Source organism: Proteus vulgaris (assembly GCF_033708015.1).
In the GTDB taxonomy this organism is placed as follows: Bacteria; Pseudomonadota; Gammaproteobacteria; order Enterobacterales; family Enterobacteriaceae; genus Proteus.
On sequence record NZ_CP137921.1, the window covers coordinates 113736 to 169402 of the forward strand.

Annotated in this window: 62 protein-coding genes and 8 pseudogenes (2 of these 70 cut by a window edge); 48 read left to right on the plus strand and 22 right to left on the minus strand. The window is 53.6% G+C overall.

Features of this window, described 5'->3' with window-relative positions; translation table 11 throughout:
* The 15 genes from SB028_RS20235 to SB028_RS20305 all read left to right on the plus strand — a co-directional run.
* Positions 1-369: the 3' portion of a hypothetical protein gene (locus SB028_RS20235; RefSeq protein WP_000687894.1), read on the plus strand. The gene continues 63 nt to the left of window position 1, outside the view; the window shows 369 of its 432 coding nt (coding positions 64-432); its start codon lies off the left edge, out of view; the stop codon is at positions 367-369.
* 73 nt (positions 370-442) lie between these two features.
* Positions 443-997 carry a hypothetical protein gene (locus SB028_RS20240; protein WP_001093867.1) on the plus strand — a complete coding sequence of 185 codons (555 nt, stop codon included), beginning with the start codon at positions 443-445 and terminating at the stop codon, positions 995-997.
* Positions 998-1229: 232 nt separating this feature from the next.
* Positions 1230-1616, plus strand: a complete 387-nt coding sequence (locus SB028_RS20245) for a hypothetical protein (RefSeq protein WP_000042274.1) — start codon at positions 1230-1232, stop codon at positions 1614-1616.
* A gap of 87 nt (positions 1617-1703) precedes the next feature.
* Positions 1704-4157 carry a phosphoadenosine phosphosulfate reductase gene (locus tag SB028_RS20250; RefSeq protein ID WP_001187969.1) on the plus strand — a complete coding sequence of 818 codons (2454 nt, stop codon included), beginning with the start codon at positions 1704-1706 and terminating at the stop codon, positions 4155-4157.
* A 201-nt stretch (positions 4158-4358) separates the two neighbouring features.
* Positions 4359-4562, plus strand: a complete 204-nt coding sequence (locus tag SB028_RS20255; RefSeq protein ID WP_000050847.1) for a hypothetical protein — start codon at positions 4359-4361, stop codon at positions 4560-4562.
* Positions 4563-4633: 71 nt separating this feature from the next.
* On the plus strand, positions 4634-5239 hold the full coding sequence (yfbR, locus tag SB028_RS20260) for a 5'-deoxynucleotidase (protein ID WP_000071870.1): 606 nt from the start codon (positions 4634-4636) through the stop codon (positions 5237-5239).
* Positions 5232-5501 (plus strand): hypothetical protein, encoded by a 270-nt coding sequence (locus SB028_RS20265; RefSeq protein WP_000184110.1) that lies wholly within the window; start codon positions 5232-5234, stop codon positions 5499-5501. Before yfbR ends, SB028_RS20265 begins: the two co-directional genes overlap by 8 nt.
* Positions 5502-5514: 13 nt before the next feature.
* On the plus strand, positions 5515-5733 hold the full coding sequence (locus SB028_RS20270) for a hypothetical protein (protein WP_000260293.1): 219 nt from the start codon (positions 5515-5517) through the stop codon (positions 5731-5733).
* Between the two features lie 73 nt (positions 5734-5806).
* The gene (locus SB028_RS20275; protein WP_000064432.1) at positions 5807-6364 is read left to right on the plus strand and encodes a hypothetical protein; all 558 of its coding nucleotides are present in this window, start codon (positions 5807-5809) and stop codon (positions 6362-6364) included.
* A gap of 74 nt (positions 6365-6438) precedes the next feature.
* On the plus strand, positions 6439-7290 hold the full coding sequence (locus SB028_RS20280; protein WP_000595210.1) for a hypothetical protein: 852 nt from the start codon (positions 6439-6441) through the stop codon (positions 7288-7290).
* A gap of 205 nt (positions 7291-7495) precedes the next feature.
* On the plus strand, positions 7496-7642 hold the full coding sequence (locus SB028_RS20285; RefSeq protein ID WP_001032043.1) for a hypothetical protein: 147 nt from the start codon (positions 7496-7498) through the stop codon (positions 7640-7642).
* Between the two features lie 106 nt (positions 7643-7748).
* On the plus strand, positions 7749-8135 hold the full coding sequence (locus tag SB028_RS20290) for a hypothetical protein (protein WP_001077336.1): 387 nt from the start codon (positions 7749-7751) through the stop codon (positions 8133-8135).
* Between the two features lie 177 nt (positions 8136-8312).
* Positions 8313-10040 (plus strand): toprim domain-containing protein, encoded by a 1728-nt coding sequence (locus SB028_RS20295; protein ID WP_000122922.1) that lies wholly within the window; start codon positions 8313-8315, stop codon positions 10038-10040.
* Complete coding sequence (locus SB028_RS20300; protein ID WP_000268337.1) at positions 10027-10305, plus strand: hypothetical protein; 279 nt, start codon at positions 10027-10029, stop codon at positions 10303-10305. The genes SB028_RS20295 and SB028_RS20300 overlap by 14 nt, the downstream gene beginning before the upstream one ends.
* A gap of 72 nt (positions 10306-10377) precedes the next feature.
* Positions 10378-10599 (plus strand): hypothetical protein, encoded by a 222-nt coding sequence (locus SB028_RS20305; protein WP_000714163.1) that lies wholly within the window; start codon positions 10378-10380, stop codon positions 10597-10599.
* 181 nt (positions 10600-10780) lie between these two features.
* Here the strand turns inward: SB028_RS20305 and SB028_RS20310 are convergent, their stop codons facing one another.
* Entirely contained in the window at positions 10781-11785 is a 1005-nt protein-coding gene (locus SB028_RS20310) for an IS110-like element IS4321 family transposase (protein WP_000427623.1), read from the minus strand.
* Positions 11786-11863: 78 nt separating this feature from the next.
* Positions 11864-12298: an Hg(II)-responsive transcriptional regulator gene (gene merR, locus SB028_RS20315; RefSeq protein ID WP_000429836.1), complete on the minus strand. Its 435-nt coding sequence runs from the start codon at positions 12296-12298 to the stop codon at positions 11864-11866.
* Positions 12299-12369: 71 nt separating this feature from the next.
* Between merR and SB028_RS20320 the strand changes: the two genes are divergently transcribed.
* From SB028_RS20320 to SB028_RS20360, 9 genes are all read left to right on the plus strand, one after another.
* Positions 12370-12720, plus strand: a complete 351-nt coding sequence (locus SB028_RS20320) for a mercuric transport protein MerT (protein ID WP_001294663.1) — start codon at positions 12370-12372, stop codon at positions 12718-12720.
* 13 nt (positions 12721-12733) lie between these two features.
* Entirely contained in the window at positions 12734-13009 is a 276-nt protein-coding gene (gene merP / locus SB028_RS20325) for a mercury resistance system periplasmic binding protein MerP (RefSeq protein WP_000732292.1), read from the plus strand.
* A 35-nt stretch (positions 13010-13044) separates the two neighbouring features.
* Positions 13045-13467 (plus strand): organomercurial transporter MerC, encoded by a 423-nt coding sequence (merC, locus tag SB028_RS20330; protein WP_001340589.1) that lies wholly within the window; start codon positions 13045-13047, stop codon positions 13465-13467.
* Positions 13468-13518: 51 nt separating this feature from the next.
* Positions 13519-15213, plus strand: coding sequence for a mercury(II) reductase (merA, locus tag SB028_RS20335; RefSeq protein WP_000105636.1), 1695 nt, complete (start codon positions 13519-13521; stop codon positions 15211-15213).
* A 17-nt stretch (positions 15214-15230) separates the two neighbouring features.
* Positions 15231-15593, plus strand: coding sequence for a mercury resistance co-regulator MerD (gene merD, locus SB028_RS20340; RefSeq protein ID WP_001277456.1), 363 nt, complete (start codon positions 15231-15233; stop codon positions 15591-15593).
* The gene (gene merE / locus SB028_RS20345; protein ID WP_000993386.1) at positions 15590-15826 is read left to right on the plus strand and encodes a broad-spectrum mercury transporter MerE; all 237 of its coding nucleotides are present in this window, start codon (positions 15590-15592) and stop codon (positions 15824-15826) included. Before merD ends, merE begins: the two co-directional genes overlap by 4 nt.
* 35 nt (positions 15827-15861) lie before the next feature.
* Positions 15862-16530, plus strand: a complete 669-nt coding sequence (locus SB028_RS20350) for an EAL domain-containing protein (protein ID WP_001300294.1) — start codon at positions 15862-15864, stop codon at positions 16528-16530.
* Between the two features lie 74 nt (positions 16531-16604).
* On the plus strand, positions 16605-18284 hold the full coding sequence (locus SB028_RS20355; RefSeq protein WP_000179844.1) for a Mu transposase C-terminal domain-containing protein: 1680 nt from the start codon (positions 16605-16607) through the stop codon (positions 18282-18284).
* A 2-nt stretch (positions 18285-18286) separates the two neighbouring features.
* Complete coding sequence (locus tag SB028_RS20360) at positions 18287-19279, plus strand: TniB family NTP-binding protein (RefSeq protein ID WP_001381192.1); 993 nt, start codon at positions 18287-18289, stop codon at positions 19277-19279.
* On the opposite strand, the gene SB028_RS20365 is transcribed toward SB028_RS20360, so the two are convergent.
* The 8 genes and pseudogenes from SB028_RS20365 to dfrA14 all read right to left on the minus strand — a co-directional run bounded on the left by SB028_RS20365 (position 19248) and on the right by dfrA14 (position 25709).
* Complete coding sequence (locus SB028_RS20365; RefSeq protein ID WP_000376623.1) at positions 19248-19748, minus strand: GNAT family N-acetyltransferase; 501 nt, start codon at positions 19746-19748, stop codon at positions 19248-19250. The two genes, SB028_RS20360 and SB028_RS20365, sit on opposite strands and share 32 nt — an antisense overlap.
* 127 nt (positions 19749-19875) lie before the next feature.
* Positions 19876-20715 (minus strand): sulfonamide-resistant dihydropteroate synthase Sul1, encoded by an 840-nt coding sequence (sul1, locus tag SB028_RS20370; protein ID WP_000259031.1) that lies wholly within the window; start codon positions 20713-20715, stop codon positions 19876-19878.
* Positions 20709-21056: a quaternary ammonium compound efflux SMR transporter QacE delta 1 gene (locus SB028_RS20375; RefSeq protein WP_000679427.1), complete on the minus strand. Its 348-nt coding sequence runs from the start codon at positions 21054-21056 to the stop codon at positions 20709-20711. The genes sul1 and SB028_RS20375 overlap by 7 nt, the downstream gene beginning before the upstream one ends.
* Positions 21057-21172: 116 nt before the next feature.
* Positions 21173-22011, minus strand: a pseudogene (aadA1, locus tag SB028_RS20380) (ANT(3'')-Ia family aminoglycoside nucleotidyltransferase AadA1).
* 16 nt (positions 22012-22027) lie between these two features.
* The gene (locus SB028_RS20385) at positions 22028-22828 is read right to left on the minus strand and encodes an oxacillin-hydrolyzing class D beta-lactamase OXA-10 (protein WP_000846390.1); all 801 of its coding nucleotides are present in this window, start codon (positions 22826-22828) and stop codon (positions 22028-22030) included.
* A 264-nt stretch (positions 22829-23092) separates the two neighbouring features.
* The gene (locus tag SB028_RS20390; RefSeq protein ID WP_012300772.1) at positions 23093-24352 is read right to left on the minus strand and encodes a chloramphenicol efflux MFS transporter CmlA5; all 1260 of its coding nucleotides are present in this window, start codon (positions 24350-24352) and stop codon (positions 23093-23095) included.
* Between the two features lie 320 nt (positions 24353-24672).
* The gene (locus SB028_RS20395; protein ID WP_000237816.1) at positions 24673-25125 is read right to left on the minus strand and encodes an NAD(+)--rifampin ADP-ribosyltransferase Arr-2; all 453 of its coding nucleotides are present in this window, start codon (positions 25123-25125) and stop codon (positions 24673-24675) included.
* Between the two features lie 110 nt (positions 25126-25235).
* Positions 25236-25709 (minus strand): trimethoprim-resistant dihydrofolate reductase DfrA14, encoded by a 474-nt coding sequence (gene dfrA14 / locus SB028_RS20400; protein WP_004201280.1) that lies wholly within the window; start codon positions 25707-25709, stop codon positions 25236-25238.
* A 155-nt stretch (positions 25710-25864) separates the two neighbouring features.
* Here dfrA14 and intI1 point away from each other — a divergent pair, with 155 nt between their 5' ends.
* Both intI1 and SB028_RS20410 read left to right on the plus strand, forming a co-directional pair.
* Positions 25865-26878 carry a class 1 integron integrase IntI1 gene (intI1, locus tag SB028_RS20405; protein ID WP_000845048.1) on the plus strand — a complete coding sequence of 338 codons (1014 nt, stop codon included), beginning with the start codon at positions 25865-25867 and terminating at the stop codon, positions 26876-26878.
* Between the two features lie 202 nt (positions 26879-27080).
* Positions 27081-27389 (plus strand): annotated as a pseudogene (locus tag SB028_RS20410) (EAL domain-containing protein); the annotation flags it as partial.
* Here SB028_RS20410 and SB028_RS20415 read toward each other — a convergent pair.
* The 4 genes and pseudogenes from SB028_RS20415 to SB028_RS20430 all read right to left on the minus strand — a co-directional run bounded on the left by SB028_RS20415 (position 27280) and on the right by SB028_RS20430 (position 30171).
* Complete coding sequence (locus tag SB028_RS20415; RefSeq protein ID WP_001067855.1) at positions 27280-27984, minus strand: IS6-like element IS26 family transposase; 705 nt, start codon at positions 27982-27984, stop codon at positions 27280-27282. The pseudogene SB028_RS20410 and the gene SB028_RS20415 overlap by 110 nt on opposite strands.
* A 158-nt stretch (positions 27985-28142) precedes the next feature.
* Positions 28143-28424 (minus strand): annotated as a pseudogene (locus tag SB028_RS20420) (transposase zinc-binding domain-containing protein); the annotation flags it as partial.
* A gap of 146 nt (positions 28425-28570) precedes the next feature.
* The gene (locus tag SB028_RS20425) at positions 28571-29431 is read right to left on the minus strand and encodes a broad-spectrum class A beta-lactamase TEM-1 (protein WP_000027057.1); all 861 of its coding nucleotides are present in this window, start codon (positions 29429-29431) and stop codon (positions 28571-28573) included.
* 182 nt (positions 29432-29613) lie between these two features.
* A complete protein-coding gene (locus SB028_RS20430) occupies positions 29614-30171 on the minus strand; it encodes a recombinase family protein (protein ID WP_001235713.1) in 558 nt (185 codons plus the stop codon).
* A gap of 163 nt (positions 30172-30334) precedes the next feature.
* Here SB028_RS20430 and SB028_RS20435 point away from each other — a divergent pair.
* The 3 genes and pseudogenes from SB028_RS20435 to SB028_RS20445 all read left to right on the plus strand — a co-directional run.
* Positions 30335-30541 (plus strand): annotated as a pseudogene (locus SB028_RS20435) (DUF4158 domain-containing protein); the annotation flags it as partial.
* A 193-nt stretch (positions 30542-30734) separates the two neighbouring features.
* The gene (locus SB028_RS20440) at positions 30735-31997 is read left to right on the plus strand and encodes an IS1380-like element ISEcp1 family transposase (RefSeq protein WP_000608644.1); all 1263 of its coding nucleotides are present in this window, start codon (positions 30735-30737) and stop codon (positions 31995-31997) included.
* A 255-nt stretch (positions 31998-32252) separates the two neighbouring features.
* Positions 32253-33128 (plus strand): extended-spectrum class A beta-lactamase CTX-M-15, encoded by an 876-nt coding sequence (locus SB028_RS20445; RefSeq protein WP_000239590.1) that lies wholly within the window; start codon positions 32253-32255, stop codon positions 33126-33128.
* Positions 33129-33174: 46 nt separating this feature from the next.
* Here SB028_RS20445 and SB028_RS20450 read toward each other — a convergent pair.
* Positions 33175-33519 (minus strand): annotated as a pseudogene (locus SB028_RS20450) (WbuC family cupin fold metalloprotein); the annotation flags it as partial.
* Between the two features lie 13 nt (positions 33520-33532).
* On the opposite strand from SB028_RS20450, the pseudogene SB028_RS20455 reads away from it, so the two are divergent.
* The 5 genes and pseudogenes from SB028_RS20455 to mphR(A) form a co-directional block, all read left to right on the plus strand.
* Positions 33533-35761: pseudogene (locus tag SB028_RS20455) on the plus strand (Tn3-like element Tn3 family transposase); the annotation flags it as partial.
* Positions 35762-35828: 67 nt separating this feature from the next.
* Entirely contained in the window at positions 35829-36533 is a 705-nt protein-coding gene (locus SB028_RS20460; protein WP_001067855.1) for an IS6-like element IS26 family transposase, read from the plus strand.
* A 121-nt stretch (positions 36534-36654) separates the two neighbouring features.
* A complete protein-coding gene (locus tag SB028_RS20465; RefSeq protein WP_001404365.1) occupies positions 36655-37560 on the plus strand; it encodes an Mph(A) family macrolide 2'-phosphotransferase in 906 nt (301 codons plus the stop codon).
* Complete coding sequence (mrx(A), locus tag SB028_RS20470; RefSeq protein ID WP_000004159.1) at positions 37557-38795, plus strand: macrolide resistance MFS transporter Mrx(A); 1239 nt, start codon at positions 37557-37559, stop codon at positions 38793-38795. Before SB028_RS20465 ends, mrx(A) begins: the two co-directional genes overlap by 4 nt.
* Positions 38795-39379, plus strand: coding sequence for a macrolide-binding transcriptional repressor MphR(A) (mphR(A), locus tag SB028_RS20475; protein WP_001137892.1), 585 nt, complete (start codon positions 38795-38797; stop codon positions 39377-39379). The genes mrx(A) and mphR(A) overlap by 1 nt, the downstream gene beginning before the upstream one ends.
* 87 nt (positions 39380-39466) lie before the next feature.
* Here the strand turns inward: mphR(A) and SB028_RS20480 are convergent, their stop codons facing one another.
* The 5 genes and pseudogenes from SB028_RS20480 to chrA all read right to left on the minus strand — a co-directional run bounded on the left by SB028_RS20480 (position 39467) and on the right by chrA (position 42384).
* Positions 39467-39706, minus strand: coding sequence for a hypothetical protein (locus tag SB028_RS20480; RefSeq protein ID WP_031942717.1), 240 nt, complete (start codon positions 39704-39706; stop codon positions 39467-39469).
* 165 nt (positions 39707-39871) lie between these two features.
* Positions 39872-40636, minus strand: coding sequence for an IS6-like element IS6100 family transposase (locus SB028_RS20485; RefSeq protein ID WP_001389365.1), 765 nt, complete (start codon positions 40634-40636; stop codon positions 39872-39874).
* 117 nt (positions 40637-40753) lie between these two features.
* Positions 40754-40819: pseudogene (locus SB028_RS20785) on the minus strand (EAL domain-containing protein); the annotation flags it as partial.
* A 43-nt stretch (positions 40820-40862) separates the two neighbouring features.
* Positions 40863-41168 (minus strand): PadR family transcriptional regulator, encoded by a 306-nt coding sequence (locus tag SB028_RS20495; RefSeq protein ID WP_000130000.1) that lies wholly within the window; start codon positions 41166-41168, stop codon positions 40863-40865.
* A gap of 10 nt (positions 41169-41178) precedes the next feature.
* Positions 41179-42384 (minus strand): chromate efflux transporter, encoded by a 1206-nt coding sequence (chrA, locus tag SB028_RS20500; RefSeq protein ID WP_000184001.1) that lies wholly within the window; start codon positions 42382-42384, stop codon positions 41179-41181.
* 227 nt (positions 42385-42611) lie between these two features.
* Here chrA and SB028_RS20505 point away from each other — a divergent pair, with 227 nt between their 5' ends.
* The 5 genes and pseudogenes from SB028_RS20505 (at position 42612) to SB028_RS20525 (ending at position 45472) form a co-directional block, all read left to right on the plus strand.
* The gene (locus SB028_RS20505; RefSeq protein WP_000427623.1) at positions 42612-43616 is read left to right on the plus strand and encodes an IS110-like element IS4321 family transposase; all 1005 of its coding nucleotides are present in this window, start codon (positions 42612-42614) and stop codon (positions 43614-43616) included.
* Between the two features lie 276 nt (positions 43617-43892).
* Positions 43893-44012 (plus strand): annotated as a pseudogene (locus SB028_RS20510) (permease); the annotation flags it as partial.
* A 9-nt stretch (positions 44013-44021) separates the two neighbouring features.
* Complete coding sequence (locus SB028_RS20515) at positions 44022-44138, plus strand: hypothetical protein (RefSeq protein ID WP_000338626.1); 117 nt, start codon at positions 44022-44024, stop codon at positions 44136-44138.
* Between the two features lie 120 nt (positions 44139-44258).
* A complete protein-coding gene (locus SB028_RS20520; RefSeq protein ID WP_000868820.1) occupies positions 44259-44633 on the plus strand; it encodes a hypothetical protein in 375 nt (124 codons plus the stop codon).
* 113 nt (positions 44634-44746) lie between these two features.
* On the plus strand, positions 44747-45472 hold the full coding sequence (locus tag SB028_RS20525; RefSeq protein WP_000988731.1) for a hypothetical protein: 726 nt from the start codon (positions 44747-44749) through the stop codon (positions 45470-45472).
* On the opposite strand, the gene SB028_RS20530 is transcribed toward SB028_RS20525, so the two are convergent.
* Positions 45447-45680 (minus strand): hypothetical protein, encoded by a 234-nt coding sequence (locus SB028_RS20530; protein ID WP_176489330.1) that lies wholly within the window; start codon positions 45678-45680, stop codon positions 45447-45449. The genes SB028_RS20525 and SB028_RS20530 overlap by 26 nt on opposite strands.
* Positions 45681-45712: 32 nt before the next feature.
* Here SB028_RS20530 and SB028_RS20535 point away from each other — a divergent pair, with 32 nt between their 5' ends.
* The 3 genes from SB028_RS20535 (at position 45713) to SB028_RS20545 (ending at position 50893) form a co-directional block, all read left to right on the plus strand.
* The gene (locus tag SB028_RS20535) at positions 45713-49858 is read left to right on the plus strand and encodes an RHS repeat-associated core domain-containing protein (protein WP_317751710.1); all 4146 of its coding nucleotides are present in this window, start codon (positions 45713-45715) and stop codon (positions 49856-49858) included.
* Complete coding sequence (locus tag SB028_RS20540; protein ID WP_001165345.1) at positions 49848-50270, plus strand: hypothetical protein; 423 nt, start codon at positions 49848-49850, stop codon at positions 50268-50270. The genes SB028_RS20535 and SB028_RS20540 overlap by 11 nt, the downstream gene beginning before the upstream one ends.
* A gap of 170 nt (positions 50271-50440) precedes the next feature.
* Positions 50441-50893, plus strand: a complete 453-nt coding sequence (locus SB028_RS20545) for a hypothetical protein (protein ID WP_000791469.1) — start codon at positions 50441-50443, stop codon at positions 50891-50893.
* A 15-nt stretch (positions 50894-50908) separates the two neighbouring features.
* Here the strand turns inward: SB028_RS20545 and SB028_RS20550 are convergent, their stop codons facing one another.
* Positions 50909-51511, minus strand: coding sequence for a hypothetical protein (locus tag SB028_RS20550; RefSeq protein ID WP_000278322.1), 603 nt, complete (start codon positions 51509-51511; stop codon positions 50909-50911).
* Between the two features lie 261 nt (positions 51512-51772).
* On the opposite strand from SB028_RS20550, the gene SB028_RS20555 reads away from it, so the two are divergent.
* From SB028_RS20555 to SB028_RS20580, 6 genes are all read left to right on the plus strand, one after another.
* A complete protein-coding gene (locus SB028_RS20555) occupies positions 51773-52054 on the plus strand; it encodes a hypothetical protein (protein ID WP_000575657.1) in 282 nt (93 codons plus the stop codon).
* A 298-nt stretch (positions 52055-52352) separates the two neighbouring features.
* Positions 52353-52889 (plus strand): hypothetical protein, encoded by a 537-nt coding sequence (locus SB028_RS20560; protein ID WP_000949433.1) that lies wholly within the window; start codon positions 52353-52355, stop codon positions 52887-52889.
* 2 nt (positions 52890-52891) lie between these two features.
* The gene (locus SB028_RS20565) at positions 52892-53902 is read left to right on the plus strand and encodes a tyrosine-type recombinase/integrase (RefSeq protein ID WP_000543934.1); all 1011 of its coding nucleotides are present in this window, start codon (positions 52892-52894) and stop codon (positions 53900-53902) included.
* A gap of 4 nt (positions 53903-53906) precedes the next feature.
* On the plus strand, positions 53907-54776 hold the full coding sequence (locus tag SB028_RS20570; protein ID WP_000997323.1) for a 3'-5' exonuclease: 870 nt from the start codon (positions 53907-53909) through the stop codon (positions 54774-54776).
* Positions 54773-55264 carry a hypothetical protein gene (locus SB028_RS20575; RefSeq protein WP_000139717.1) on the plus strand — a complete coding sequence of 164 codons (492 nt, stop codon included), beginning with the start codon at positions 54773-54775 and terminating at the stop codon, positions 55262-55264. Before SB028_RS20570 ends, SB028_RS20575 begins: the two co-directional genes overlap by 4 nt.
* A 336-nt stretch (positions 55265-55600) precedes the next feature.
* A protein-coding gene (locus SB028_RS20580; protein WP_001097010.1) for a DNA replication terminus site-binding protein crosses the window boundary here: on the plus strand, positions 55601-55667 show its start. The gene runs 809 nt beyond the window's last position; the window shows 67 of its 876 coding nt (coding positions 1-67); its start codon is at positions 55601-55603; its stop codon lies off the right edge, out of view.

Consider the following 55667-nt stretch of genomic DNA (forward strand, 5'->3'; position numbering starts at 1 on the left):
AGGTTCCATAACCGCAACATGGATTCCAAGCGAAAAGACAAGACCCGTTTTTTCAGGAGGGAGCCGGTTATGATCGTAAACCCAGAGACCAAAGCAAAGGTTCTCCGGTATGCGATGGGCAACCCTGGGAATTTATCCATCACAAAGCTGGCGGTCGCGCTGGATTACGATGCGGTAGATGCTCTGGGTGTTCGTTTTAAAGACACTGTAAATCTTGAGGTTCGCAGAGCCAGGCGCTGGGAAGTCTGGCAGTGGTTCTGGAACCATCCGGATCAAAGTGTCCAACTGTCAATCAAATTGGGCGTGGTTGGCGCTGTGTTGGGAGTCATGGGCTTCCTGACTGGCGTAGCTCCGTACCTCTTGGGATAAACCAATAAAGCCGTTAACGGGCAATGTAAGTCCGGAGACGGCTTGCATTGCTCTCTCGAAAGTGGAGAGTCAAATGAACACATTAGAACAACTTGTAAATCAGAGAGTGCTTGAGGAAGGTCTGAAAAAGGCGAAGCCATTGGCCGCGCAAATGGGGCTTGAATCTGTACCTGATGAGATGCTTGAAATGATCTGCCCAAACTTGAACTACTCTGGGCAGTTTACGCCAGCTCTGTACGCGAGATTTCAAAGCGTAAAGCGATTACTGAAAGAGTTGTCGGAACAAACCTCACCTAAGCACGGGCATATTGTGAAGTTTACCAACCAATATGGGAGCTACGATGAGTCAGCTTTGCTGTTCAAAGAAGGCGACGTCAGAAACCAGAACTTGGTTGCTTGTGTGGGCGGGAAGACGATAAATCTCGGAGAGCTAGAGCTTCGAGATTATGGGCTCAATATGCACATCGGTTGCGGTGGACCATTTGAGCCGATCTCAGAAGCGCAGATTCAGTCCTTGTCTGAGTTTGACTTCTATGAGACGACCTACAGATTCTGGGGCCAGAATCCATGTGGAAACGGGATGATAGACATCACCGTCCCTATGAAACGTTGGTTCTTGACTGTGTAGCTTCAACCTGAGTGCGCCGAGAAATCGGCGTACCGGCCCCTTAAAAAGGGTAATCAGCGCAGGGGGAAACCCCGCGCTTTCCCAAGCATCTCGGTTTCCCAGGGTGCTTCGGAAAGTGCCTTAGGCGCTCAAGTGCGGTAGCTGGCTGCCAAAAACAAACAGCAAATTATCAACCCTGACGGGAGCACCTCCTGTTAGGGGGGCTCCGTCATAAACTGAACGGAGATATAGCATGTCTAAAAACGTCAACGATGTTTTTTCAAACCGAACTTCTTTGGAATGTACTGTGAATGCAGCGCTGGATCGTCGTATCGGTCTGCGTGTCGGGTTCCCTCATTACAGAGAAGGAGCAAACGGTGTGGTTTGTGAGATCGAAGCAGAGTACCCATTGCTCAACACTCATTCGAGTGTTGCATGGCCCCTGCTCGATGAACTCAACAGTTACACCATCCAAAAAAACCAATCGCTCATTGATCACATTGATAATGCGGTCGCTGAACTGTTGAAACACAAGGCTCGTCTACAGCTTGATATTCAAAAGCTGCAAGACGGTGACATTGATCTGGTGAAACAGGCCAAGCAGCAATACGAAGACAACCAGATGTCGAGTAGCAGCTAGTTCAGGTCTGATAGCCAGGATTCAATTTTAACCCTACCGGGGTGCTTTCCCGGAAGGGATGGGCACCCTGCTAATCCAGGAGGCCCTATGCAACAAACATTAAACTTTGATCTATCAGAACAACCCATCCCAGTGCTTTTGCGTGGGGATAAGTGGGATTCTGTTTGGTCAGAACTGACTGATAACGAGGATTTGAACTTCGTTGATGCCAGTAGAGGAACCAGTCTGTCATCGTTGATCACGTCATCGGTTGAGTCCATTCACACGGCCTTAATTGATGGGTGGACCATGATGATCGGCTATTCCAGTGGTAAAGATTCTGAAACGGTCTTGCACCTGTTCCTGATGGCCCTGATCCGGGCTGTAAGGAGTGGGGCGACCATCAGCCAGCACCACTTCATCTTGCACACTGACACACTGATCGAAAGCCCAGAGGTAAGGTGGCTGGCGGATCAGAAACTGGCCGAGCTGGAGCGTTTCATTGCGAAGGAAAACCTTCCTCTGACCATCGTTCTAGCAAAGCCTGGGATCTCGCAGAGTTGGACGGGCCGAATCCTTACTGGGAGGGGGTTGCCTACGTTTTCCAACTCCACGGCCCGCCAGTGTAGCCAGGATTTAAAAATCACCTCTGCCAAAAGAGCGAAGGCAGCTTATATGCGAGAGCTTCCCAAAGAGGTTCGACAGAAAGTCTGCCTTTTGCTGGGCAGTCGTGATGCTGAAAGCACTATTCGTGCGGCCAACATTGCAAAACAGCGAGGAAGCTCAGATCGCGTCATTAAGACGAAAGATGGGGGTGAGCTGTATGTGGTGAAAAACTGGTTGGCGAGTGATGTCTGGGAGTTCTTACTATCCGCTGGCATGGGCTCAGCATATCCTCTGCCAAGTTACTTGGAGAGCAATGTCACTACGGCAGAGCTTTACAAGGCGGCAACAGGGGAGTGCGTGTGGTCGGCAACAGAGAAGAAGGCCAGTGACGCCTGTGGCGCTCGCTTCGGTTGCTGGGCTTGCCAGGCTGTTGGGTTGGATAAGTCAATGGAGACGTTGCTTGCCACGGACCCTGAAAGGCATGGCTATATGTCGGGGCTGAACCGCATCCAGCGCTACTTGGCAAAACGCCGGTACGCATGGGAAGACCGCCATCCCGTAGGTCGAACGATTTACGAGGGCGGATACATCAAAATACAGCCGGACGTTTACAGTCCTGTTTTCCTAGAACGATTGCTTCATGTCTGTTGCAGCATGGACTACATGGAGCAAAAGAGAGCTGATGAGCTGGCATACAAGCTGGCTACTGGTCAAGCAGAGGATAACGACTGGAACCGTCGAATGGCAGAGCCACAATTCCGGATCATATCGGAAGAGGCTTTAGTCCATATCGACTTCATGTGGGCCTTCCATCATTTCAATGATAAGCCTTTCCATGCCCTGGAGATTTACCACAGGGTTTGGTCGATGGGTGATCTGGACTTGCTGGAAGACGAGCCGCAGTGTGAAACCGTTCCTCAGTCACCAATTCCGAAGCCATTGTGGTTGAAGGTTGGTCGCTGGGGCGATGGTTCGCTTTCTGATGGCTTGGCCGATCCGTTAGCGGAAATGGCTTACTTTGACGGCGGGGATGACCCGTTGGCAGCGCAAGTGATCAATACCGCAGACGGAAAGAGAAGGGTGGTTTGCTTCGCAGAAGATGATGAAGTGAAAGTCGATCCCGACTCCGCTGCGTTCATCATCTGGAACGAATACCCGCGACTAAGGGAGTCTGTACTAAAGGGACATTATACGCCCGGTAGTGCAGCGCAGTTCTACCTTCGGTTCGGAGCAATCCAGCTTGCGAAAGGAAAAGGCGCTTTGTATCACCGTATGATGCAAAGAGGTCAAACCTACCACCAGATGGGCCTTACAGGGCTACAGACGATGGAAGGAATCCAACAGCGCAAGGATGTCAAAGTGCTTAGCGATGCTAAGTACAAAGATCTGGTGAAGCGAAAAATCAAGGGAAGACTGGCAACGGTACGCTGGTGGGTCAACTTGCACTTAACGTTCAAGTACCATCTGCACCACCGTACTCCGACGGGGTTGTTCATCGAGAAGCAACTTGACCAGGAAGCAATGGAAGAACAGAAACGGCATCAGGAGCGATGGTTTAACTACGTGACTGACGCGATGCTTTGTTACTCCAGCGCATTCTGTATGAGCGTCATGGAAGGGCGAGAGGGGAGCGGAAACGCCAACATTCGTCGTTACATGGCCGCGACCAGAAGGAAGGCTTATACGGCCCTCTGCGAGCTCTTGGACAATACTGACGCCCAGTGGATGAATGATGTGGTCCAGAGTGCCGTAGGGCAGTATGAGGCGATACAGGCAGCCCTAACCGAAGGTTCCGCGCTTGCTATCTATCTCGACTGGATCAACCTACTGTCAAAACGCCATCCAGCCTCTTTGGAGCGACATGTCAGAACGATGATCAAGGCGGTTCAACGCTTACATCGCCGCGACGACACAGAGTTGCAAAGAGGACAGCAAGGCTTGTCCTTGGCCGCATAAAAAGCCCTCCTTCGGGAGGGCTTTTTCTTTTGCACCCCAAAAGGGCAATTACAGCGTTTTACCCTTTTAGGTGGCTGTCATACTCTTTGTTCATTGTCAGCGCTTGCTGGCTATAACGGTAGCTGGCCCAAAACAGCAATAACCTAACCCCTCGGGAGGAAACCCCTCCTGGGTTCTCTCCCACAAACAAAGGAGAGAAGCATGAGCCTAGACAAGTTAAGTCGGCTGGTGGACCAACAACGAAAGATCCAGGATGAAATCGACAATGAAATCATTCTGGCCGTCAAAGAGGTGTTGGCTACAAACTCAGTCGGTTTAGCCCGTGAGCTTGTTGGGGGTGTCCCGCAAGATCATCCATTCCATCCGTTTTTACTCGCTATAGCTAAGCAGCTTGACCCGAGATAACTAAGTAACCCAACCGGGTACACCAAGGCCCGGTCGGCTTTGGTGTACCTCCAACCAATTTTGGAGGCACTATGTCTAATTCAAATTTCGGCTTTCTAGCTCTGGCCTTGCGCCAACGCCTGATCAAACGCTGGTCACTGATGCACTCTGTTCAACCGGAGTCTGTGTTGGAACACAGCGCTGTTGTTACCCTGCTTTCCTACCTGGCTGGCAATATTGCCATTCAGCAAGGGAAGTCGGTGGATCTGGCAGTCATGCTTGCTCATGCTTCGTTGCATGATGCAGCCGAGGTTCTCTGTTCGGATGTTGTAACACCGGTCAAGAAAGCAAACGCTGTTTTGCAGCGTGAGTTTGAACGACTGGAAAAGGCCGCAGAGGACAAACTCATCCAGACTCTTCCCGAAGAACTCCAGGATGCAGTCGCCATAGCCTTCGCTCCCGGTGGCTATGAACAATCACTGGTTAAGGCCTGTGATACCTACTCCGCTTACATCAAGTGCAAACTTGAGGTGGCCGCAGGTAATGGCCTTGAGTTCCAGGATGCTCTCAGCAAAATGGAACGTGTTGTTGCTCAGGTGAAATCGGACTTCCCGGAAATCGACGCTCTGGACAAATGGTTTGGTAACGGACTCGGCCATTCAGTAGATAAACTGCTGGCAGGGGGTAACGATGACTAATCCAATCCCTGGCGACATCAAGATTAAGGACTTTGGCCGCGACCGGAAATTCCGTTCGGTTGATGAGCTTCAAAGCACTTTGTCAGAACAGTACAAAGGTCAGCATGTCAGCATCGTTTACCCTGCAAAGCCCAGCGGTTTACTCCGCACGGTTTTTGTCAGTGTCGATGATGCTGGTGGCGTGAATCGAACCTATGGGGACCAGTCTCCTGTCGATTTTTCTGCCATCAAAGATGACCTGTATGTACCAAGTGACCTGTAGGAGAGCACTAGCTATGGTGGTGATCATCGTAAACACAGGACACTATGAGTTTATCGGCCTTGGTGAGACCCACGGACAAGCCACAGAAGGGCTTTTGAAACGCTGGGACGAACACTGCGAACGTAATCCGGATGCTGAGTCTGGTTACATGCAGGAGCTGATAGAAGAAGGAAGCGCACAAGTTGTCGAGATGGAGCCCGGCTCCGCCGTAATTTACGGACTTGACGGCTAAGCCTTCTCAACTAACCCACTCGGGCGCATCATCCCGAGAGGGTGTGGTGCGTCCTAACCAAAAGGAATGCACTATGTCTAACTTTGAACAAGCTCTGGAGCGTACTGACGGTAAAACACTGATTCTCAGCAATGGGAGTAAGTGGGCAGGCCAAGACCCGGACAGTATTCAGACTTTACTGGATGTCCTGGGTGACAACGTTCTTGACCCGATGTTTGAGCAGTATCACTGTTATCGCCCATACCCGTTTGAACCAATGGTGAGGACGGGGCGAAATGGCGAAATGTTCCAGCCTTGGCTTGGGGCAGCCTGCTTCTTTGGGAACTTCCTGACTGTCTCTCATGTTTTCAACATCATCACGAAAGATGACGGTGTTGTTGAGGCCTTAACAGAGGCGATCCGGAAGAATATGGCGACTGAACAGTACCAGCAGAATGCCTATGAGCGTTATGCCGGTTGGTTCTACGCTGAAACCAGCGAAGGGTTAAGGCTAGTCTCTCCAAGTGAGGCTGCCGACATCCGAGCTGGCGCAGTTTCAAAGCTGCGTTACCCAAGAAACTTCGAGGTTATGAAAACTGCGGTTCTCAAAGGTCCTCGATTTGATACTGAATTAAGCCGCAAGGCTTCTTAACCCAAACATTAACCCCACGGGGGACATCGGTCCCTGAGGGGATGGTGTCTCCCTCTGAAATTAAGGAGATACCAATGATTAAACAGCATTTTCAAAACGAACTGGTTAAGTGTGGATACCCGGATGATCTGACGATTGAGTACAGTCTCGGATACTGCCAGGGGGATGGCGTAGCCTTCTACGGGGATTTGAGCGTTGATGACGTCAAAGCTCTCATGAATCGCCTATTCAGCACTGAGCCCGGCCAAGTGGATGCTGTCAGCCGCGTGAAGAACCTGATGGCACAGAAAGACATTGAGAATATGCTTTCTGTCCTCCGCGAATATGGTTCCTGTGACCTGTCCATTACTCGGAATAGTCACGGGCATCACTACAGCCATTGGAACTGCATGAACATCGACGACAACGTGGACTTCACAGGGATCTTCCCTGATGATGATTCCATGATTGGCACCGGCATTGAAGGGATTAACCAGGATATGGTCGAGCGCTGGCAAGACCTCTGGGAACGCTTTGTGCTGGAGCTGGCGGATGATGTAAAAAGTCTTTCCAAGAAGCTCGAAGCGGACGGGTACTCGCTGATCGAGGCCTCTCCATGCGAAGATGAAGTGGTTTGGGAACGGGCCACTGAAAACTACCTGGTGCGTGTTACTGAACTCCCTGAGCGGGATTTCGATATGGGCCACTGGGATGACGAAGTAAGAGACCAAACAATTTGTTCTATCCTGGAAGGGAAAGAGCGAGTGCTTGGCCTACGTGTTGAGGTACTCTCTCGTGAAAACGAGATTGTCCTGGGTGAAGAGAGTCTGCACGGCTTGACCGTTGCCAGTGATGACAAGAGCTACGCTGGCTACAGACGAGAACTTCTCCGGGGAGCTATCCAGCAAACCAGGGACTTTTTCTCTCGCCACCTCAAAGCGGCATAACAAGGCAGGGGGAAACCCCTGCTTTACTTCCCAAGTCTTCTTACTCATGGTGAATACCATCAGTAAGCAGATTTTGTTCTCTTCGGAGAGCGAAAAGTGCGATAGCTGGTCGCCAAAAACAAACAGCAAATTAACGTTAATTTATTAATCCCTGCGGGAGTCTATCTCCTGCTGGAGATACCTCCCGTTATTTCTGGAGGTATCCATGAACAAATTCCAAGACTTTAAGTTGGTTTATCGTCAAGGTGGTCGTCGCTTAGAGCGTGTCTTTACGGACACTCTTTACGCGAATGTGAAGCGTGTCGCTGACTCGTTTCCTCCGACCGTTCTTTGGCGCATTCAGCCAGCGTAAAACTCGGAACCTTAAAGCTCGGCTTTGGCCGTGACCTTTCAATAACCCATGCGGGTACACTTCCCCGCACGGGGTAGGTGTACCCATTAACTTTGGAGTACACCTTATGAACCAAGTAGCTAAATTGGACCTCGCCCAAATCCGTCAACAAGCCATCAATGATGGTCTGCTGGTGGACCAATCTTCCATCGGTAAACAAGCTGGTTTCCTGACCAATGTGGCAGTGACCCCGGCAATTGTCGATGGAGTATTTGGTGCAGATGGTAAGCACTCGGTAGAAGACTTCCTTTTCATGTTTTTGCAGCTTTGTGTTGCTCAAACAAAGGTCGCTTTTACCGACAACAAGAATTGGGGAAAGATTCGTCTTTATTACCCCATGCCCACTGTAGATGGCTTTTTCAAACCCACTGAGGTTGTGATTAAGTCAGATCCTGTAACCGCAGATGTCACAATCATGATGGCCTCGGAAGAGGGCGCTCATTTGTGCTTGTGATATTCACAAAATTCGCCTCCGTTTCGGGGGCGACCTTTTTAAACCCCTCGCCGGGGAGAACTCCCCGGCTGGGGAGCCTCCTTGGCACATTCTCCCGGTGTCGGGGTTTCCTTAAAACCCTGGCGACGGGGGTTTAAGGAAGCCTCGATGCTGGGGTTCACGCTAAGGAGAAAACCTATGTCTTACTACAAAGCTGACACCGTTCGTGAAGCTGCAAACGGAAACTGGCTATTCATCCTGGCGGCCCTAGCGCCCCATCTTGAACCAGCTCTCCGTAAACCTGGTCGTCATGTTTCTTGTCCTATCCACGGCGGGAAAGATGGCTTCCGACTGTTCAAGGATGCCCACCTGACTGGTGGCGGCGTATGCAATACATGCGGTGCCAATCATGATGGTTTTGAGCTGCTGATGTGGCTCAATAACTGGGACTTTAAACAGTGCCTGAGCGAGGTTGGTGATTATCTGGGCGTTGAGAAAGAGCAACCCCAGTATCAACAAGCCGCTGCACCGACACGAGCTCCTGTCCAGGCCAAAGCGCCTGTTCAGCAAGAGCCTATGAAGGTGAATAACAAGGTTCTCGATTCCAAGAATCGTAAAAAATCCATTGCCGGTACTCTGATTGCCCACGGTAAAGCTCCTTATGAGCATAACGAAGACAACGAGCTCAGCTACTTTGCCTTCATCCGTGACAAGAGCGGTTTGGAACGCACCATCTGGGGCGTGGATCTTGAAAGAGCCATTGGTGAAAGTGAAGCCAAGTATGGGGATGAGATCGTCATGACAAACCTCGGGCGCGAGCCTGTAACTGTCGTCGTTGAAGTTAAGGACGAGCAGGGGAATGTTGTGAGAGAACAACCTATGCAAACGCATCGCAACACCTGGCTGGTGGAACGTCGCGGCGCTACGGTAACGCAGTTCCGCGCTCGCTCGAACGGTGGTGTTGAGCCGGTGAGTCACCATGTTGAGTCGGCCCCTGTGGTCAACCGCAAGGTAGAAACTCCGGCACCGCAAGTACAACCTGCGGCCACACAACCGGAAGAGCAAAGCAGCGAAAATAAGCCGAAAGTTGTTCCGATGTTTCGTGAACAACCTAAGCCTTGGTTGCTTGAGCTCCAAGAAGAAATGGAGAAGAGAATGGAGCGCGAACGCGCTTACAGTGCTCGTCTCCGTGAGAAAATCGAGAAGGTATGGAACGAGTGTTTGCCGTTCTCCAGTCATGTGACTGAGCCAATGCGTCTGTACTTCAAAAACCGCGAGCTGCTGTTCAAAGTTGATGAAGTAGAAAAAACAGACTGTCTGCGGTTCAATCCGGCTATGGCCTACTACGACGAAGATGGCAATGAAGTTGGGAAATTCCCGGCTATCGTCTGCGCTATCCGAGATGTGGAAGGCAACCTGGTAACGCTCCACCGCACCTATCTCACCCAAAACGGTAAAAAAGCCAAGGTCGGCAACGCCAAAAAGATGATGCCCATTCCTGACGGTTTGGATGTCAATGGCGCGGCCATCCGCCTCGGTGAACCGACTGAGGGTATCCTGGGTGTTGCAGAAGGGCTGGAAACAGCTCTGTCAGCTTATCGAGTCACTCAAATCCCGGTTTGGTCAACGGTCAATGCCACCCTAATGGAGTCCTTCGAGGTTCCAGAAGGTGTTCACACCGTACTGATCTGGGCTGACAAAGATAAGTCTGTGACTGGGGAGAAGTCAGCGAACGTGCTGAAAGCCAAGCTGGAGAAGCGCGGCATTCGTGTGTACGTCCTGCTGCCTAAGCTCCCGATCCCGCCCAGAGCGAAAGGGATTGACTGGAACGATGTCCTGATGAGTCAGGGAAGCCTCGGTTTCCCGAATGCTCGCTACCTGCGCGATTTCATTGCGAGAAGGAGAGCTGAGTATGGCCGTCATTGATGTCTCGAAGGTTGATACAACGCCTGGTAACGACGCGGTGTGCCCCTTCTCTCCCCCTGAGGGGTGGGAGGGGGACTCTGCGGCCTACGTTGAGCTTATGCGGTCTCGGTATCGTCATCTGATGCACGGCCAGAGAATGATGGTGACAGCCTCCTTCGCAAGAAGGGAGCCTATCCAAGTTACTGGCCCGTTTGCTGATGAAGCGACGAAGATCATTAACTCAATGAAGATGAACAAGGCGAAGCCAACAGCTTTGTCTGCCTAAAACTTTAACCCTGAGGGGGTGTTCATGCCCTCTCAGGCATGATTCGCCTCCTCTTCAACTATGGAGGTAATCATGAAAAAGTTTTTGCGTATTAAGACGTGGTTTGTGCGTCTTTTCTCTCCTGACAAGAAGACTCTGGGAGCTATCGGTGAAGACCTGCGTAAGGTCGCCGTAACAGCCATCGGTGTCGGTATTGTAGGGGTCGTCTCAGAAAACGGAATCTATGGTCACTCCCGTTTTTGCAACACCGATTTTGACGACAAGTTGGCTTGCTTGAATCTATCCGGCGTCTGAATGGGATTTTATTCCCGCGCCTTGATGAGTTCCGCGCCTGATGAACCTCCAGAAAATATACGGCTTCAATGAGCCTTTCCGTTTTACAGGTTCCTCAACAGGCCGGTGGGCCGTTAGTATCATCAATATCAGTATTCGCAAAACCAGATCAGTAATTCTTTAAACCGGTGTATTTCTGCCGTTATGCTACATAAGTTTGCTGTCGTGCCGTTAGGGCCCAGGCTATTCTGGCCAGCTTGTTTGCCAGAGCACAAGTGACGACAAAGTTGCTTTTCCGGCACAGTAAATCCCTGACCCAATCGGCCAATTTGCCAGACTGGTGTTCCAGTTTTTGTATGAATACCCTGGCACATTGAACCAACAAAGTTCGGATCTTTTTATTACCTCGCTTACTAATTCCCAGCAATGTCGTCCTACCTCCCGTGCTGTACTGCCGAGGTACAAGCCCTGTTGCCGCCGCAAAGTCACGGCTGCTGGCGTACTGCTTCCCGTCGCCAATCTCAGTTGAAATAGTACTCGCTGTCAGTGTTCCGACGCAGGGAATGCTCAGCAAGCGCTGTCCAACCTCATCTTCGTCCAACTTTCGTTTCAACTGGGATTCCAAATCTTTAATCTGCTCAACAAGATAGTGATAATGCTGTTGTAATTTCAGCAATAACTGGCTGAGGTAAAGAGGCAAACTATTATCCTCAAGAATGGTACTCAGTCGGCTAATAACGGCAGCTCCTCGGGGAACGCTAATGCCAAATTCCAGCAGAAAAGCATGCATTTGATTGGTTGTTTTTACCTTATCCTGAACCAGGGATTCACGGACACGATGCAGAGCCCGCATTGCCTGCTGAGATTCCGTTCTGGGCTGCACAAAACGCATAGACGGACGCGATGCAGCTTCACAAATAGCTTCGGCGTCGACAAAGTCGTTTTTATTGCTTTTAACGAACGGGCGGACAAATTGTGGTGATATCAGCTTTGGGGAATGCCCCAACTCTTCCAACTTGCGTGCCATAAAGTGAGAACCGCCACAGGCTTCCATTGCGATGGTTGTAGCGGGGCATGTCGCCAAAAATTCGATCAACTTTGGCCGGGTAAATTTTTTACGGTAAACAGCCTTCCCGCGACGATCCTGGCAATGAATATGGAAAGAGTTTTTACCCAGATCGATACCAATGAGCGCAATGTTTTCCATGATAGTTCTCCGAATGAAAGCCTGTCCTCAGCATAGTACCGGGAAGGAGGGAGTGACCATCTCATTAAATAAAGCACGCTAAGGCATAGCTGACCTTGCCAGGCCTGCTTCGCCCTGTAGTGACGCGATCAACGGGCAGGAAACATTCCCCTTTCGTGCATGGCAGGCGCACACGAGTTCAGACAGCACGGTTTCCATGCGCGCCAAGTCGGCCATCTTCTCGCGCACGTCCTTGAGCTTGTGTTCGGCCAGGCTGCTGGCCTCCTCGCAGTGGGTGCCATCGTCGAGCCGCAACAGCTCGGCAATCTCGTCCAGACTGAACCCCAGCCGCTGTGCCGATTTCACGAATTTCACCCGAACCACGTCCGCCTCCCCATAGCGGCGGATGCTGCCGTAAGGCTTGTCCGGTTCCCGCAACAGGCCCTTGCGCTGATAGAAGCGGATTGTCTCCACGTTGACCCCGGCCGCCTTGGCAAAAACGCCAATGGTCAGGTTTTCCAAATTATTTTCCATATCGCTTGACTCCGTACATGAGTACGGAAGTAAGGTTACGCTATCCAATCCAAATTCAAAAGGGCCAACGTATGTCTGAACCACAAAACGGGCGCGGTGCGCTCTTCGCCGGCGGGCTGGCCGCCATTCTTGCATCGACCTGCTGCCTGGGGCCGCTAGTACTGGTCGCCCTGGGCTTCTCCGGTGCTTGGATCGGCAACCTGACGGTGCTGGAACCCTATCGACCGTTGTTCATCGGCGCGGCGCTAGTGGCGCTGTTCTTCGCCTGGAAGCGGATTTACCGGCCCGTGCAGGCATGCAAGCCAGGTGAGGTCTGCGCGATTCCGCAGGTGCGCGCCACCTACAAGCTGATTTTCTGGATCGTGGCCGTGCTGGTCCTGGTCGCGCTTGGATTTCCCTATGTCGTTCCATTTTTCTATTAACCAGGAGTTCATCATGAAGAAACTGTTTGCCTCCCTTGCCCTCGCCGCCGCTGTTGCCCCGGTGTGGGCCGCTACCCAGACCGTCACGCTAGCGGTTCCCGGCATGACTTGCGCCGCCTGCCCGATCACAGTCAAGAAAGCGCTCTCCAAGGTCGAAGGCGTGAGCAAGGTCGATGTGGGCTTCGAGAAGCGCGAGGCCGTCGTCACTTTTGACGACACCAAGGCCAGCGTACAGAAGCTGACCAAGGCCACCGCAGACGCCGGCTATCCGTCCAGCGTCAAGCAGTGAGCCAGCAAGCCAACGACAACAGCGAGAGCCGCTTCATGGGACTGATGACACGCATTGCCGATAAAACCGGCGCGCTCGGCAGCGTCGTTTCCGCGATGGGCTGCGCCGCCTGCTTTCCAGCCCTCGCCAGCTTCGGCGCGGCCATCGGGCTGGGCTTCTTGAGCCAGTACGAGGGACTGTTCATCAGCCGCCTGCTGCCGCTGTTTGCCGCGCTGGCCTTCCTGGCGAACGCGCTGGGTTGGTTCAGTCATCGGCAATGGCTGCGCAGTCTGCTCGGCATGATCGGCCCGGCCATCGTGTTTGCGGCCACGGTCTGGCTGCTCGGCAACTGGTGGACGGCGAACCTGATGTACGTCGGCCTGGCCTTGATGATTGGGGTGTCGATCTGGGACTTCGTGTCGCCGGCGCATCGCCGTTGCGGACCGGACGGCTGCGAACTCCCCGCCAAGCGCTTGTGAAAGACGGCTGACCGTGCGACACGGCGGCCCACACGAATAAGGAACGATGGTATGAGCACTCTCAAAATCACCGGCATGACTTGCGACTCGTGCGCAGTGCATGTCAAGGACGCCCTGGAGAAAGTGCCCGGCGTGCAATCAGCGGATGTCTCCTACGCCAAGGGCAGCGCCAAGCTCGCCATTGAGGTCGGCACGTCACCCGACGCGCTGACGGCCGCTGTAGCTGGACTCGGTTATCGGGCCACGCTGGCCGATGCCCCCTCAGTTTCGACGCCGGGCGGATTGCTCGACAAGATGCGCGATCTGCTGGGCAGAAACGACAAGACGGGTAGCAGCGGCGCATTGCATATCGCCGTCATCGGCAGCGGCGGGGCCGCGATGGCAGCGGCGCTGAAGGCCGTCGAGCAAGGCGCACGTGTCACGCTGATCGAGCGCGGCACCATCGGCGGCACCTGCGTCAATGTCGGTTGTGTGCCGTCCAAGATCATGATCCGCGCCGCCCATATCGCCCATCTGCGCCGGGAAAGCCCGTTCGATGGCGGCATCGCCGCTACCACGCCGACCATCCAGCGCACGGCGCTGCTGGCCCAGCAGCAGGCCCGCGTCGATGAACTGCGCCACGCCAAGTACGAAGGCATCTTGGAGGGCAATCCGGCGATCACTGTGCTGCACGGCTCCGCCCGCTTTAAGGACAATCGCAACCTGATCGTGCAACTCAACGACGGCGGCGAGCGCGTGGTGGCATTCGACCGCTGCCTGATCGCCACCGGCGCGAGCCCGGCCGTGCCGCCGATTCCCGGCCTGAAAGACACTCCGTACTGGACTTCCACTGAAGCGCTGGTCAGCGAGACGATTCCTAAGCGCCTGGCCGTGATTGGCTCATCAGTGGTGGCGCTGGAGCTGGCGCAGGCGTTCGCCCGACTCGGAGCGAAGGTGACGATCCTGGCTCGCAGCACGCTGTTCTTCCGCGAAGACCCAGCTATAGGCGAAGCCGTCACGGCCGCATTCCGCATGGAGGGCATCGAGGTGAGGGAACACACCCAGGCCAGCCAGGTCGCGTATATCAATGGTGAAGGGGACGGCGAATTCGTGCTCACCACGGCGCACGGCGAACTGCGCGCCGACAAGCTGCTGGTCGCCACCGGCCGCGCGCCCAACACACGCAAGCTGGCACTGGATGCGACGGGCGTCACGCTCACCCCGCAAGGCGCTATCGTCATCGACCCCGGCATGCGTACAAGCGTGGAACACATCTACGCCGCAGGCGACTGCACCGACCAGCCGCAGTTCGTCTATGTGGCGGCAGCGGCCGGCACTCGCGCCGCGATCAACATGACCGGCGGTGACGCGGCCCTGAACCTGACCGCGATGCCGGCCGTGGTGTTCACCGACCCGCAAGTGGCGACCGTAGGCTACAGCGAGGCGGAAGCGCACCATGACGGCATCAAAACTGATAGTCGCACGCTAACGCTGGACAACGTGCCGCGCGCGCTCGCCAACTTCGACACGCGCGGCTTCATCAAACTGGTGGTTGAAGAAGGCAGCGGACGACTGATCGGCGTGCAGGCAGTGGCCCCGGAAGCGGGCGAACTGATCCAGACGGCCGCACTGGCGATTCGCAACCGGATGACGGTGCAGGAACTGGCCGACCAGTTGTTCCCCTACCTGACGATGGTCGAAGGGTTGAAGCTCGCGGCGCAGACCTTCAACAAGGATGTGAAGCAGCTTTCCTGCTGCGCCGGGTGAGGACAAGGAGGTGTGCGATGAGCGCCTACACGGTATCGCAACTGGCCCATAACGCTGGGGTGAGCGTACATATCGTGCGCGACTACCTGGTGCGCGGCTTGTTACGGCCGGTGGCCTGCACCACGGGCGGCTACGGCGTGTTCGACGATGCGGCCTTGCAACGGCTGTGCTTCGTGCGCGCGGCCTTCGAGGCGGGTATCGGCCTGGATGCCCTGGCGCGGCTGTGCCGTGCGCTCGACGCAGCGGACGGCGCACAAGCCGCAGCGCAGCTTGCCGTGCTGCGCCAGTTGGTCGAGCGGCGGCGCGCGGCGTTGGCCCATCTGGACGCGCAACTGGCCTCCATGCCAGCCGAGCGGGCGCACGAGGAGGCATTGCCGTGAACGCCCCTGACAAACTGCCGCCCGAGACGCGCCAACCCGTTTCCGGCTACCTGTGGGGTGCGCTGGCCGTGTTGACCTGCCCCTGCCATCTGCCGATTCTCGCCGCCGTGCTGGCCGGGACGACCGCCGGTGCCTTCCTTGGCGAGCATTGGGGTGTTGCCGCGCTCGCGCTGACCGGCTTGTTCGTTCTGGCCGTAACGCGGCTGCTGCGCGCCTTCCGGGGCGGATCATGACGAGTTCGCAGCCCGCCGGATGGACGGCGGCCGAGTTGGCGCAGGCGGCGGCGCGCGGACAGCTTGACCTGCATTACCAGCCGCTGGTCGATCTGCGCGATCACCGGATCGCTGGCGCGGAAGCGTTGATGCGCTGGCGGCATCCGAGGCTTGGCCTGTTGCCGCCCGGCCAGTTCCTGCCGCTGGCCGAGTCGTTCGGCCTGATGCCGGAAATAGGCGCGTGGGTGCTGGGCGAGGCCTGTCGCCAGATGCACAAGTGGCAAGGACCGGCATGGCAACCGTTCCGTCTTGCCATCAATGTGTCCGCCAGCCAGGTTGGGCCAACGTTCGACGACGAGGTAAAGCGGGTGCTGGCCGATATGGCCCTGCCCGCCGAGCTTCTGGAGATCGAACTGACCGAATCGGTCGCATTCGGCAATCCAGCCCTGTTCGCCAGTTTCGACGCCTTGCGCGCCATCGGCGTGCGCTTCGCCGCCGACGACTTCGGCACCGGCTATTCCTGCCTGCAACATCTGAAATGCTGCCCCATCACCACATTGAAAATCGACCAATCCTTTGTCGCCAGGCTCCCGGATGATGCCCGTGACCAAACTATCGTGCGGGCGGTGATCCAGCTCGCGCACGGGCTGGGCATGGATGTCATTTTCAGAAGACGACTGCACCAGTTGATTGGGCGTAATGGCTGTTGTGCAGCCAGCTCCTGACAGTTCAATATCAGAAGTGATCTGCACCAATCTCGACTATGCTCAATACTCGTGTGCACCAAAGCGAGGTGAGCATGGCGACGGACACCCCACGGATTCCAGAACAAGGCGTGGCCACTCTGCCTGATGAGGCTTGGGAGCGTGCGCGCCGTCGTGCGGAGATCATCAGTCCGTTGGCGCAGTCGGAGACGGTCGGGCACGAAGCGGCCGATATGGCGGCTCAGGCGCTGGGCTTGTCTCGGCGCCAGGTATACGTTCTGATCCGGCGTGCCCGGCAAGGCAGCGGCCTCGTGACGGATCTGGTGCCCGGCCAGTCCGGTGGAGGTAAAGGTAAGGGGCGCTTGCCGGAACCGGTCGAGCGCGTCATCCACGAGCTACTGCAAAAGCGGTTCCTGACCAAGCAGAAGCGCAGCCTAGCGGCCTTTCACCGCGAAGTCACTCAGGTGTGCAAGGCTCAAAAACTGCGAGTGCCGGCGCGCAATACCGTGGCCTTACGGATCGCTAGCCTTGACCCGCGCAAGGTCATCCGCCGGCGGGAAGGCCAGGATGCCGCTCGTGACCTACAAGGTGTGGGCGGCGAGCCTCCTGCCGTGACCGCGCCGCTGGAGCAGGTGCAGATAGACCATACGGTCATCGACCTGATCGTGGTCGATGACCGCGACCGGCAACCTATTGGCCGCCCGTACCTGACCCTCGCCATCGACGTGTTCACCCGCTGCGTGCTCGGCATGGTCGTCACGCTGGAAGCGCCGTCTGCCGTTTCGGTTGGCCTGTGCCTCGTGCATGTCGCCTGCGACAAGCGCCCTTGGCTGGAAGGACTGAACGTGGAAATGGATTGGCAGATGAGCGGCAAGCCCTTGCTGCTCTACCTAGACAACGCGGCCGAGTTCAAGAGCGAGGCCCTGCGCCGGGGTTGCGAGCAGCATGGCATCCGGCTGGACTATCGCCCGCTGGGACAGCCGCACTATGGCGGCATCGTGGAACGGATCATCGGCACGGCGATGCAGATGATTCACGACGAACTGCCGGGAACGACCTTCTCCAACCCTGACCAGCGCGGCGACTACGATTCCGAAAACAAGGCCGCCCTGACGCTGCGCGAGCTAGAGCGCTGGCTCACATTGGCGGTCGGCACCTACCACGGTTCGGTGCACAACGGCCTGCTCCAACCGCCGGCCGCGCGCTGGGCCGAGGCCGTGGCGCGTGTCGGCGTACCGGCCGTCGTCACACGCGCTACTTCGTTCCTGGTCGATTTTCTGCCGATCCTCCGGCGCACGCTGACCCGCACCGGCTTTGTCATCGACCACATCCACTACTACGCCGATGCGCTCAAGCCGTGGATTGCGCGGCGTGAACGCTGGCCGTCCTTTCTGATCCGGCGCGATCCGCGCGACATCAGCCGTATCTGGGTCCTGGAACCGGAGGGACAGCATTACCTGGAAATTCCCTACCGTACCTTGTCGCATCCGGCTGTCACCCTCTGGGAACAACGGCAGGCGCTGGCGAAACTGCGGCAGCAAGGGCGCGAACAGGTGGATGAGTCGGCGCTGTTCCGCATGATCGGCCAGATGCGTGAGATTGTGACCAGCGCGCAGAAGGCCACACGCAAGGCGCGGCGTGACGCGGATCGCCGCCAGCACCTCAAGACATCAGCTCGGCCGGACAAGCCCGTTCCGCCGGATACGGATATTGCCGACCCGCAGGCAGACAACTTGCCACCCGCCAAACCGTTCGACCAGATTGAGGAGTGGTAGCCGTGGACGAATATCCCATCATCGACCTGTCCCACCTGCTGCCGGCGGCCCAGGGCTTGGCCCGTCTTCCGGCGGACGAGCGCATCCAGCGCCTTCGCGCCGACCGCTGGATCGGCTATCCGCGCGCAGTCGAGGCGCTGAACCGGCTGGAAGCCCTTTATGCGTGGCCAAACAAGCAACGCATGCCCAACCTGCTGCTGGTTGGCCCGACCAACAATGGCAAGTCGATGATCGTCGAGAAGTTCCGCCGCACCCACCCGGCCAGCTCCGACGCCGACCAGGAGCACATCCCGGTGTTGGTCGTGCAGATGCCGTCCGAGCCGTCCGTGATCCGCTTCTACGTCGCGCTGCTCGCCGCGATGGGCGCGCCGCTGCGCCCACGCCCACGGTTGCCGGAAATGGAGCAACTGGCTCTGGCACTGCTGCGCAAGGTCGGCGTGCGCATGCTGGTGATCGACGAGCTGCACAACGTGCTGGCCGGCAACAGCGTCAACCGCCGGGAATTCCTCAACCTGCTGCGCTTCCTCGGCAACGAACTGCGCATCCCGTTGGTTGGGGTAGGCACGCGCGACGCCTACCTAGCCATCCGCTCCGATGACCAGTTGGAAAATCGCTTCGAGCCGATGATGCTGCCGGTATGGGAGGCCAACGACGATTGCTGCTCACTGCTGGCCAGCTTCGCCGCTTCGCTCCCGCTGCGCCGGCCTTCCCCAATTGCCACGCTGGACATGGCTCGCTACCTGCTCACACGCAGCGAGGGCACCATAGGGGAACTGGCGCACTTGCTGATGGCGGCGGCCATCGTCGCCGTGGAGAGCGGCGAGGAAGCGATCAACCATCGCACACTCAGCATGGCCTGTCGACAACCTCTCGCGCAACCAAGACATCGCGGTCGGACTGCAAGTGATCTTGAAGCCACGGGCCCGTCCCACCCCGACATGGACCTCGATGCCCGAACGGACGTTAGATTTCGAGTTCTAGGCGTTCTGCGATGAAGGTTGGATCCCAGCCGGGATTGAAAGTGTCGACGTGGGTGAATCCGAGCCGCTCGTATAGGCCACGCAGGTTCGGGTGGCAGTCGAGCCGCAGCTTGGCGCACCCCTGCGTTCGCGCGGCATGGCGGCAAGCCTCGATCAGCGCGGAGCTGACACCCCGGCCCGCATGTGTCCGTCGCACCGCGAGCTTGTGCAGATATGCGGCCTCCCCCTTGAGGGCGTCGGGCCAGAACTCGGGATCCTCGGCCGACAAGGTGCAACAGCCGACGATGCCGTCGCTGCAACTCGCGACTAGGAGCTCGGATCTCAGGACGAAGGTCTCCGCGAATGTCCGGTCGATCCGCGCGACGTCCCAGGCGGGCGTTCCCTTGGCGGACATCCACGCCGCAGCGTCGTGCATCAGCCGCACAACCTCGTCGATATCACCCGAGCAGGCGACCCGAACGTTCGGAGGCTCCTCGCTGTCCATTCGCTCCCCTGGCGCGGTATGAACCGCCGCCTCATAGTGCAGTTTGATCCTGACGAGCCCAGCATGTCTGCGCCCACCTTCGCGGAACCTGACCAGGGTCCGCTAGCGGGCGGCCGGAAGGTGAATGCTAGGCATGATCTAACCCTCGGTCTCTGGCGTCGCGACTGCGAAATTTCGCGAGGGTTTCCGAGAAGGTGATTGCGCTTCGCAGATCTCCAGGCGCGTGGGTGCGGACGTAGTCAGCGCCATTGCCGATCGCGTGAAGTTCCGCCGCAAGGCTCGCTGGACCCAGATCCTTTACAGGAAGGCCAACGGTGGCGCCCAAGAAGGATTTCCGCGACACCGAGACCAATAGCGGAAGCCCCAACGCCGACTTCAGCTTTTGAAGGTTCGACAGCACGTGCAGCGATGTTTCCGGTGCGGGGCTCAAGAAAAATCCCATCCCCGGATCGAGGATGAGCCGGTCGGCAGCGACCCCGCTCCGTCGCAAGGCGGAAACCCGCGCCTCGAAGAACCGCACAATCTCGTCGAGCGCGTCTTCGGGTCGAAGGTGACCGGTGCGGGTGGCGATGCCATCCCGCTGCGCTGAGTGCATAACCACCAGCCTGCAGTCCGCCTCAGCAATATCGGGATAGAGCGCAGGGTCAGGAAATCCTTGGATATCGTTCAGGTAGCCCACGCCGCGCTTGAGCGCATAGCGCTGGGTTTCCGGTTGGAAGCTGTCGATTGAAACACGGTGCATCTGATCGGACAGGGCGTCTAAGAGCGGCGCAATACGTCTGATCTCATCGGCCGGCGATACAGGCCTCGCGTCCGGATGGCTGGCGGCCGGTCCGACATCCACGACGTCTGATCCGACTCGCAGCATTTCGATCGCCGCGGTGACAGCGCCGGCGGGGTCTAGCCGCCGGCTCTCATCGAAGAAGGAGTCCTCGGTGAGATTCAGAATGCCGAACACCGTCACCATGGCGTCGGCCTCCGCAGCGACTTCCACGATGGGGATCGGGCGAGCAAAAAGGCAGCAATTATGAGCCCCATACCTACAAAGCCCCACGCATCAAGCTTTTGCCCATGAAGCAACCAGGCAATGGCTGTAATTATGACGACGCCGAGTCCCGACCAGACTGCATAAGCAACACCGACAGGGATGGATTTCAGAACCAGAGAAAGAAAATAAAATGCGATGCCATAACCGATTATGACAACGGCGGAAGGGGCAAGCTTAGTAAAGCCCTCGCTAGATTTTAATGCGGATGTTGCGATTACTTCGCCAACTATTGCGATAACAAGAAAAAGCCAGCCTTTCATGATATATCTCCCAATTTGTGTAGGGCTTATTATGCACGCTTAAAAATAATAAAAGCAGACTTGACCTGATAGTTTGGCTGTGAGCAATTATGTGCTTAGTGCATCTAACGCTTGAGTTAAGCCGCGCCGCGAAGCGGCGTCGGCTTGAACGAATTGTTAGACATTATTTGCCGACTACCTTGGTGATCTCGCCTTTCACGTAGTGAACAAATTCTTCCAACTGATCTGCGCGCGAGGCCAAGCGATCTTCTTCTTGTCCAAGATAAGCCTGTCTAGCTTCAAGTATGACGGGCTGATACTGGGCCGGCAGGCGCTCCATTGCCCAGTCGGCAGCGACATCCTTCGGCGCGATTTTGCCGGTTACTGCGCTGTACCAAATGCGGGACAACGTAAGCACTACATTTCGCTCATCGCCAGCCCAGTCGGGCGGCGAGTTCCATAGCGTTAAGGTTTCATTTAGCGCCTCAAATAGATCCTGTTCAGGAACCGGATCAAAGAGTTCCTCCGCCGCTGGACCTACCAAGGCAACGCTATGTTCTCTTGCTTTTGTCAGCAAGATAGCCAGATCAATGTCGATCGTGGCTGGCTCGAAGATACCTGCAAGAATGTCATTGCGCTGCCATTCTCCAAATTGCAGTTCGCGCTTAGCTGGATAACGCCACGGAATGATGTCGTCGTGCACAACAATGGTGACTTCTACAGCGCGGAGAATCTCGCTCTCTCCAGGGGAAGCCGAAGTTTCCAAAAGGTCGTTGATCAAAGCTCGCCGCGTTGTTTCATCAAGCCTTACGGTCACCGTAACCAGCAAATCAATATCACTGTGTGGCTTCAGGCCGCCATCCACTGCGGAGCCGTACAAATGTACGGCCAGCAACGTCGGTTCGAGATGGCGCTCGATGACGCCAACTACCTCTGATAGTTGAGTCGATACTTCGGCGATCACCACTTCCCTCATGATGTTTAACTTTGTTTTAGCCACCAATGATGCCCTCACTTTCCATGATTTTGGTGGGAATGGATTTTCTTAGCGGCAACTTACTTTCGTTGTCTATATCCATGTTAAAGGCGAAAAAGTAAACCTCTGTCTCCTTCTCAACCCACCCAACCCACCATGCGACACCAGGATTTGACTCAGTTCCCACACCAGAAAAACCAGTTTTTGAATGCACTAGATATTCAGGTGCCGCCTCCGTTACCAAAGCCTCTTTTACTATTAGCTGGTTTTCTTTAGATGCTGACAATTTATTTAAATATAGAGACTCTAGAAACTCCACTTGATTAACTGCGGAAATTCTAAGCTGGCCTTCCAACCAGAATTTGTCAATGCCACCACTGATATTCTGGTTGCCATAGGAAAATTTTTTAAGGTATTTCTGCATTCTTACTTCGCCAACTTCTCTGGCGATTTGTTGAAATACGGGAACAGCTGAAACTTGTATTGCCCCTCTTAAGGTCAAGTCTCTTTCCCATTGCTTCATGGCTCTTGGCTTTCCGTCCCATTTGAAAACCTGATGCTCATTCTTTATGACACCAGTTTCTAGGCCGATAATTGCGTTGGGGATCTTAAATGTTGATGCTGGAAGATATTCCTTTGATGCACGAGCTAAGTCATTGGTAGCGCAGGATTTACTGCTACTTTTACAAAGCACGAAGACACCATTGACGGCTTCGGCAGAGAACTCTTTGTTCCAAGACGTATTTTCTGTAATTGAACCAGCTAATGCCGTACTCGAAAGACACGCGATAATTACATATGCGGCAAATGTTTTCATGGCACCTTCTTGGTGGCTAACGTTAATTCGACCTCAGAGGCGTTTAAGTCAAAATACCTCTGACGTCTAACATGATTAATCAAAGTCTGATTTTTTAACAAAATCAGAAAGATAGACGCGAAACTTTAAAACAAAGGCGTCAACACTTCAAGTAGCGATCTTTCGCTTCGGCGAGGCCTAACGCCTGAGCTCAGCCGACCGAAACCGCGTAGCGGTTTTGGGTCGGCTGCAGCGATTTGTTGGGCGATAGCTTGCCACATTCTCTCAACGATTGGGATTTGATGTACTTTCCGCACTTTGTAGCGCGACCACATCATGCTCCCCCTGGCCGCGAGAGCCCTTCACTCGGGAAACACAAGACAGACCGAGCACGACTGTTGCAAGGGTCAAACAGTACACGACAACCGGCCAAGCCGTGTTGCGCGGCAACAGCGAAATGATCAACGTTCCGATGCTTCCTAGCAGTACACCGCCCAAGCAGAAGTAGACTGCCGTGACCGTTCCAGCAACATGGTCGAATCCTCGAAGAGCGCCATTGGGCGACACAGATACCGCTGTGGCGACACCAATACCCACTAGCCACATTGGAGCAATAAAGCCTAACACGGACTGCGAAGCCCATATTTCGGTGATGGCAAGCAATACTGCTCCAGCTATCAGGCATCCCATTCCCATTCGCAAGACACTTGGGCTGCCCCACTTGGGTATCACACGCCCCATAAAACGAGCCGTAAACACCATGGCAATTGCCACTGTGGCGAACAGCAGGCTGAAGCCAAGCTGAGACACACCTTGCCTGCCCATCATTAGTCCGGGCGCAATGGAGAAAAAGACGAAGAAGCTACCCATTCCAGCGGCGTAACACAACGTGTACAACCAGAAGTTCAGGCACTTAACGGGGAGTAGCAGCTGCGACCATTGCAAGCCCGCAACTCGTTGCACCCGGGTTTCAGGCCAGAATCGCCACGCTGCTGCAGATGCAGCGATCATGCCCAAACCTAGAAACGCAAAGATAGCCCGCCACCCAAGCCACATGTCGACGAGCGCTCCGAGCAATGGGCCTACCGCCGGGACCATGGCCAGCATGGATCCGAGTATGCCGTAAATGACATTACTTTCCTCGCGACCTGCGTAAATGTCACGTACTGTTGCAAATGTGGAAACAAGGCACGCCGAGGCACCACAAGCCTGAAGAATCCGAAGCCCCAGAAAGACTTCAGCCGATGACGTAAGAGCGAGGCCCATTGACGCCACAACGTAGGCGAGGCCACCTCCCAGTAGAACGGGGCGGCGCCCCAGTCGGTCCGATAGCGGTCCAAACAAGAGCTGACCGGCACCAATCATGACCAAGTACGTTGTCAGCGTAAGCTGAATTGTGCTCGCTGTCGTACCAAGCGCGTTTGGCATAAACGGCACTGCTGGCAAGTACATGTCCATGCCGAGTGATGCCAATAAATCGAACGGTGATAACAACAACACCGTGGCGGCAAGGGAGTACCGCCAACTAAAGTTTTTTGAGCGCACGAAACCATCTCCTTGAACAAAGGATTTGGCGGCGCTCCCGTAGAGCAAAAGGATTCATGAGAACGCCGCAACAACCGAAAAATGAAGGTTGCTGCGGCTTACTTGTCTGCGTTCTTGGAAGTGCTCATCTGCTGACTATCTCATGATTGAATTTGAATCGTAACAACTTTCAAGCAACTCTGCGAGGAGCCTTATTGTGCGCCCAACGCCGCCATAAACGGCGACAGGGTGGCGCGCCTATTGCGCATAAAATGGCGAAGCCATGCGCAACAGGCGCGGAATCTCTGGCGTCCGGTTTGATGGCTTTGTTATGCAAAGGACTAGTCTTCAATGACGTGTAAACCACGGCGCTTTAAGTCCTCTAACGAATCCAACATTCCCCTTATTAATTCAACAGGATGCCCCTCCCAGTCTTCAACAACGCCAACAATTCTCAAGGGTTCGCAGGTTCTATAGGACTGTGTTGGATTACCGGGAAATTTTTTGTTCGTAAGATTCGGATCGTCTTCGAACGGTCCTGTTGGCTCAACTATGTATATGTAGCCGCGACCCTCGAGGCCAGACAGTGACATAGCAAGTTCAGCTCCCCAAACTGCTGGCTCCATCAAGGCTGAAAAGTAGATGTGCTTAAGAATACGACCGTCCTCGAAATGAGAGATGAACCCTGTGGTTAGCAAGTCACCAATCGCCAAATTGGCTTTGGTTCCATGATAGAACGGTCCTTGCACCTGCTTGTAATTATCATGAGAGATGGGAATCCAATCTTTTACCATTTTAAGACCCTTAATTGTTGGGATTTGGCTGCATAACGTCGCTATCAATCGCGGAAAAGGCGTAGTGCGCGAAGCGAACGAAGCTTTTTGCCGTCGATTGCATAGCTTTGTTAACCCTTTTTCCAAATTTGATAGCAATAGTTAATGTTTGAAGTAAAGTGTTGCTCAAAAACAACTTCGAAGGTATTTGGAATACTCGGGAAGAAAACATCCCCCTCTGGCTCGATGTCGATCGTCGATAAGTGGAGCGTAGAGGCCATGGGTAATGTTTCTCGGTAAATTTCTCCGCCACCAGACACTATAACGTGACCGGTGAATTCAGCTAGCCTGTCCATGGCCTCTTCGATTGACTGAAATACAACTACATTGTCATCATTTGATGTCCAACCTGAGCGGGTAACGACCGCGTATTTCCTATTGGGGAGTGCGCCCATAGATTCAAACGTCTTGCGACCCACCAGAAGCCACTGATTGTAGGTCAATGCTTTAAAAAGTAGCTGCTCCCCTTTCGCGGACCAGGGTATGTCTGGACCGCAACCAATCACGCCGTTTTTCGCTTTCGCAGCCATCAATGATACTTTCAAGGTTCTCATCCTGGGTTAACTTTGTTTTAGGGCGACTGCCCTGCTGCGTAACATCGTTGCTGCTCCATAACATCAAACATCGACCCACGGCGTAACGCGCTTGCTGCTTGGATGCCCGAGGCATAGACTGTACAAAAAAACAGTCATAACAAGCCATGAAAACCGCCACTGCGCCGTTACCACCGCTGCGTTCGGTCAAGGTTCTGGACCAGTTGCGTGAGCGCATACGCTACTTGCATTACAGTTTACGAACCGAACAGGCTTATGTCCACTGGGTTCGTGCCTTCATCCGTTTCCACGGTGTGCGTCACCCGGCAACCTTGGGCAGCAGCGAAGTCGAGGCATTTCTGTCCTGGCTGGCGAACGAGCGCAAGGTTTCGGTCTCCACGCATCGTCAGGCATTGGCGGCCTTGCTGTTCTTCTACGGCAAGGTGCTGTGCACGGATCTGCCCTGGCTTCAGGAGATCGGAAGACCTCGGCCGTCGCGGCGCTTGCCGGTGGTGCTGACCCCGGATGAAGTGGTTCGCATCCTCGGTTTTCTGGAAGGCGAGCATCGTTTGTTCGCCCAGCTTCTGTATGGAACGGGCATGCGGATCAGTGAGGGTTTGCAACTGCGGGTCAAGGATCTGGATTTCGATCACGGCACGATCATCGTGCGGGAGGGCAAGGGCTCCAAGGATCGGGCCTTGATGTTACCCGAGAGCTTGGCACCCAGCCTGCGCGAGCAGCTGTCGCGTGCACGGGCATGGTGGCTGAAGGACCAGGCCGAGGGCCGCAGCGGCGTTGCGCTTCCCGACGCCCTTGAGCGGAAGTATCCGCGCGCCGGGCATTCCTGGCCGTGGTTCTGGGTTTTTGCGCAGCACACGCATTCGACCGATCCACGGAGCGGTGTCGTGCGTCGCCATCACATGTATGACCAGACCTTTCAGCGCGCCTTCAAACGTGCCGTAGAACAAGCAGGCATCACGAAGCCCGCCACACCGCACACCCTCCGCCACTCGTTCGCGACGGCCTTGCTCCGCAGCGGTTACGACATTCGAACCGTGCAGGATCTGCTCGGCCATTCCGACGTCTCTACGACGATGATTTACACGCATGTGCTGAAAGTTGGCGGTGCCGGAGTGCGCTCACCGCTTGATGCGCTGCCGCCCCTCACTAGTGAGAGGTAGGGCAGCGCAAGTCAATCCTGGCGGATTCACTACCCCTGCGCGAAGGCCATCGGTGCCGCATCGAACGGCCGGTTGCGGAAAGTCCTCCCTGCGTCCGCTGATGGCCGGCAGCAGCCCGTCGTTGCCTGATGGATCCAACCCCTCCGCTGCTATAGTGCAGTCGGCTTCTGACGTTCAGTGCAGCCGTCTTCTGAAAACGACAATGGAGGTGGTAGCCGAGGGTGTGGAAACACCCGACTGCCTTGCGTGGTTGCGGCAGGCGGGTTGCGACACGGTGCAGGGTTTCCTGTTCGCCAGGCCGATGCCGGCGGCGGCCTTCGTCGGCTTCGTCAACCAATGGAGGAACACCGGCACTGTTGCAAAGTTAGCGATGAGGCAGCCTTTTGTCTTATTCAAAGGCCTTACATTTCAAAAACTCTGCTTACCAGGCGCATTTCGCCCAGGGGATCACCATAATAAAATGCTGAGGCCTGGCCTTTGCGTAGTGCACGCATCACCTCAATACCTTTGATGGTGGCGTAAGCCGTCTTCATGGATTTAAATCCCAGCGTGGCGCCGATTATCCGTTTCAGTTTGCCATGATCGCATTCAATCACGTTGTTCCGGTACTTAATCTGTCGGTGTTCAACGTCAGACGGGCACCGGCCTTCGCGTTTGAGCAGAGCAAGCGCGCGACCATAGGCGGGCGCTTTATCCGTGTTGATGAATCGCGGGATCTGCCACTTCTTCACGTTGTTGAGGATTTTACCCAGAAACCGGTATGCAGCTTTGCTGTTACGACGGGAGGAGAGATAAAAATCGACAGTGCGGCCCCGGCTGTCGACGGCCCGGTACAGATACGCCCAGCGGCCATTGACCTTCACGTAGGTTTCATCCATGTGCCACGGGCAAAGATCGGAAGGGTTACGCCAGTACCAGCGCAGCCGTTTTTCCATTTCAGGCGCATAACGCTGAACCCAGCGGTAAATCGTGGAGTGATCGACATTCACTCCGCGTTCAGCCAGCATCTCCTGCAGCTCACGGTAACTGATGCCGTATTTGCAGTACCAGCGTACGGCCCACAGAATGATGTCACGCTGAAAATGCCGGCCTTTGAATGGGTTCATGTGCAGCTCCATCAGCAAAAGGGGATGATAAGTTTATCACCACCGACTATTTGCAACAGTGCCCTTCTCCTATCCCCTGGGAACACATCAATCTCACCGGAGAATATCGCTGGCCAAAGCCTTAGCGTAGGATTCCGCCCCTTCCCGCAAACGACCCCAAACAGGAAACGCAGCTGAAACGGGAAGCTCAACACCCACTGACGCATGGGTTGTTCAGGCAGTACTTCATCAACCAGCAAGGCGGCACTTTCGGCCATCCGCCGCGCCCCACAGCTCGGGCAGAAACCGCGACGCTTACAGCTGAAAGCGACCAGGTGCTCGGCGTGGCAAGACTCGCAGCGAACCCGTAGAAAGCCATGCTCCAGCCGCCCGCATTGGAGAAATTCTTCAAATTCCCGTTGCACATAGCCCGGCAATTCCTTTCCCTGCTCTGCCATAAGGGGTCTGACGCTCAGTGGAACGAAAACTCACGTTAAGGGATTTTGGTCATGAGATTATCAAAAAGGATCTTCACCTAGATCCTTTTAAATTAAAAATGAAGTTTTAAATCAATCTAAAGTATATATGAGTAAACTTGGTCTGACAGTTACCAATGCTTAATCAGTGAGGCACCTATCTCAGCGATCTGTCTATTTCGTTCATCCATAGTTGCCTGACTCCCCGTCGTGTAGATAACTACGATACGGGAGGGCTTACCATCTGGCCCCAGTGCTGCAATGATACCGCGAGACCCACGCTCACCGGCTCCAGATTTATCAGCAATAAACCAGCCAGCCGGAAGGGCCGAGCGCAGAAGTGGTCCTGCAACTTTATCCGCCTCCATCCAGTCTATTAATTGTTGCCGGGAAGCTAGAGTAAGTAGTTCGCCAGTTAATAGTTTGCGCAACGTTGTTGCCATTGCTGCAGGCATCGTGGTGTCACGCTCGTCGTTTGGTATGGCTTCATTCAGCTCCGGTTCCCAACGATCAAGGCGAGTTACATGATCCCCCATGTTGTGCAAAAAAGCGGTTAGCTCCTTCGGTCCTCCGATCGTTGTCAGAAGTAAGTTGGCAGCAGTGTTATCACTCATGGTTATGGCAGCACTGCATAATTCTCTTACTGTCATGCCATCCGTAAGATGCTTTTCTGTGACTGGTGAGTACTCAACCAAGTCATTCTGAGAATAGTGTATGCGGCGACCGAGTTGCTCTTGCCCGGCGTCAACACGGGATAATACCGCACCACATAGCAGAACTTTAAAAGTGCTCATCATTGGAAAACGTTCTTCGGGGCGAAAACTCTCAAGGATCTTACCGCTGTTGAGATCCAGTTCGATGTAACCCACTCGTGCACCCAACTGATCTTCAGCATCTTTTACTTTCACCAGCGTTTCTGGGTGAGCAAAAACAGGAAGGCAAAATGCCGCAAAAAAGGGAATAAGGGCGACACGAAAATGTTGAATACTCATACTCTTCCTTTTTCAATATTATTGAAGCATTTACCAGGGTTATTGTCTCATGAGCGGATACATATTTGAATGTATTTAGAAAAATAAACAAATAGGGGTTCCGCGCACATTTCCCCGAAAAGTGCCACCTGACGTCTAAGAAACCATTATTATCATGACATTAACCTATAAAAATAGGCGTATCACGAGGCCCTTTCGTCTTCAAGAATTTTATAAACCGTGGAGCGGGCAATACTGAGCTGATGAGCAATTTCCGTTGCACCAGTGCCCTTCTGATGAAGCGTCAGCACGACGTTCCTGTCCACGGTACGCCTGCGGCCAAATTTGATTCCTTTCAGCTTTGCTTCCTGTCGGCCCTCATTCGTGCGTTCTAGGATCCTCCGGCGTTCAGCCTGTGCCACAGCCGACAGGATGGTGACCACCATTTGCCCCATATCACCGTCGGTACTGATCCCGTCATCAATGAACCGGACTGCCACGCCCTGAGCGTCAAATTCCTTTATCAGTTGGATCATATCGGCAGTGTCGCGGCCAAGACGGTCGAGCTTCTTAACCAGAATGACATCACCTTCCTCCACCTTCATCCTCAGCAAATCCAGCCCTTCCCGGTCTGTTGAACTGCCGGATGCCTTATCGGTAAATATACGGTTTGCTTTCACACCTGCGTCTTTGAGTGCTCTGACCTGAAGATCAAGAGACTGCTGACTGGTTGAGACCCGAGCGTAACCAAAAAGTCGCATAAAAATGTACCTTAAATCGAATATCGGACAACTCATGTCTATTATTACAAATTTACGATTTAATAGACATATTAATGTAACAGTTTTACGATGTCCGATAATTTATAACATTTCGTACGGTTGGAAAAATGTTACTAAATGCCCGTCAGGCAGGGAGGCCGATATGCCCGTTGACTTTCTGACCACTGAGCAGACTGAAAGCTATGGCAGATTCACCGGTGAACCGGATGAGCTTCAGCTGGCACGATATTTTCACCTTGATGAAGCAGACAAGGAATTTATCGGAAAAAGCAGAGGTGATCACAACCGTCTGGGCATTGCCCTGCAAATTGGATGTGTCCGTTTTCTGGGCACCTTCCTCACCGATATGAATCATACCTAGATTCTACGTCAGTACTTCAAAAAGCATAATCAAAGCCTTGATAAATATGCATTCCTTCGAAATTCAGCTTTCACCCATTGGGTGAAAGAAAAGTGCTCAAAAATATGTTAAATTATCAGCTTTTATGACTCGATATATGGTAAAATAATAGTAAGAAAAGTAGTAAAAAGGGGTTCTAATTATGATTAATAAAATTGATTTCAAAGCTAAGAATCTAACATCAAATGCAGGTCTTTTTCTGCTCCTTGAGAATGCAAAAAGCAATGGGATTTTTGATTTTATTGAAAATGACCTCGTATTTGATAATGACTCAACAAATAAAATCAAGATGAATCATATAAAGACCATGCTCTGCGGTCACTTCATTGGCATTGATAAGTTAGAACGTCTAAAGCTACTTCAAAATGATCCCCTCGTCAACGAGTTTGATATTTCCGTAAAAGAACCTGAAACAGTGTCACGGTTTCTAGGAAACTTCAACTTCAAGACAACCCAAATGTTTAGAGACATTAATTTTAAAGTCTTTAAAAAACTGCTCACTAAAAGTAAATTGACATCCATTACGATTGATATTGATAGTAGTGTAATTAACGTAGAAGGTCATCAAGAAGGTGCGTCAAAAGGATATAATCCTAAGAAACTGGGAAACCGATGCTACAATATCCAATTTGCATTTTGCGACGAATTAAAAGCATATGTTACCGGATTTGTAAGAAGTGGCAATACTTACACTGCAAACGGTGCTGCGGAAATGATCAAAGAAATTGTTGCTAACATCAAATCAGACGATTTAGAAATTTTATTTCGAATGGATAGTGGCTACTTTGATGAAAAAATTATCGAAACGATAGAATCTCTTGGATGCAAATATTTAATTAAAGCCAAAAGTTATTCTACACTCACCTCACAAGCAACGAATTCATCAATTGTATTCGTTAAAGGAGAAGAAGGTAGAGAAACTACAGAACTGTATACAAAATTAGTTAAATGGGAAAAAGACAGAAGATTTGTCGTATCTCGCGTACTGAAACCAGAAAAAGAAAGAGCACAATTATCACTTTTAGAAGGTTCCGAATACGACTACTTTTTCTTTGTAACAAATACTACCTTGCTTTCTGAAAAAGTAGTTATATACTATGAAAAGCGTGGTAATGCTGAAAACTATATCAAAGAAGCCAAATACGACATGGCGGTGGGTCATCTCTTGCTAAAGTCATTTTGGGCGAATGAAGCCGTGTTTCAAATGATGATGCTTTCATATAACCTATTTTTGTTGTTCAAGTTTGATTCCTTGGACTCTTCAGAATACAGACAGCAAATAAAGACCTTTCGTTTGAAGTATGTATTTCTTGCAGCAAAAATAATCAAAACCGCAAGATATGTAATCATGAAGTTGTCGGAAAACTATCCGTACAAGGGAGTGTATGAAAAATGTCTGGTATAATAAGAATATCATCAATAAAATTGAGTGTTGCTCTGTGGATAACTTGCAGAGTTTATTAAGTATCATTGCAGCAAAGATGAAATCAATGATTTATCAAAAATGATTGAAAGGTGGTTGTAAATAATGTTACAATGTGTGAGAAGCAGTCTAAATTCTTCGTGAAATAGTGATTTTTGAAGCTAATAAAAAACACACGTGGAATTTAGGGACTATTCATGTTGTTGTTATTTCGTATCTTCCAGAATAAGGAATCCCATGGTTAAAAAATCACTGCGCCAGTTCACGCTGATGGCGACGGCAACCGTCACGCTGTTGTTAGGAAGTGTGCCGCTGTATGCGCAAACGGCGGACGTACAGCAAAAACTTGCCGAATTAGAGCGGCAGTCGGGAGGCAGACTGGGTGTGGCATTGATTAACACAGCAGATAATTCGCAAATACTTTATCGTGCTGATGAGCGCTTTGCGATGTGCAGCACCAGTAAAGTGATGGCCGCGGCCGCGGTGCTGAAGAAAAGTGAAAGCGAACCGAATCTGTTAAATCAGCGAGTTGAGATCAAAAAATCTGACCTTGTTAACTATAATCCGATTGCGGAAAAGCACGTCAATGGGACGATGTCACTGGCTGAGCTTAGCGCGGCCGCGCTACAGTACAGCGATAACGTGGCGATGAATAAGCTGATTGCTCACGTTGGCGGCCCGGCTAGCGTCACCGCGTTCGCCCGACAGCTGGGAGACGAAACGTTCCGTCTCGACCGTACCGAGCCGACGTTAAACACCGCCATTCCGGGCGATCCGCGTGATACCACTTCACCTCGGGCAATGGCGCAAACTCTGCGGAATCTGACGCTGGGTAAAGCATTGGGCGACAGCCAACGGGCGCAGCTGGTGACATGGATGAAAGGCAATACCACCGGTGCAGCGAGCATTCAGGCTGGACTGCCTGCTTCCTGGGTTGTGGGGGATAAAACCGGCAGCGGTGGCTATGGCACCACCAACGATATCGCGGTGATCTGGCCAAAAGATCGTGCGCCGCTGATTCTGGTCACTTACTTCACCCAGCCTCAACCTAAGGCAGAAAGCCGTCGCGATGTATTAGCGTCGGCGGCTAAAATCGTCACCGACGGTTTGTAATAGCGGAAACGGAATGGGGAAACTCATTCCGTTTTTGTTTATCGCCTTAGACGGCAAAAGTGCTGTCGCCCACCTGCGCTTGCGCATACCAGGCCATAAGCTCCGTGGTTCCTGGTTCTCCTTCCGCTGGAGCCCAGTGCGCATAGTCATCGGCAGCCACGGGTTGATAGCCACCGTGTTTTACTTCAAAAATTATGCCACCGGTATCCAGCGACAGCACGGCATGCCAGGTTCCTGCGGCCATCTCCAGCACCGTACAGGTTTCCCCCAATATCGCCCGATGGGTGACGGTACCCCGATCGTCAAAATTCAGCACCACGAAACGACCCCTTAATGGCAACAGTAGCTCGAAGGTGTGAGGGTGTCGGTGCGGGCGCACGTAGGTCCCAGGTCATATTCCTTCCGGCGTCCGGCATTTTACCGCCAGACAGCTCGGGATTCGTGATATCACCGTTCTTGCAGAATACGGTCAGAGGGAAAATACCCGCCGTGAGCATGCAGCGCTGATACGTCAGCACTATCAGTATCGTGAATTTGCCTGGCCCTGGACATTTCGCCTTACCCGTCTTTTATATACCCGGAGCTGGATAAGCAACGAACGTCCTGGCCTGCTTTTCGATCTGGCGACAGGGTGGCTTATGCAACATCGTATTATTCTCCCCGGAGCCACTACGCTGACCCGGTTGATTTCAGAGGTAAGGGAAAAGGCGACGTTGCGCCTGTGGAACAAACTGGCACTGATACCGTCAGCCGAACAGCGTTCACAGCTGGAGATGCTGCTGGGGCCAACTGATTGCAGCCGCCTGTCTTTACTGGAATCACTGAAAAAGGGCCCTGTGACCATCAGTGGTCCGGCGTTTAATGAAGCAATTGAACGCTGGAAAACTCTGAACGATTTTGGCCTGCATGCTGAAAACCTGAGTACACTCCCGGCTGTGCGCCTGAAAAATCTCGCACGTTATGCTGGTATGACTTCGGTGTTCAATATTGCCAGGATGTCACCGCAGAAAAGGATGGCGGTTCTGGTTGCCTTTGTCCTTGCATGGGAAACGCTGGCGCTGGATGATGCATTGGACGTTCTGGACGCCATGCTGGCCGTTATCATCCGTGACGCCAGAAAGATTGGGCAGAAAAAACGGCTCCGCTCGCTGAAGGATCTGGATAAATCTGCATTGGCGCTCGCCAGCGCATGTTCGTACCTGCTGAAAGAAGAAACACCGGACGAATCGATTCGTGCTGAGGTGTTCAGCTACATCCCAAGGCAAAAGCTGGCTGAAATCATCACGCTTGTCCGTGAAATTGCCCGGCCCTCAGACGATAATTTTCATGAAGAAATGGTGGAGCAGTACGGGCGCGTTCGTCGTTTCCTGCCCCATCTGCTGAATACCGTTAAATTTTCATCCGCACCTGCCGGGGTTACCACTCTGAATGCCTGTGACTACCTCAGCCGGGAGTTCAGCTCACGGCGGCAGTTTTTTGACGACGCACCAACGGAAATTATCAGTCGGTCATGGAAACGGCTGGTGATTAACAAGGAAAAACATATCACCCGCAGGGGATACACGCTCTGCTTTCTCAGTAAACTGCAGGATAGTCTGAGGCGGAGGGATGTCTACGTTACCGGCAGTAACCGGTGGGGAGATCCTCGTGCAAGATTACTACAGGGTGCTGACTGGCAGGCAAACCGGATTAAGGTTTATCGTTCTTTGGGGCACCCGACAGACCCGCAGGAAGCAATAAAATCTCTGGGTCATCAGCTTGATAGTCGTTACAGACAGGTTGCTGCACGTCTTTGCGAAAATGAGGCTGTCGAACTCGATGTTTCTGGCCCGAAGCCCCGGTTGACAATTTCTCCCCTCGCCAGTCTTGATGAGCCGGACAGTCTGAAACGACTGAGCAAAATGATCAGTGATCTACTCCCTCCGGTGGATTTAACGGAGTTGCTGCTCGAAATTAACGCCCATACCGGATTTGCTGATGAGTTTTTCCATGCTAGTGAAGCCAGTGCCAGAGTTGATGATCTGCCCGTCAGCATCAGCGCCGTGCTGATGGCTGAAGCCTGCAATATCGGTCTGGAACCACTGATCAGATCAAATGTTCCTGCACTGACCCGACACCGGCTGAACTGGACAAAAGCGAACTATCTGCGGGCTGAAACTATCACCAGCGCTAATGCCAGACTGGTTGATTTTCAGGCAACGCTGCCACTGGCACAGATATGGGGTGGAGGAGAAGTGGCATCTGCAGATGGAATGCGCTTTGTTACGCCAGTCAGAACAATCAATGCCGGACCGAACCGCAAATACTTTGGTAATAACAGAGGGATCACCTGGTACAACTTTGTGTCCGATCAGTATTCCGGCTTTCATGGCATCGTTATACCGGGGACGCTGAGGGACTCTATCTTTGTGCTGGAAGGTCTTCTGGAACAGGAGACCGGGCTGAATCCAACCGAAATTATGACCGATACAGCAGGTGCCAGCGAACTTGTCTTTGGCCTTTTCTGGCTGCTGGGATACCAGTTTTCTCCACGCCTGGCTGATGCCGGTGCTTCGGTTTTCTGGCGAATGGACCATGATGCCGACTATGGCGTGCTGAATGATATTGCCAGAGGGCAATCAGATCCCCGAAAAATAGGGCACTGTTGCAAATAGTCGGTGGTGATAAACTTATCATCCCCTTTTGCTGATGGAGCTGCACATGAACCCATTCAAAGGCCGGCATTTTCAGCGTGACATCATTCTGTGGGCCGTACGCTGGTACTGCAAATACGGCATCAGTTACCGTGAGCTGCAGGAGATGCTGGCTGAACGCGGAGTGAATGTCGATCACTCCACGATTTACCGCTGGGTTCAGCGTTATGCGCCTGAAATGGAAAAACGGCTGCGCTGGTACTGGCGTAACCCTTCCGATCTTTGCCCGTGGCACATGGATGAAACCTACGTGAAGGTCAATGGCCGCTGGGCGTATCTGTACCGGGCCGTCGACAGCCGGGGCCGCACTGTCGATTTTTATCTCTCCTCCCGTCGTAACAGCAAAGCTGCATACCGGTTTCTGGGTAAAATCCTCAACAACGTGAAGAAGTGGCAGATCCCGCGATTCATCAACACGGATAAAGCGCCCGCCTATGGTCGCGCGCTTGCTCTGCTCAAACGCGAAGGCCGGTGCCCGTCTGACGTTGAACACCGACAGATTAAGTACCGGAACAACGTGATTGAATGCGATCATGGCAAACTGAAACGGATAATCGGCGCCACGCTGGGATTTAAATCCATGAAGACGGCTTACGCCACCATCAAAGGTATTGAGGTGATGCGTGCACTACGCAAAGGCCAGGCCTCAGCATTTTATTATGGTGATCCCCTGGGCGAAATGCGCCTGGTAAGCAGAGTTTTTGAAATGTAAGGCCTTTGAATAAGACAAAAGGCTGCCTCATCGCTAACTTTGCAACAGTGCCGGATTGAATATAACCGACGTGACTGTTACATTTAGGTGGCTAAACCCGTCAAGCCCTCAGGAGTGAATCATGACCGTAGTCACGACCGCCGATACCTCCCAACTGTACGCACTTGCAGCCCGACATGGGCTCAAGCTCCATGGCCCGCTGACTGTCAATGAGCTTGGGCTCGACTATAGGATCGTGATCGCCACCGTCGACGATGGACGTCGGTGGGTGCTGCGCATCCCGCGCCGAGCCGAGGTAAGCGCGAAGGTCGAACCAGAGGCGCGGGTGCTGGCAATGCTCAAGAATCGCCTGCCGTTCGCGGTGCCGGACTGGCGCGTGGCCAACGCCGAGCTCGTTGCCTATCCCATGCTCGAAGACTCGACTGCGATGGTCATCCAGCCTGGTTCGTCCACGCCCGACTGGGTCGTGCCGCAGGACTCGGAGGTCTTCGCGGAGAGCTTCGCGACCGCGCTCGCCACCCTGCATGCCGTCCCCATTTCCGCCGCCGTGGATGCGGGGATGCTCATCCGTACACCGACGCAGGCCCGTCAGAAGGTGGCCGACGACGTTGACCGCGTCCGACGCGAGTTCGTGGTGAACGACAAGCGCCTCCACCGGTGGCAGCGCTGGCTCGACGACGATTCGTCGTGGCCAGATTTCTCCGTGGTGGTGCATGGCGATCTCTACGTGGGCCATGTGCTCATCGACAACACGGAGCGCGTCAGCGGGATGATCGACTGGAGCGAGGCCCGCGTTGATGACCCTGCCATCGACATGGCCGCGCACCTTATGGTCTTTGGTGAAGAGGGGCTCGCGAAGCTCCTCCTCACGTATGAAGCGGCCGGTGGCCGGGTGTGGCCGCGGCTCGCCCACCACATCGCGGAGCGCCTTGCGTTCGGGGCGGTCACCTACGCACTCTTCGCCCTCGACTCGGGTAACGAAGAGTACCTCGCTGCGGCGAAGGCGCAGCTCGCCGCAGCGGAATGAGCGAACGTCGATATAGCCCGCTCGCGACGCTGTTCGCGGCGACCTTTCTCTTCCGGATCGGCAACGCGGTGGCGGCCCTCGCGCTTCCATGGTTCGTCCTGTCTCATACAAAGAGCGCGGCCTGGGCGGGCGCCACGGCCGCTAGCAGCGTCATCGCGACCATCATCGGCGCGTGGGTTGGTGGTGGCCTCGTCGATCGGTTCGGGCGCGCGCCCGTCGCATTGATCTCGGGTGTGGTGGGCGGCGTGGCCATGGCGAGCATCCCACTGCTCGATGCCGTTGGCGCCCTCTCGAACACTGGGCTGATCGCTTGCGTGGTGCTCGGTGCCGCGTTCGACGCACCCGGTATGGCCGCGCAGGACAGTGAGCTGCCCAAACTCGGCCACGTCGCCGGGCTCTCCGTTGAGCGCGTCTCGTCACTGAAAGCGGTGATCGGGAACGTCGCGATTCTAGGTGGCCCGGCCCTTGGGGGGGCCGCAATCGGCCTGCTTGGCGCTGCGCCAACGCTCGGGCTGACGGCGTTCTGCTCCGTCCTTGCAGGTCTGCTCGGCGCGTGGGTGCTTCCCGCGCGTGCCGCTCGGACGATGACCACGACGGCGACTCTCTCCATGCGCGCCGGCGTCGCTTTTCTCTGGAGCGAACCCCTGCTGCGCCCTCTCTTTGGTATAGTGATGATCTTCGTGGGCATCGTTGGCGCCAACGGCAGCGTCATCATGCCTGCGCTGTTTGTAGATGCAGGACGCCAAGTAGCAGAGCTCGGGCTGTTCTCCTCAATGATGGGGGCTGGTGGTCTCCTTGGCATTGCCATTCATGCGTCGGTCGGCGCCCGGATATCAGCGCAGAACTGGCTGGCGGTGGCATTTTGTGGCTCTGCGGTGGGCTCGCTTCTGCTTTCACAGTTGCCAGGCGTGCCGGTGCTGATGTTGTTGGGCGCGCTCGTGGGACTGCTGACCGGCTCAGTCTCTCCCATTCTCAACGCTGCCATCTACAACCGCACGCCGCCAGAACTTCTCGGCCGGGTACTCGGCACGGTCTCGGCGGTGATGCTGTCAGCCTCGCCCATGGTTATGCTTGCGGCCGGCGCGTTTGTCGACCTTGCTGGTCCGCTCCCTGGCCTCGTTGTATCGGCCGTGTTTGCGGGGCTCGTGGCTCTACTCTCGCTCCGTCTTCAATTTGCTACAATGGCGGCGGCAGCCACAGCCTCCGCCCCAACCCATACAGAAGGTGAACACTGATGCCCCGCCCCAAGCTCAAGTCCGATGACGAGGTACTCGAGGCCGCCACCGTAGTGCTGAAGCGTTGCGGTCCCATAGAGTTCACGCTCAGCGGAGTAGCAAAGGAGGTGGGGCTCTCCCGCGCAGCGTTAATCCAGCGCTTCACCAACCGCGATACGCTGCTGGTGAGGATGATGGAGCGCGGCGTCGAGCAGGTGCGGCATTACCTGAATGCGATACCGATAGGCGCAGGGCCGCAAGGGCTCTGGGAATTTTTGCAGGTGCTCGTTCGGAGCATGAACACTCGCAACGACTTCTCGGTGAACTATCTCATCTCCTGGTACGAGCTCCAGGTGCCGGAGCTACGCACGCTTGCGATCCAGCGGAACCGCGCGGTGGTGGAGGGGATCCGCAAGCGACTGCCCCCAGGTGCTCCTGCGGCAGCTGAGTTGCTCCTGCACTCGGTCATCGCTGGCGCGACGATGCAGTGGGCCGTCGATCCGGATGGTGAGCTAGCTGATCATGTGCTGGCTCAGATCGCTGCCATCCTGTGTTTAATGTTTCCCGAACACGACGATTTCCAACTCCTCCAGGCACATGCGTAAACGGAGGTGTGCAGAGTCCCTGCGGCAGGCGACGAACACGACCGTCGTCGATTAGTACCGGTACGGTCGGTGGTATCGAAGTCTTGATCACCACTCAGGTCTACGGCTTACAAATGGTGACCATCCCGATACTTGCGTCAGAGCACCGGGCCGATTCTTTGACAGTGAATCACTCCCGTAAGGTTGTGCCGGTGTGGGTGTCCCGGGTCGAGACGATACTCCGCCAATGCGCCCAGCAAACAACCTGGCCATCGCAGGTGGTGGGGAGCGGTGTGGCGGATGAGTTGGACAAGTTGGTGTAGCAGCACGAGCACGGCGAGATAACATCGCAGGAGTTCGACATGCTCAAGAGACAGCTGATTGCGAATCGCGATGCAGATTCATAACCCGATTGCGGGTTGGCTTCACTCCACCATCACCGAGCAGACTAGCACGGCGGGCTCTGTTGCAAAGATTGGCGGCAGTCAGAGGTAGGCTGTCGCTCTGCGCCGATCAGGCGGCTGCTGCGAAATGGTGGTTGAGCATGCCCATGGCCTCCGTCAGCGCCGAGGGCCCAATGCCAAAAGCTCTCTCCACAAGGCGCACCTCGCCCCTGATGCCGGGCTGCAGGCACCAGGGGCGAGCCTGTCCTTTGCGCAGGGCTCGCATGACTTCGAATCCCTTGATCGTGGCATAGGCCGTGGGGATCGATTTGAAACCGCGCACCGGCTTGATCAGTATCTTGAGCTTTCCGTGATCGGCCTCGATCACGTTATTGAGATACTTCACCTGCCGGTGGGCCGTCTCCCGGTCCAGCTTTCCTTCGCGCTTCAATTCGGTGATCGCTGCACCATAGCTCGGCGCTTTGTCGGTATTGAGCGTGGCAGGCTTTTCCCAGTGCTTCAGGCCTCGCAGGGCCTTGCCCAGGAACCGCTTCGCTGCCTTGGCGCTGCGGGTCGGCGACAGGTAGAAATCGATCGTGTCGCCCCGCTTGTCGACTGCCCGGTACAGGTAGGTCCACTTGCCCCGCACCTTGACGTAGGTTTCATCCAGGCGCCAGCTCGGATCAAAGCCACGCCGCCAGAACCAGCGCAGCCGCTTCTCCATCTCCGGGGCGTAGCACTGGACCCAGCGATAGATCGTCGTATGGTCGACCGAAATGCCGCGTTCCGCCAGCATTTCCTCAAGGTCGCGATAGCTGATCGGATAGCGACAATACCAGCGCACCGCCCACAGGATCACATCACCCTGGAAATGGCGCCACTTGAAATCCGTCATCGTTCCGTCCGTCCAATCTCCGCCAAGCATGCTCAAGCTTCACGATTTTTGCAACAGAGCCCACACGAGTATTGAGCATAGTCGAGATTGGTGCAGATCACTTCTGATATTGAACTGTCAGGAGCTGGCTGCACAACAGCCATTACGCCCAATCAACTGGTGCAGTCGTCTTCTGAAAATGACAATCCAGTTAGGGTATAGCTCAACCTGACATAGAAGCAAAAACTCAACCACCTTCTACCAACTCTCCGAACAGCTCCTTGACCTTTGTTTTCGCATCAGCAAGTGCAGTTCTGCCTTGTTCAGTGATGTCATAAACACGCCGTTCACGTCGCCCGGTGCGTTCGTGGCGTGAGGTCAGATAGCCTTTTTTTTCCAGGCCGTGCAGCATCGGGTACACGGTGCCAGCGCTCATCTCGTAGCCGTGTCGGCGTAGCTCTTCGATGATCCCCAGCCCAAAGACAGGTTCCTCGGCTGCATGGTGAAGGATGTGCAGGCGGATCAAACCGCCGTAGAGGTCTTTGTCAGTCATTTTTTGTGCCTCACAGAGCGACGCTCAACAGCCACCCAGCTGCACCGCTACCGAGGACAACCAGCCACGGCGGGAGCTTCCAGAACATAAGTGCGACAAGGGCAACTAATGCCAAGCCGAAGTCTTGCGGCTGAAAGATGGCGCTAGTCCATACAGGCTGATACAGCGCGGCCAGCAGCAAGCCGACTACAGCGGCATTGATCCCGGCCAGCGCAGCTTGGATGCCTGTATTGCGGCGCAAACGCTCCCAAAATGGCATTGATCCGACGACCAGCAAGAACGAGGGCGCGAAGATAGCCAGCAGACACACAATGCCGCCGATCCAGCCCGACGGGGCGGTGTTCATCGAGGCACCAAGAAACGCGGCGAACGTGAACAAAGGGCCGGGCACCGCTTGAGCTGCCCCGTACCCCGCGAGAAAGGATTCATTGTTGACCCAGCCGGAGGGCACCACTTCGGCTTGCAGTAATGGCAGCACAACGTGACCACCGCCGAACACCAGTGATCCGACACGATAGAAGGAATCCACCATTGCCATGGTTTGACTTGGCATCAGTTCGGCCAACACCGGCAGGCCAATCAGCAAGACAAAGAACAGCGAGAGCCAAAGCACGCCGGCCCGGTGACTGACCGTGATAGGTAGGGGGTCATGCTCAACAACTTTCGCTGGCTTGAACAATAACCGGCCTGCGATGCCTGCGATAGCAATCACGCCAACCTGTCCCCACGCGGACGGCACAAGTAAAACGACGCAGGTAGCAATTGCCATGATGGTGACTCGCAGCCCATCCGTGCATAGGTTACGCGCCATGCCCCATACTGCTTGAGCGACCACGGCCACAGCCACCACTTTTAAGCCATGCAACGCGCCCTGCGAGACGTAATCGCCATAGCTGGAGATGCCGAGCGCAAAAAGGATCAAGGCTATGGCAGACGGCAGCGTGAAGCCAGCCCAAGCAGCCAGCGCCCCGCTGTATCCAGCCCGAGACAGTCCTACCGCTATGCCGACCTGGCTGCTTGCAGGCCCTGGCAAGAACTGACAAAGCGCGACCAAGTCAGCATAGCTCCGTTCGGAGAGCCAGCGCCGCCGTGTGACAAATTCGGCGCGGAAGTAGCCCAAGTGCGCAATGGGGCCGCCAAAAGATGTCAATCCAAGCCGCAGAAAAATAAGAAAGACCGACCATGGTCTGCTGTCATCGGTAGGGTTATTCGTCATACTTTCGCCTTCATGATCTGCAACGAGTTGATCAATAATAAGCGAAATTCGATAACGAAATTCGATATAAATCTAGAAAAAAATACCTCTATGTGTACTACGCAGTTTTAGCTGTGGCTTTCACAGGAGCACGCTTACTTACGGCTTAGCGTGCTTTATTTAATGAGATGGTCACTCCCTCCTTCCCGGTACTATGCTGAGGACAGGCTTTCATTCGGAGAACTATCATGGAAAACATTGCGCTCATTGGTATCGATCTGGGTAAAAACTCTTTCCATATTCATTGCCAGGATCGTCGCGGGAAGGCTGTTTACCGTAAAAAATTTACCCGGCCAAAGTTGATCGAATTTTTGGCGACATGCCCCGCTACAACCATCGCAATGGAAGCCTGTGGCGGTTCTCACTTTATGGCACGCAAGTTGGAAGAGTTGGGGCATTCCCCAAAGCTGATATCACCACAATTTGTCCGCCCGTTCGTTAAAAGCAATAAAAACGACTTTGTCGACGCCGAAGCTATTTGTGAAGCTGCATCGCGTCCGTCTATGCGTTTTGTGCAGCCCAGAACGGAATCTCAGCAGGCAATGCGGGCTCTGCATCGTGTCCGTGAATCCCTGGTTCAGGATAAGGTAAAAACAACCAATCAAATGCATGCTTTTCTGCTGGAATTTGGCATTAGCGTTCCCCGAGGAGCTGCCGTTATTAGCCGACTGAGTACCATTCTTGAGGATAATAGTTTGCCTCTTTACCTCAGCCAGTTATTGCTGAAATTACAACAGCATTATCACTATCTTGTTGAGCAGATTAAAGATTTGGAATCCCAGTTGAAACGAAAGTTGGACGAAGATGAGGTTGGACAGCGCTTGCTGAGCATTCCCTGCGTCGGAACACTGACAGCGAGTACTATTTCAACTGAGATTGGCGACGGGAAGCAGTACGCCAGCAGCCGTGACTTTGCGGCGGCAACAGGGCTTGTACCTCGGCAGTACAGCACGGGAGGTAGGACGACATTGCTGGGAATTAGTAAGCGAGGTAATAAAAAGATCCGAACTTTGTTGGTTCAATGTGCCAGGGTATTCATACAAAAACTGGAACACCAGTCTGGCAAATTGGCCGATTGGGTCAGGGATTTACTGTGCCGGAAAAGCAACTTTGTCGTCACTTGTGCTCTGGCAAACAAGCTGGCCAGAATAGCCTGGGCCCTAACGGCACGACAGCAAACTTATGTAGCATAACGGCAGAAATACACCGGTTTAAAGAATTACTGATCTGGTTTTGCGAATACTGATATTGATGATACTAACGGCCCACCGGCCTGTTGAGGAACCTGTAAAACGGAAAGGCTCATTGAAGCCGTATATTTTCTGGAGGTTCATCAGGCGCGGAACTCATCAAGGCGCGGGAATAAAATCCCATTCAGACGCCGGATAGATTCAAGCAAGCCAACTTGTCGTCAAAATCGGTGTTGCAAAAACGGGAGTGACCATAGATTCCGTTTTCTGAGACGACCCCTTGTAGGATTGGCTGTATCTGGGGACACTATAACCGTCAAAGAAGCCGGTTTGGTGTTGGTCATTGGGGTTATCCTGTGGATCTATGGTATAATCTTAACCAAGGTCAGCAATTCCTAAGGGGGTCAAATGGACGCTTTCACATTAGGCATGTTGGGGTTGCTCATTTTTTTCACTGTCGTCACTGGCGGCAGTCTGTATCTCTACCATGAGAAACAGAAGGAAAAAAAGCATCACAACGCCTAAAGAGTAACTGCGACAATGAACGTAAAGGCCAGCAATAGCTGGCCTTTTTTTATACTTGCAGTTTGAGGTGTTACATGTCACGATAAGGTAAGTGTGACATGTAACGGAAAAGGTGATTTTTTGAAAGTATCCAATGAAGATGCTCAGGCTACGGCGATCTATCTCCTCAGAGCTGCTTCGCGCCCAGCTTTCTGGCGTGACGTCCCATTCGATAAGAAACTTGAAGCCGTGGACAGCCTGAACAGCATAGGGCGATCACCATCAGAACTCACTGAATGGATTAATAAATACCTGACAGCAGAGCAAATCAATAAACTCGGGACATCAATTAGGCAACGTCGCAGAAGGGGATATGGTGTTGGTAAAAGCATAACTATAAGCGATAAAGCCCACAGGATTTTGAAGCGGTTGTCAGAAGTCGATGGTTGCAGTTTGTCAGAAGTGATCGAGAAACGCCTAGCCCGAGCTTATAAAAATACATGGGACCATAAATAGAGTGACACTAGGGGTTGCATTTTTAAAACCCGTGATAGCATCTAAATGAACCCAAACGAATAGGGGGGCTGGCGGCGATGCCGACCATTATCCCGACAATGGAGAAATAGACCATGATGACATTGACTACCGTCTCGAAGAAAACTTCAAATAATTCAGCCCTTGTATTCTGGCGCGTTGGTACAAAACGGAAAGGCATCCTTGATGTCCATATTGATTTTGACCACGAAGAAGCGGATCTTTTGGCTGAGCTCGTAGCCATTCGCTATCTGGCGCTGGACAAACAGGTTTTTTGCAGAGAGCCAGGTGCTGGTGCTGGTTACAAGCTGGTGGTATCCAAAGGTGCAATCAAGAAGCTGGCGCTGGGCAAATCCACCAAGGCTTTTGCTTTCAAGTTTGCGGCTTGCCTCACTGGGCGTTTAAAGGGCGCTACTATTGAAGTCTCGCAGAGCATGGAGTTTATGGATGAGCCGGGAGAGGGCAACATTGAGCTCCTCGATGTGGACAAGCAAGCCTATACCCAGACCCATGACGAAATATCTACACCTGCCATTGGCCCCGTCCTGGTTACTCAACATGCCATCGATCAGTATCAGGCCCGGATAACCTCTGGAGACCCTAAAAAACCGTGGGCCTCACTTGTTGGCCGCCTCCAGCATCCAGAGTTACAGGTTCAGCCCTTTGACGAGAAAGTGGCTCGCCATAAAGCCAGAAAGTATGGCCGCGTAGATAACGTGGAAGTCTGGGGCCATAGAGATTCCAAGTTCAAGTACCTGATGGTGATCAACGACGACAACCAAAAACGTGTTCTTGTCACAGTGTTTGAGCGAAATGAGTAACCTGCTTCTCATTTGTTCTGAATACACAACCTCTCCAAATCACGTATTCATACCCTAAAAGGGCAATAACGCAGTCGTTGATAACGACTCTCCCACCTGAAAATAGCTCCAGCATAAAAACTGGAGCTGTAAATGAGATCGAGACCTTCCCTTTTACTGATGCGAAACCTGCGGTCATTGGCCGTTGTGGTGCTCGCAACTTTGCCATGCGTTGCTTTTGCACAATGGCGGGTTGTAGCCGTGAGCACCGAAGTAGACAAAATGCGCTTCAACACCATCATAGACGCGCATTCCTTCATGAAGAATTATCGCTCTGGTGAGGAGCAAGGGAAGGGAACGCCAGTTGGGGATGCGCTTTATCCGGTTGCCAGTTATGGTGATGGCCGTTATGTCTCCAGGATCTGTTTTAAGTATCTAGGTGCTACTGGCGATTATGACCCCACTACCTGCACTGGCGACCCAGCTACGGTCTACTGGCGCTCAACCTATGTTCTGCCGGGTGAGATGGATAAAACACCGTTCCTGGACAGGGATCTCGGCTTACCAACAACGACCATGTGTGTAGGGAACCCTATCCATCTTGGCACCGGCAACAAGTTCCAGGCTGAACTGGATTATCAAAGCGGAGGCTCCGACCCTTTCACATTCACCAGATACTACAATAGCCACCTTCCTGATGAAGAGCTCGGCGGCTGGCGGCATACCTACTCGCGGAGCGTCGAGGTCAACGCCTCGAAGTACGGTGAGAACATGGTTGTCCTGCACCGGCCAGAAGGGCAACAACTCGCGTTCTACAACTCGTCCTCTGTCTGGGTGCCAACATGGAAAACCGATGATACCTTGACGAAGGATGCTACCGGCTGGCGCTACACTCAATCTGACGGGGTAGTCGAGGCCTATGATGAAACCGGACGACTGACCGGCATCGAGAAGCCCAACGGCAATCACATCACCCTGAGCTATCTGAACGGAGAGCTATCCTCGATCACTGACGGCTTTGGCCGCACCATCCAGTTCCAGTATCAAGATGGCCGCATGGTCAGTGTCACCGATCCTGCTGGTGGCAGTATTCAGTACCAGTACAACAGCGCTGGCAAGCTGGCGGAAGTGATCTACCAGGACAATACGAGCCGCAGCTATCTCTACGATGACCCGAATGCACCGGGTTTGCTCTCTGGGCTGGTGGACGAGAACGGCAACCGTTTCGCCACATGGGGATATGATACTCAGGGGAGAGCGGTTCTAAGCGAACACGCCGGGGGCGCAGAGAAAACTCAGGTAAGCTACAACGCTGACGGAAGCGTCTCTGTCACCAATGCCCTCGGCCACGTTCAGCGATACACCTACAGTCGCCACAATGGGATGCTCAAGCCTGATGTGGTTGAGGGTGCGCCGTGTACCGGCTTTGTGGGCGGCAAGGAAACCTACGTCTACGACAGCAAAGGCCTCGTCTCCAGCATTACTGACCGCGCTGGGCAGAAGCGCACGTTCACCCATAACGACCGGGGATTGGAAACCACCCAGATAGACCAGGACGGGGGTAAGGTTACGACCGACTGGCTTCCTTCCAAGTCGCTCCCGGCAAAAATCACAGAACCAACCAGGATCACTGAGCTCACCTACGACACTCATCTCCGGGTGATAAGCCGCAAGGTCACTGATCGCAGCTCGGGCGCTTCCCGGACATGGACCTACACCTATGCCCCTGTTGGTACAGGAAAGCCGAGCCTGTTGGCCTCGGTTGATGGTCCGCGCACCGACGTCAGCGATGTTACGACATTTGACTACGATGACCAGGGCAACCTGATCCGGACAACGAACGCGCTGGGGCAGGTGACGCAGTTTGGTGACTACGACGCGAACGGTCGCGCCGGGACCATTCAGGGTGTCAATGGTGTAACCCAAACCCTCACCTATGACGCCAGAGGAAGACTTGTCAGCTCCACTGGGCCAGAAGGAACCACGGTCTACAACTATGATGCTGTGGGCCTCCTGAGTTCGCTGACCAAGCCAAATGGTGCAACCGTCAGCTATGAGTACGACGCTGCACATCGGCTGGTGGCGGAAACAGATGCACAGGGCAACCGGCGCGAGCTTGAGCTCAATGACCTCGGGAACCCAGTAGAAGAGCGACTGCTCGATGCGCTGGGCCAGACCCGTTGGATAGAGCGCCGGATCTTCAACGAAGTCGGCTGGCTCTCCAGTGTCTCCGACGCCTATAGCAATCAGTCATCGTTTTCCTACGATGTGGTGGCAAACCTGATACAGGAGACCAGTCCCTCTGGTAACACACACTCCTACAAGTACGACGGCTTCCATCACCGGACACAAACGACCGATCCCCTCGGGAAGGTCACGCAGGTGCTCTACAAGGATACCGGCGATGTTTACCGTGTCTCCGACCCTCGTTCGCGCCTGACCTACTACAGCTACAACGGCTTTGGCGAAGTGACCCAGGTCCGGAGCCCGGACACCGGCACCACCGACATTACCTATGACGAAGCCGGTAACGTGGCAACGCGCAAAACGGCCAAGGGGCAAACCACAAGCTACAGCTATGACGCGCTGAACCGGATCATCGAAACCTCCAGCGATGTCGCTGGCGAATCGCCAATTCTGTACGGGTACGACGAAGCAACCTCACCATACGGCATAGGCCGCTTGACCTCAGTCGATGATGGCAACGGTGTCCGGAGATTTGGCTACACCCCCGAAGGATGGCTGGCTTACGAAACCTGGGAAACCCACGGGCAGAGCCTGACTACCCAGTACCAATACGATGGTGCAGGCCTCGTCACGAAGATCACGTATCCCAGTGGCCGTGAGGTCTCCTACACCCGTGACTCAGCCGGTGACGTCATCGAGGTGACAACGACACAAGCAGGCACCACAACAAACCTGGCAAGCCAGATTGAGCGAGCGCCCTTTGGCCCCGTCACCAGTATGGTCAGAGGGAACGGCATTTCAGAAAGCCGCACTCTGGATCTCGATTACCGTGTCACCGGCATCGACGCTGCTAGGGTGCATTCGCTGGTCTATCGGTACACGCCAGACTCGTTGATTTCAGCCATAGACGACAATCTCAGCTCATCAGTCAATCAGTCACTCGGTTATGACGCGGTTGGCCGCATCACCTCTGCTGAGGGGATCTATGGCGTTTTGGGCTATGGCTATGACGCCACCGGCAACAGGACCTCGATCACGACCGATGGCCTGAGCCAAAGCTACACCATCAACTACATGAACAACTGGTTGGTGAAGGCCGGGCAAACCTCCAGAAGCTATGACGCCAATGGCAACCTGACGAAGCAGGGGGCGGATACCTTCACCTATGACAGCCAGAACCGGCTGGTGGCCGCAACGGTCGCGGGAGTGACTGTAAGCTACACATACAACCATCTGGATCAGCGTGTAACCAAGACCCTAAACGGGCATACCCGGCTGCTGGTTTACGACCTGGCAGGAAACCTCATCGAGGAGCTGGACGCGGCCACTGGAGACGTGCTGGCGGAGTACATCTGGCTCGATGGGACACCCTTGGGCTTTGTTCAGTCAGGACAGACCTACCAAGTCCACGTCGATCACCTGGGCACCCCGAAGGCACTGACCGACGTCAGCGGCCAAGTCGTTTGGAAGGCGAGCTACAGCCCGTTCGGTAAGGCCAGCATCATCATCCAGGGGCCAACCTTCAACCTGCGATTCCCAGGACAGTATTACGACGCGGAGACCGGGTTCCACTACAACTGGCGGCGTTACTACGACCCAGCGACCGGGCGGTACATTACCAGCGACCCTCTTGGCCTGATCGATGGAGTAAACACCTACGGGTATGTGCATGGAAACCCTATGTCCAATACCGACCCGACGGGTGAATTTGCGTTTGTTGGTGCAGGTATTGGAGCTGGGTTGGAGCTACTTAGCCAACTAATCGAAAATAATGGGAGTTGGAAATGTGTTAGTTGGTCAAAAGTTGGAATCGCCGGAGCGATTGGGGCTATAGGTGGCGGCTGGGCGTCAGGAGTTTTCAGACATGCCAGCTCCGGTAAATCGTGGTTCAAATTAAGCCAAAAATGGAGCAATGTCTCACCCAGAGTAAGGAAAGTTCAAGGGGTTCCACGAGGTAATGAGCTTCACCATTGGGCTATTCAGAGAAATGGCAAGTTTGGCAAATATGTTCCTGACTCAATAAAAAACCATCCTTGGAACTTGAAGTCCATTCCAAGAGATATTCACCAAAACATTCACGGCAATGGACCTACCCCATATAGCGCATTTGGTCGTTGGTGGCACGGGACGCCTGAATGGGCAAAAGTAGCTCAAGCCTCTCCTGTTAGTGGTGGTTTAGCTGATTCAATAAATGATGAGGGATGCGGTTGTGCAAATTGAATTTCCAGCGCTGCTTGTGAGCAGCAAGAAAAGGTCGCTCTTCGTAGTGGCATCAGAATCCGAGTTCGGGAAATGTACTATTCAGTCTTTGAGGAACGGTTATTTTGAGCTGATGGACATTTATGATTCGGAAGGTCGTCACTACAAAATAGACGAGGTTGCGAGCTACAAGCCGCTAAGTCCATTCTGGTACTGGCCTGTAGAAATTGTGATGTATGGTTCTCGACTGTTTAAGGCTAATTTCAATGCTGTTCTTATCTCTAATCTGGATTGCAAGGAGTTAAAATCTGAACTTTGTGATTTGGCTAAAAAGTACAGAAGTAATTTGGATTCCGGCGTCGGAATTGAAAAGATTATGGAGGAAATGGAGTCTGCCAGAACAATTAAAGAATTGATAAAGGTTTTTGGCTAGTTATTCATTGAATACGCTGGTGTTAGTCTAGCTAACCGACGCCAGCGGCCAAGTGTTTGGAAGGCGAGCCATCATAGAGTCAGTAGAGAGAGATACTTTTGGAAATCAATAGTATTATGATTGGTACAAATGAGTTGTAGCTCCATATTTTAAAGGGGGATTTCAGAGAAATGAAGAATAAGAAGGTAATAACTTTGATAATGGCCGCAGCCGCATCATGCTCGTCAGTCTACGCCGCGACATTACCGACCAGTGAGGTAGACGCATACATACTTGCGATGAACACCATGTCACCTATCACTGCAAAGTACACCATCCAGTACAAGCAAGCGGTTGAGCAGAAATGCAATACAGCCCTGAGCGTTGAGCAGCTCAACTCAAAGGCATTCACCAATGTTGTCCAGGCAATGGTGAGTAGTGAGACCGTCGATAGAATGGGGCTTGATGCTGCTGGTGGATCACTCCAGGATACCCTGTCTGTGATCGGCAAGAACGTCACATGCAGTGACCTGAACGCGCCATTTAAAGCACTCTTGGATGATAAGGACTTCACCAGAAAGCATCAGCACCTATCGAAGGTGCTGCATACTTGGAATGAAGTTGTTTCTCAAAGCAAACCCTGAGTAACAAAAAGGAGCCTAACTGGCTCCTTTTTTAATGGGGATGATGTTACGTTCGTGGACGTTATTTTCACTCGGGATATGTAACGTTGAAAAAGGCGTACCGACAAGAGAGTGGTCACATAGCTCTCCATAATAGATGAGCGACAAAATCTCTTGCTCGTTGATTTTTCCCACCTTAAAAAGGTAATTGATTATTGCTGTATCCAGTAGGTCGTGACACCCATTAAGCAGATCCACGATATTGGCCGCAGCTTCATTTTCCTCTCCGTCATCTCGACCGGCTAATACTGATTCAACCCAAGCCTCAAGGCTCGGATGTCCCTCAGCGAGCTCTATTTGACGGCACTCGTTCTCGATCAACCCTGTGATTGCTTCGTTGAGCGTTCCGCCATAAGTCGGCATGTTGAGAACAACTCCAAATCCGGGGATTTCTTTTTGGATTGGCTTCGCATCCTTGGGAGCTGATTTCAGCCACAGGAAAAACCAGATCCCAGAGCTTATGTCTTCCGGCTTGACCTGGTTGGCCGCAAGGAATTTGGAAACCTCGTTACAGATGATGCCATCTGGCGCTGCCATCTCGTAAATACCCGCCATCAGATCTTCAAGGCTCTTATACATATTATCTCTCGCACCTGTACATGATGTTTTCACTATCGTTGTTAAGCGTTTTTTCAGCAAGTATGTTCCAGCGAGACATCTTATACCATTCCATCTAAATCTGTAAAATTACCGTATTACCGTAATTATGATAATTACGGTAAATAAATTTAAGTTCTTCTTGCTGTTGTTCTACTTATTAAAATGTATCTTTGAAAAAGTAGAGTTTTTGGAATAGGATAGGTGGTGCTGAATGCCCACTTTTTACAAGGAGCGCGACCAGTGATTTTTGATGTAAGAGCGACCTTTGAAGTGGCACTCCAGACGGACACCCACCTGGTACTTATCGATCTGGATCAGGGAGCATCAGTTACGAACGATGCTGATGCAGTGATCGCCTGGTTGGCCGCAAACCTCGAAGGTGGAATTGGAAAACGTAAGGTGTACTACCGGGACACCGATGGACGCTTTGATGAGCTCAAGGTTAATGCCGGTGCTTTTGCCGGATTTGCACCTTGTAGCGAAGGCCAGCAGACCACCTTGGCTGGGATGCTCGGCCAGTAACTTTGTGTGGAGAACTCGATGTTAAACAAAAACAAATTTGAGAAAGTTTTAAAGAGAATCCTCGATAAGAACTTTGAGCGCTGCTCTATTTGCAGGAAACCATTCCCTGGACCGTGCCATACTTTTGCTGGTTTGGATTCGGACAATAAAGTTCAGAACGTAGGTTCTTGCTGTCGGACCAGTATTGTGGACTTGCGGCATGGAGGTGTGTATACGACCGCTCCTGTAGATACTCAAGAGGGGCAAAGTCAGGCGCGTGAGCTACTCGCAACACATCCTTGTAAGGGGATGATGGGACATGCTTAGCAAAAAAGTCTTTTTCATTAGTCAAGCGGAGGCCGAAAGACTGGAGCCGGTTCCCGGTGCGGCCATGATCTCCATAACTGACCCAGACAAGTCCCCTGCCGCTCTCGGACAGTGGGGGCAGTTGTACCGCGATAGCTTCTATGACGGCGGCTATTCTGAGAACACCATCCACACGATGAAGGCAGCGTTCCGGATGAATTACGCCTCTTACATTGACTCATCCCAGGCTGAAAAGCTGTCCACCTTCCTGGATGGATTGGTTGGTAGCGGTATCGATCAGATCTTCGTTCATTGCTATTACGGAGAATCCAGAAGTGGCGCGGTAGCGCTGTACCTCCAGAACAAACATGGATTCACTCCGAATAAGCCGATCACCAAGCCCAACCGAACAGTTTACGAATTGCTGTGCAATCCAACCAAGTTTGAACCACTGATGCAAAGCTACGAAACGCAACATATGGAGGAGGAACTACCTCTTCACCTCAAAATATGGGATTTTCTTCTCGTTGCGGTCGGGCTTAGGAGGTAACTTTGCACGACACAAACAATGACAAGGAAGAGCTAGTTTCACATGCGAAAGTAAATGTTCCGGCAGAACAAAGCATTCGCGGTGAACTGTTGCCGTCATCGAGCTCGCTCCGGAACATCCAGGACAACCCCGCCGTCGCCTATCTGGTGAGCCTCGGGTCAAAGCGAAGCAGGCAGACCATGAGCTCATTCCTCAACATTGTCGCCAAGATGATCGGGTTTCAGAACCTTCGTGACTGTGCATGGAGCTCAATGAGGCGGCACCACATATTGGCGGTGCTGGAAATGCTGGGGGATGCAGGGAAGGCTCCGGCAACGATCAACACCTACCTGTCAGCGCTCAAAGGGGTGGCTCTTGAAGCCTGGACGATGAAGCAAATTGATACGGATAGCTTCCAGCACATTAAGCAAGTCCGTTCAGTACGTGGATCTCGACTTCCTAAAGGGCGGGCACTTGAACGCCATGAGATTCGCAGCCTCTTTTTCACATGTGAAAGTGATTCAAGCGCCAAAGGGCTTCGGGATGCGGCCATTCTCGGGGTGCTCCTCGGGTGTGGCTTGCGCCGCTCGGAAATCGTTGCGCTGGACATGGGAAGCATGATCTACAAGGACCGCGCTCTCAAGGTTCTTGGCAAGGGCAACAAAGAGAGAATGGCGTATGTGCCTGGTGGCGCATGGAAAAGACTGGATAAGTGGGTTGAAGAGGTTCGAGGAACGCATGAAGGGCCTTTATTCCCGAGGATCAGGCGGTTTGATGATGTGACTGGAGAGCGGATGTCGGATCAGGCCATCTACCACATCTTGGAGACCAGAAGAGTTGAAGCCGGTCTGGAGATGTTTGCGCCCCATGACCTGCGACGCACCTTTGCCTCCTCGATGCTGGATAACGGTGAGGATATTGTGACCGTGAAGGACGCAATGGGCCACTCAAGCATTGCAACTACCCAGAAATATGACAGACGCGGCGATGAGCGTTTGAAGAGAGCGAGCCAACGCCTCGATATAGCGGATTAACAGCATGAATGATGAAGAACTCGAACTTGCCAGAGCCGAAGCCATGAAAGCCGATAGGTGCTTTTCAAAAGGACGGCTCAGGGACGAATTTCGGATGAAGCCTAAGCCAGGAGTAGAGCCAGTTTCGTTCTACAAAAACGGGTATGGTGGCCAATTTGGAGTGTACCGGATAGCAGATTGCCAACCAATGCGGAGAAGGGGTTGTTCACCGGCATCACAAAAGCAAATAAGGGCGCAATCCATCCTTTCGGTCAAGGCAAGAATGCGTAGCAACCTGGCAAAGGCCTCTGTCATGGCACAAAGGTGGGTCGCTCTGGAACCTCTGGTTCTCGATACCGAGACGACCGGACTTGGTGAAAGAGACCAGGTGATCGAGCTGGCTGTTACTGACATCAGAGGCGCGGTTCTCCTCTGCACCAGATTACGGCCAACCGTGGAAATAGACCCTCAGGCAATGGGTGTTCATGGCATCACCGAGACTGAGCTGTCGAATGAGCCTACGTGGACTCAAGTTGCGCCAGCTCTCGCCCGGCTTTTGTCGGGCCGTCATCTGGTGATATTTAACTCCAGTTTCGACAGTAGGATGTTGAGGCAAACAGCCAGTGCATTTGGAGACCAACTCTCTTGGTGGCAAGAGCAGAACTGTCTGTGCGCGATGAAGCTGGCGGCTGATGCCTTTGGCTCAACCAACCGGCACGGCACAATCTCACTTGCGGATGCCACCTGCGAGGCAGGTGTGAGCTGGAAAGGTCGAGCCCATTCAGCAGCGACCGACGCTATTGCCACCGCCGACTTGGTGACAGAGATAGCCAAAGTCCAACGTGACCTCGTGGTCCAGCTCCAGGAGCTTCAAAGCAAAGGTAATTTGGAATGACAGAACAATCCTACGGCGAAAGTCTCAAATTTTTCTCAGACTGGCAGAAGGACCCCGCGAAACGCACCGGCCTGAATGTGCAACACACGCTAACCAGAGGTGAATATCCTACGGTCAGCATCGAGATTGCGCCGATCAGGGCATCGGGGTCCAGCCCAGACTGGAAAAGCAAGATCACGGTGCAGCTCACTCGCGGCGAACTGACGGCGTTTTGCAGCGTTCTCTTTGGTTTGCGTAGCAAGGCTGAGGGTTCCTATCACGGCGACGCGAAGAATAAGAGCTTTGCGGTTTACAACAACGGCAAGGCCGGTGTTGCGATCATCCTTAGTGAGCGAGGAAACCAGCTCCAGAATTTCATCAATGATGACGACCGAATGGAGCTCGCAGTCTTCGCAGTTCGCCAGCTTTCCAACGCATGGAAAGTTACCCCTTCTGATGCCATCGCGCTGCTACGCCAATCAGCGTGGATGGACCGAAATTTGTCCTAATCGAGCAAATCTAGGCACTCTAAAAGTCGTCCTATAACCACAAAGTTAGACCATCATGCAAAGTGGGGTATAGAGGGTGCCAGCCCCACCCCAGCAGTCCCCCTCAGCCACATTTCTGGCTTGCCCCGCGCTTTTCTTCTTTCTCTCTTTTTCTCTCTTTTTCTCTCTTTTTCTCTCTCTTTCTCAATCTAATCTCACACACGAAGGTCAAACAGGGCACCCGCCGACGCGAAGCGGAGGCGTATTCTTGCCCCTCCCCCTCGTTGCATGATGGTCTAAATCTGTCTACTATGTAACCAATGAACTGTTAGAACAAACCCACACATAGGCGGCAGCATGGCTAAAAACTTCATATCAGAACAATTCTCGGCCATGTGCCGCGACTTAACGAACCTGTCCTCTC

Coding starts and splice junctions, on each gene's coding strand:
- SB028_RS20295 (WP_000122922.1), top strand. CDS start 8,313: ATGTCTTACTACAAAGCTGACACCGTTCGTGAAGCTGCAAACGGAAAC.
- SB028_RS20570 (WP_000997323.1), top strand. CDS start 53,907: ATGAATGATGAAGAACTCGAACTTGCCAGAGCCGAAGCCATGAAAGCC.
- SB028_RS20250 (WP_001187969.1), top strand. CDS start 1,704: ATGCAACAAACATTAAACTTTGATCTATCAGAACAACCCATCCCAGTG.
- SB028_RS20285 (WP_001032043.1), top strand. CDS start 7,496: ATGAACAAATTCCAAGACTTTAAGTTGGTTTATCGTCAAGGTGGTCGT.
- SB028_RS20355 (WP_000179844.1), top strand. CDS start 16,605: ATGGCGACGGACACCCCACGGATTCCAGAACAAGGCGTGGCCACTCTG.
- merR (WP_000429836.1), bottom strand. CDS start 12,298: ATGGAAAATAATTTGGAAAACCTGACCATTGGCGTTTTTGCCAAGGCG.
- SB028_RS20440 (WP_000608644.1), top strand. CDS start 30,735: ATGATTAATAAAATTGATTTCAAAGCTAAGAATCTAACATCAAATGCA.
- sul1 (WP_000259031.1), bottom strand. CDS start 20,715: ATGGTGACGGTGTTCGGCATTCTGAATCTCACCGAGGACTCCTTCTTC.
- SB028_RS20255 (WP_000050847.1), top strand. CDS start 4,359: ATGAGCCTAGACAAGTTAAGTCGGCTGGTGGACCAACAACGAAAGATC.
- SB028_RS20485 (WP_001389365.1), bottom strand. CDS start 40,636: ATGACGGATTTCAAGTGGCGCCATTTCCAGGGTGATGTGATCCTGTGG.
- SB028_RS20365 (WP_000376623.1), bottom strand. CDS start 19,748: ATGGACAGCGAGGAGCCTCCGAACGTTCGGGTCGCCTGCTCGGGTGAT.
- SB028_RS20375 (WP_000679427.1), bottom strand. CDS start 21,056: ATGAAAGGCTGGCTTTTTCTTGTTATCGCAATAGTTGGCGAAGTAATC.
- SB028_RS20290 (WP_001077336.1), top strand. CDS start 7,749: ATGAACCAAGTAGCTAAATTGGACCTCGCCCAAATCCGTCAACAAGCC.
- SB028_RS20505 (WP_000427623.1), top strand. CDS start 42,612: ATGGAAAACATTGCGCTCATTGGTATCGATCTGGGTAAAAACTCTTTC.
- SB028_RS20550 (WP_000278322.1), bottom strand. CDS start 51,511: ATGTATAAGAGCCTTGAAGATCTGATGGCGGGTATTTACGAGATGGCA.
- merC (WP_001340589.1), top strand. CDS start 13,045: ATGGGACTGATGACACGCATTGCCGATAAAACCGGCGCGCTCGGCAGC.
- SB028_RS20425 (WP_000027057.1), bottom strand. CDS start 29,431: ATGAGTATTCAACATTTTCGTGTCGCCCTTATTCCCTTTTTTGCGGCA.
- SB028_RS20515 (WP_000338626.1), top strand. CDS start 44,022: ATGGACGCTTTCACATTAGGCATGTTGGGGTTGCTCATTTTTTTCACT.
- merP (WP_000732292.1), top strand. CDS start 12,734: ATGAAGAAACTGTTTGCCTCCCTTGCCCTCGCCGCCGCTGTTGCCCCG.
- SB028_RS20415 (WP_001067855.1), bottom strand. CDS start 27,984: ATGAACCCATTCAAAGGCCGGCATTTTCAGCGTGACATCATTCTGTGG.
- SB028_RS20560 (WP_000949433.1), top strand. CDS start 52,353: ATGCTTAGCAAAAAAGTCTTTTTCATTAGTCAAGCGGAGGCCGAAAGA.
- SB028_RS20310 (WP_000427623.1), bottom strand. CDS start 11,785: ATGGAAAACATTGCGCTCATTGGTATCGATCTGGGTAAAAACTCTTTC.
- SB028_RS20240 (WP_001093867.1), top strand. CDS start 443: ATGAACACATTAGAACAACTTGTAAATCAGAGAGTGCTTGAGGAAGGT.
- SB028_RS20480 (WP_031942717.1), bottom strand. CDS start 39,706: ATGTTATCTCGCCGTGCTCGTGCTGCTACACCAACTTGTCCAACTCAT.
- SB028_RS20430 (WP_001235713.1), bottom strand. CDS start 30,171: ATGCGACTTTTTGGTTACGCTCGGGTCTCAACCAGTCAGCAGTCTCTT.
- yfbR (WP_000071870.1), top strand. CDS start 4,634: ATGTCTAATTCAAATTTCGGCTTTCTAGCTCTGGCCTTGCGCCAACGC.
- merD (WP_001277456.1), top strand. CDS start 15,231: ATGAGCGCCTACACGGTATCGCAACTGGCCCATAACGCTGGGGTGAGC.
- SB028_RS20395 (WP_000237816.1), bottom strand. CDS start 25,125: ATGGTAAAAGATTGGATTCCCATCTCTCATGATAATTACAAGCAGGTG.
- intI1 (WP_000845048.1), top strand. CDS start 25,865: ATGAAAACCGCCACTGCGCCGTTACCACCGCTGCGTTCGGTCAAGGTT.
- SB028_RS20460 (WP_001067855.1), top strand. CDS start 35,829: ATGAACCCATTCAAAGGCCGGCATTTTCAGCGTGACATCATTCTGTGG.
- SB028_RS20275 (WP_000064432.1), top strand. CDS start 5,807: ATGTCTAACTTTGAACAAGCTCTGGAGCGTACTGACGGTAAAACACTG.
- SB028_RS20265 (WP_000184110.1), top strand. CDS start 5,232: ATGACTAATCCAATCCCTGGCGACATCAAGATTAAGGACTTTGGCCGC.
- SB028_RS20320 (WP_001294663.1), top strand. CDS start 12,370: ATGTCTGAACCACAAAACGGGCGCGGTGCGCTCTTCGCCGGCGGGCTG.
- SB028_RS20245 (WP_000042274.1), top strand. CDS start 1,230: ATGTCTAAAAACGTCAACGATGTTTTTTCAAACCGAACTTCTTTGGAA.
- merA (WP_000105636.1), top strand. CDS start 13,519: ATGAGCACTCTCAAAATCACCGGCATGACTTGCGACTCGTGCGCAGTG.
- SB028_RS20280 (WP_000595210.1), top strand. CDS start 6,439: ATGATTAAACAGCATTTTCAAAACGAACTGGTTAAGTGTGGATACCCG.
- SB028_RS20300 (WP_000268337.1), top strand. CDS start 10,027: ATGGCCGTCATTGATGTCTCGAAGGTTGATACAACGCCTGGTAACGAC.
- SB028_RS20445 (WP_000239590.1), top strand. CDS start 32,253: ATGGTTAAAAAATCACTGCGCCAGTTCACGCTGATGGCGACGGCAACC.
- SB028_RS20575 (WP_000139717.1), top strand. CDS start 54,773: ATGACAGAACAATCCTACGGCGAAAGTCTCAAATTTTTCTCAGACTGG.
- SB028_RS20495 (WP_000130000.1), bottom strand. CDS start 41,168: ATGACTGACAAAGACCTCTACGGCGGTTTGATCCGCCTGCACATCCTT.
- SB028_RS20525 (WP_000988731.1), top strand. CDS start 44,747: ATGATGACATTGACTACCGTCTCGAAGAAAACTTCAAATAATTCAGCC.
- SB028_RS20385 (WP_000846390.1), bottom strand. CDS start 22,828: ATGAAAACATTTGCCGCATATGTAATTATCGCGTGTCTTTCGAGTACG.
- chrA (WP_000184001.1), bottom strand. CDS start 42,384: ATGACGAATAACCCTACCGATGACAGCAGACCATGGTCGGTCTTTCTT.
- SB028_RS20465 (WP_001404365.1), top strand. CDS start 36,655: ATGACCGTAGTCACGACCGCCGATACCTCCCAACTGTACGCACTTGCA.
- SB028_RS20270 (WP_000260293.1), top strand. CDS start 5,515: ATGGTGGTGATCATCGTAAACACAGGACACTATGAGTTTATCGGCCTT.
- SB028_RS20305 (WP_000714163.1), top strand. CDS start 10,378: ATGAAAAAGTTTTTGCGTATTAAGACGTGGTTTGTGCGTCTTTTCTCT.
- SB028_RS20530 (WP_176489330.1), bottom strand. CDS start 45,680: ATGGCAAAGTTGCGAGCACCACAACGGCCAATGACCGCAGGTTTCGCA.
- SB028_RS20545 (WP_000791469.1), top strand. CDS start 50,441: ATGAAGAATAAGAAGGTAATAACTTTGATAATGGCCGCAGCCGCATCA.